We start from the raw sequence: 57671 nt of genomic DNA on the forward strand, positions 1-57671 counted from the left end.
GCGGAGCACGCACCGCGGCCGGGAAGCGAAGCACGCGGCGGAGCTGAAGCTCTGCGGCCGTGGTGGGGGCTCGGGGGGTCTTCCCCGCCACGGCCGTCACGCAGCACAACGGCACGGCGGGTGCGCGGGTTACGCCTCGGCACCAGGAGGCGCGTCGTCCGAACGGCCGAACGGACCGGCTCTCCGGTTGCCCCTGATGGAACACCGCACTTGACTTTTCGTTTGCAGGTGTGTCCGTTCGGAGGTGGCGCAGATGTTCTCGGCTCGAAGCCTGTTCCAGGAGATCTTCGACAACGACGAGTCCTATCGGCTGTTCTGCTCCATCGCGGCCAGCGGCGAGGCGCAGGGCGGCTGGGAGAACGGCCGGATCGCGGCGCTGCTCCCCGCGTCCCAGCGCGCGCTCGCACCCAAGGTCACCCGGCACGGCGCCGACGAGGACAAGCACGGCAGGATCTTCAACGCCCTGCTGCACAAGCGCGGTCTGACCCCCACCGAGGTCCCCGAGGCCACCGACTACACCATGCTGCTGGAGCGGCAGGGCATCGGCCTGGCGCACGACAAGCTGCGCCGCGACGAGCCGCTCACCGAGCACGACATCATCACCTACCTCGCGCACAGCCGGGTCACCGAACAGCGTGCCTCCGAGCAGATGGTGCTGCTCAGGACGTACTTCGGCGACCACCCCGATGTCGGCAAGGCCGTCCGGATGATCTCCAGCGACGAGGACAACCATCTGGCGTACTGCCACGAGGAGTTGCTGCGGCTGGCCCGTGCCGGGCACGGCCGTACCATCCAGGGGCTGCTGCGCGACTCCGCGCTCGCCGAGATCGCCGTCTACCGCGACGTCAGCCTGGCCGTCATGGACCACATGGGCCGCATCCTGAAGTGGCCCGCGGCCAAGTCCGCGGTGCTCGCCGCGGGCATCCGGGCGGTGTACGCGTACGAGCGCCTGGCGGGCTGGCACCGCATGGTCAGCCTGCGGATGCCCGAGCGCCTCGACGCGCTGTCCGGCCCGGCCACCACCGCACCGGAGTACGCCTGACACCTCCGGGCGCGCGCCAGGCAGGCCCGCTCACAGCCAGCCGCGCCGCTTGAACAGCCGGTACAGCGACACCTCGACGACCGCCATGAACAGCAGGATCGCCGGATAGCCGAGGTGCCATTTCAGCTCGGGCATGTCATCGAAGTTCATGCCGTAGACACCCGCGATCAGGGTCGGCACGGCCGCCAGCGCCGCCCACGCCGAGATCTTGCGCATATCGTCGTTCTGCCGCACGCCCATCTGCGCCAGATGAGCCGCGAGAATGTCCGAGAGCAGCCGGTCCAGGCCGTCCACCGACTCGTTGGCGCGGGTGAGATGGTCGTCGACATCGCGGAAGAACGGCCGGGCATGGTCGTGCACGAACGGCACCCCGGGGTTCTGGAGGCGCTCCATCGGCTCCGCCAAGGGGCCCGTGGCGCGCCGGAATTCGAGCACCTCGCGCTTGAACGCGTAGATCTGCGCCGCGGTGTTCCTGGTGTCGCCGCGGACCGGCGCGAACACCTCGGCCTCCAACTCCTCCAGGTCCGTCTGGAGTTCGGCGGCGACCTCGATGTAGTGGTCCACCACCGCGTCGCTGACCGCGTAGAGCACCGCGCCGGGACCGTGCCGCAGGATCTCCGGGTGGTCCTCCAGCCGTCTGCGCACCGCCGCCAGGGGACTGGCCTCGCCGTGCCGCACGGTGACCACGAACGAGTCGCCGACGAAGACCATCAGTTCGGTCGCGGTCACCGTGTCGGCCTCGACGTCGTACGTGATCGGCTTCAGCACCATGAACAGCGAATCGTCGTAGACCTCCAGCTTGGGCCGCTGGTGGGCGTGCAGGGCGTCCTCGACCGCCAGCGGGTGCAGCCCGAACTCGCTGCTGACGTGGTCGAACTCCTCCTGAGTCGGCTCGTACATCCCGAGCCACATGAAGGAGTGCCCCTCGGCCCGCGCCTCGGCGAGAGCCTCGGAGAAATCCGCCGGCCCCTCGGTGCGGCGGCCTTCCCGGTAGATGCCGCAGTCCACGATCACATCTGGCATTCTCACCCGCCGCCGGGCCGCCTGCCAGGAATGGCCGCCTGCCAGGAATGGCGGCCTGCCGGGGACCGGGGCCTGCCGGGGACCGGGGCCCGGAACGTAGGCTGGCCGTCATGGCCACGCTGATCCTGCTGCGGCACTGCCGCTCCACCGCCAACACCTCCGGCGTGCTCGCGGGACGGACGCCCGGCGTCGCCCTCGACGGGCGGGGCGCCGCCCAGGCCGCGGCGCTGCCCGCCCGGCTGGCGCAGGTGCCGCTGGCCGCCGCCGTCACCAGCCCGCTCCAGCGCTGCCAGGAGACCCTGAGCCCGCTTCTGGAGGCCCGCCCCGGACTGCCGCTGTTCACCGAGGACCGGATCAGCGAGTGCGACTACGGCGACTGGTCGGGCCGCAAGCTCGCCGAGCTGAACGACGAGCCGCTGATGGAGGTCGTCCAGCACCACCCGTCCGCGGCCGCCTTCCCCGGCGGCGAGTCGATGCGGGCGATGCAGGCCCGCGCGGTGGACGCGGTGCGCTACTGGAACGCCCGGATCGAGGCCGAGCACGGTGCCGAAGCGGTCTACCTCATGTGCTCGCACGGTGACATCATTAAGTCCCTGGTCGCGGACGCCGTCGGCATCCACCTCGACCTCTTCCAGCGGATCTCCGTCGAGCCCTGCTCGGTGACCGTCATCCGCTACACCCGGCTGCGCCCCTTCCTCGTACGGCTCGGCGACACCGGTGACTTCCGCTCCCTCGCGCCCGAAGAGGACGAGGGCGCCGCCGGTACGGAACGGGACGCGGCCCTGGGCGGTGGTGCGGGAGCACCGTGATCAGCGGGCGCAGTAGGGTGGTGCGACGGCGCTGCCCGCCACGCCCCTGCGATCGCAGTGACCGCAGTGACCCCGCAGTCGAGCAATCGGAGCAGGACGTTGTCCCGTCAGGTGTTCTTCTACGACGCGCCGGACCGCTTCGTGGCCGGTACGGTCGGGCTGCCTGGCCGCCGTAGCTTCTACCTCCAGGCCACCGCGGCCGGCCGTACCACCAGCGTCGCCCTGGAGAAGACCCAGGTCGCGGCCCTCGCCGAGCGGATCGACGAGCTGCTGGACGAGGTGGTGCGGCGCAGCGGCGGCAGCGCTCCGGTGCCCGCCGTCTCGCCCCCCGAACTGTCCGACACCGCCCCGCTGGAGACGCCTCTGGAGGAGGAGTTCCGGGTCGGCACCATGGCGCTGGCCTGGGACGGCGAGGACGAGCGGATGATCGTCGAGGCGCAGGCCCTGGTCGAGCTGGAGGCCGACAGCGACGAGGACCTCGCCGACGCCGAGGAGCGGCTGCTCCAGGACGACGAGAACGGCCCGCCGATGCTGCGGGTGCGCCTCACCGGCACGATGGCCAGGGCGTTCGCCAAGCGCGCGCTGGAAGTCGTCAACGCCGGGCGCCCGCCCTGCCCGCTGTGCAGCCTGCCGCTCGACCCGGAGGGACACGTATGTCCGCGCCAGAACGGATACCGGCGGGACGCCTGAGCGCCACGGAGCCGGCTGCCGAACCCGCCGCTCCGGAGGGCGCCACGGGCCTGTCGGACGTGTTTCTCGCCGAGGGCGAGCTGACCGTACGCGGACAGATCGCGGAGGCGTCCAACGCCGTCCTCTACTGCACGGTCACCCACGAGGGCCGCACCGCCGCCTGCGTCTACAAGCCGGTCGCCGGCGAGCGCCCGCTGTGGGACTTCCCCGACGGCACGCTCGCCCAGCGCGAGGTCGCCGCGTACGAGATCTCCCGGGCGTGCGGCTGGGACCTGATCCCCACGACGGTGCTGCGGGACGGCCCGTACGGCACCGGCATGGTCCAGGAGTGGATAGCGGCACCCGACGGCGAGGGCGCCGACGACGCCGGCGACGAGATCCCGGAGCTGCTGGCCCTGGTGGAGGACGAGGAGCCGGGCCCCGGCTGGAAGGCGGTCGGCTTCGCGCAGACCGGCGCGGGCCGCACCGCGCTGCTGGTGCACGCCGACGACCCGCGGCTGCGGCGGCTCGCCGTCCTCGACGCGGTGATCAACAACGGTGACCGCAAGGGCGGCCATCTGCTGCCCGCCCCTGGCGGCCGGTTCTTCGCGATCGACCACGGCGTGACGTTCAACGCCGAGGACAAGCTGCGCACGCTCCTGTGGGGCTGGGCGGGGGAGCCGCTGACCGACGAGGCGCTGGAGGTGCTGCGCGGCCTCCAGAAGGCGCTGGCGGACGCCGCGCCGCTCGCCGCCCGACTGGCCGAACTGATCACGGACGCCGAGATCGAGGCCCTGCGGGAGCGGGTGGCCGGGCTGCTGCGGACCGGCCGCCACCCCGAGCCCGGCGGGGACTGGCCGCCGATCCCCTGGCCGCCGGTCTGAACCGGGCCCGGCCGTTCCGAACCGGGCGCAAGGCGTGCTCCTTGCATGATTCGCCGACAAAGACAAGACCGCCTTTTCGGCCAACACCTCTGGTCCGGTTCGTATGCGGAACATGCGTCCGGTTACGCTCAAGGCATGCATGCATGGCCCGCTTCTGAGGTCCCCGCCCTGCCTGGTCAGGGCCGCGGCCTGAGGATCCACGACACCGCGACCGGCGGACGGGTAACCCTCGACCCCGGTCCCGTCGCCCGTATCTATGTCTGCGGCATCACGCCGTACGACGCCACCCACATGGGGCACGCGGCGACCTACAACGCGTTCGACCTCGTTCAGCGCGTGTGGCTCGACACGAAGCGCCAGGTTCACTACGTGCAGAACGTCACCGACGTCGACGATCCGCTACTGGAGCGCGCCGACAAGACCGGTGACGACTGGACGGCGCTCGCCGAGCGCGAGACCGCCCTGTTCCGCGAGGACATGACGGCCCTGCGGATGCTGCCGCCCCGCCACTACATAGGCGCGGTCGAGTCGATACCCGGCATCGTCCCGCTCGTCGAGCGGCTGCGGGACGCCGGTGCCGCCTACGAGCTGGACGGCGACATCTACTTCTCCGTCGAGTCCGACGCGCACTTCGGCGAGGTCTCCGGGCTGGACGCCGCGGCGATGCGGCTGCTGTCCGCCGAGCGCGGCGGCGACCCGGAGCGGGAGGGCAAGAAGAACCCGCTCGACCCGATGCTGTGGATGGCCGCCCGTGACGGCGAGCCGAGCTGGGACGGCGGCTCGCTGGGCCGCGGCCGGCCCGGCTGGCACATCGAGTGCGTCGCCATCGCCCTGGACCACCTCGGGATGGGCTTCGACGTCCAGGGCGGCGGCTCCGACCTCGCCTTCCCGCACCACGAGATGGGCGCCTCGCACGCCCAGGCCCTCACCGGCGAGCACCCGTTCGCCAGGGCGTATGTGCACGCCGGGATGGTGGCACTGAACGGCGAGAAGATGTCCAAGTCCAAGGGCAATCTGGTCTTCGTCTCCACGGTGCGGCGCGACGGCACCGACCCGGCCGCCATCCGGCTCGCGCTGCTCGCGCACCACTACCGCGCGGACTGGGAATGGACCGACGACGTGCTGTCCGAGGCGGAGGCGCGGCTGGCACGCTGGCGCGCGGCGGTCTCGCGTCCGGACGGTCCCCCCGCGGACGCGCTGCTGGAGGCCGTCCGCAACGCCCTGGCCGACGACCTGGACTCGCCGACGGCGCTCGCGTCGGTGGACGCGTGGGCCGCGGACCAGGACGCCGACGGTGGCACGGACGAGTCCGCTCCCGGGCTCGTGTCCCGAACCGTTGACGCGCTCTTGGGTGTGGCCCTGTAGCCATTCGCCGCGCTCGGCCCGAACCGCGTTTTTGACCGCCCCGCCGCCTGTTCGCGGCGGGGCGGTCCGCTGCGCTTCACCCCGTCCGTTTTCGGCTTTCCCGCCGCAGACGCCACGGCGGGCCGCTACGACGGCGGGTCAGTTGTCCTCAGGACCGTCGTCCTCCGCCTCGGGGGAGCCGGAACCCGAGTCGGTCGGCTCCCGCGGCTCGCGCGGTTCGTCGGGCTCCTTGGGAGCCTTCGGCCGCCGCCGGGTCAGGCCACTGCTCGTGTCGCGGAGGAACGACGGATCGCGGCCGTCCGCGACGCCGCCCTCCGTGGCCACGCCGGGCCCGCCCTGCGGGTCACGCCGCCGCAGATACCGCTCGAATTCGCGCGCGATCGCCTCGCCGGACGCCTCCGGCAGGTCCGCGGTGTCGCGGGCCTCCTCCAGCGACTGGACGTACTCGGCGACCTCGCTGTCCTCGGCCGCCAGCTGGTCCACGCCCAGCTGCCACGCGCGCGCGTCCTCGCTCAGCTCGCCCAGCGGGATGCGGACGTCGAGCAGGTCCTCCAGGCGGTTGAGCAGGGCGAGGCTGGCCTTGGGGTTGGGCGGCTGGGAGACGTAGTGCGGCACGGCCGCCCACAGGCTCACCGCCGGGACGCCCGCGTGGGTGCACGCCTCCTGGAGGATGCCGACGATGCCGGTGGGGCCTTCGTAGCGGGACTCCTCCAGGTCCAGCCTGCCGGCCAGGTCCGCGTCGGAGGTGACGCCGCTGACCGGCACCGGCCGGGTGTGCGGGGTGTCGCCGAGCAGCGACCCCAGCACCACCAGCATCTCGACGCCCAACTCATGGGCGAAGCCGAGGATTTCGTTGCAGAACGAGCGCCAGCGCATGCTGGGCTCGATGCCGCGGACCAGTACGAGATCGCGCTGCCTGCCCTTGCCGTCCGCGTCGCCGACCCGGACGACGGAGAGCCGGGTCGTCGGCCAGGTGATCTTGCGTACCCCGCCGTCCAGGAAGACGGTCGGGCGGTTCACCTGGAAGTCGTAGTAGTCCTCCGCGTCCAGCGCGGCGAAGACCTCGCCCTTCCATTCCCGGTCCAGGTGAGCGACCGCGGCGGAGGCGGCGTCGCCGGCGTCGTTCCAGCCTTCGAACGCGGCCACCATGACCGGGTCGATCAGCTCGGGAACCCCCTCGAGCTCGATCACCCAGCGCCTCCTTCCAACCGGTCCGGCCTCCCTGGGGCGGCCGCCGGCAGCAGTTCCATTACGTGCGTTCCCCAGACTACGGCGTCCGCGGTGCCCATCAGCAGCCCCTTGGCACGAACGAGTACCGATTCATCCGACCTGTGTCGGCCGCTGTTCTGTCAACTTCCGTACGGGGTCTGGACGCTCCCTTGTGGCCGGGTCTATACATCGGATGACCGGGAAAGGTCCGATGTTCTTCCGCAGCATCCCTGGGAGCGTGCGCATGGCCGGAACCGACACCGTCACCGGGCTCGAGGTCCACGACGTCCGCTTCCCCACCTCGGAGCGGCTCGACGGCTCGGACGCCATGAATCCCGACCCCGACTACTCCGTCGCCTATCTCGTGCTGCACACCAGCGGCGGCCCGCCGGGACACGGACTCTGCTTCACGATCGGCCGCGGCAACGATGTCATGGCCGCCGCGATCCGGGCCCTCGCCCCGTACCTCCTCGGCCGCCCCGTACCCGCCACCGCCGCCGATCTCGCCGCACTCCACCGCGACCTCACCCATGACTCCCAGCTGCGCTGGCTCGGCCCCGAGAAGGGCGTGATGCACATGGCGGCGGGCGCGGCGGTCAACGCCGCCTGGGACCTGGCGGCGGCCCGCGCGGGCCTGCCGGTCTGGGAGTTCCTGGCCGCGATGACCCCCGCCGAGCTGGTCTCGCTCGTCGACTTCCGCTATCTCTCCGACGCGCTGACGCCCGACGAGGCGCTGGCCCTGCTCCGTGCCGCCGAGCCCGGCCGGGCCGAGCGCGCCGCCCGGCTCAGAGCCGAGGGCTATCCCGCGTACACCACCTCGCCCGGCTGGCTCGGCTACGACGACACCACACTGGTGCGGCTCGCCAAGGAGGCGGTCGCCGACGGCTTCGGGCAGATCAAGCTGAAGGTGGGCGCCGACCTCGCCGACGACACCCGGCGGATGCGGCTGGCCCGGGACGCGGTCGGCCCCGGCGTACGCATCGCCGTGGACGCCAACCAGCGCTGGGACGTGGCCGAAGCGGTCCGCTGGATGACCGCGCTGGCGCCGTTCACCCCGCACTGGATCGAGGAGCCGACCAGCCCGGACGACGTCCTGGGGCACGCGGCGGTGCGCTCCGGGCAGCCGGTGAAGGTCGCCACCGGCGAGCACGTCGCCAACCGGGTGGTCTTCAAGCAGCTGTTGCAGGCCGGAGCCGTGGACTTCGTACAGATCGACGCGGCGCGGGTGGCCGGGGTCAACGAGAACCTGGCGATCCTGCTGCTGGCCGCGAAGTACGGCGTGCCGGTCTGTCCGCACGCGGGCGGGGTGGGGCTGTGCGAGCTGGTGCAGCACCTCGCGATGTTCGACTACGTGGCGGTGTCCGGGAGTCGGCACGACCGGGTCATCGAATACGTCGACCATCTGCATGAACACTTCACCGATCCGGTCGTCGTCGAGCACGGCCGCTACCGCGCCCCGGCGGCACCCGGGTTCTCGGCCCGGATGAAGCCCGAGTCCGTATCCGCCCACCGCTTCCCGGACGGGCCGGTGTGGCGCGCCCGCACCCGGCGACGCGGGCAGGAGGTCTCCGCATGAGGGACGGCACCGGGCCCGAGCGCCTCCCGTGGCCGGCCGACTTCGCGGGGATGGGCGCCCTCGTCACCGGCGGCGCGTCCGGCATCGGCGCGGCCACCGCCGCCCTGCTGCTGGCCCGCGGCGCCCGGGTCGCCGTGCTCGACCGTGACCCGTCGGGCGCCCCCGCCGGCACCATCCCGGTGCGGGCCGATGTCGGCTCCGACGCCGAGGTACGGGACGCCGTCGAGGAAGCCGTACGGCAACTGGGCAGCCTGCACACCCTCGTCGGCAACGCCGGGATCGGCGCCGTCGGCACCGTCGAGGACAACGACGACGGGGAGTGGCGCCGGGTCCTGGACGTGAACGTGCTGGGGCTGGTGCGCACCGCCCGTGCCGCGCTGCCGCATCTGCGCCGCGCCGTGACCGGGGCGCCGGGCCGGGTCTCCATCACGCACACCTGCTCCATCGCCGCCACCGCCGGCCTGCCGCAGCGCGCCCTGTACAGCGCCAGCAAGGGCGCCGTCCTCTCGCTGACCCTCGCGATGGCCGCCGATCACGTCCGCGAGGGCATCCGCGTCAACTGCGTCAACCCCGGCACCGCCGACACCCCATGGGTCGGCCGGCTGCTGGACCGGGCGGACGATCCGGCCGCGGAACGGGCCGCGCTCAACGCCCGCCAGCCGATGGGCCGGATGGTCACCGCCGCTGAAGTGGCGGCCGCCATCGCCCACTTGGCGTCCCCGGCGGCCTCCGGCATCACCGGCTCGGCGCTCGCCGTCGACGGCGGCATGCAGGGGCTGCGCCTCCGCCCCGCCACCTGATCCCGAACCCCGCACACCACGGAGGGACCACCCATGAGATCGCGCAAGACCGGCGCGGCGGCCTGCGCCGCACTGCTCGCCGCCGCCGCGCTCGCCGGCTGCAACCGTGGCAGCGACGCCGCGGGCGGCAGGATCGGCATCGACATGCCCCGTACGGACACCGACTTCTGGAACTCCTACCAGCAGTACGTCGAGAAGGGGCTGGACAGGGGAGAGGTGTCCGCACTGCCGTTGTCCAACTCGCAGAACGACATCTCCAAGGTCGTCTCCAATGTGCAGGCGCTGACCGACCAGGGCGCCAAGGCGATCGTCATGGCACCGCAGGACACCGGCGCCATCGCCGCCGAGCTGGACCGCCTGGCGGAGAAGAAGATCCCGGTGGTCAGCGTCGACACCCGCCCCGACGAGGGCAGGGTCTACATGGTCGTACGCGCCGACAACCGGGCCTACGGCGAGAAGTCCTGCGAGTACCTCGGCAGGCGGCTGGGCGGCAGGGGCCGGATCGCCGAACTCCAGGGCGACCTCAGCTCGATCAACGGGCGGGACCGCTCCGAGGCGTTCGCGTCCTGCATGAAGAAGAAGTTCCCGAAGATCACCGTGCATGAGCTGGCCACCGACTGGAAGGGCGAGGTCGCCTCCGCCAAGCTGCAGAGCCTGCTCGCCCAGCACAAGGACATCGACGGTATCTACCTACAGGCCGGCGGCGCCTTCCTGCAGCCGACCCTGGCCCTACTGGAGCAGCGGAAACTCCTCCGGCCGGCCGGTTCGGCAGGCCACATCACGATCATCTCCAACGACGGCATACCGGACGAACTTGCCGCGATCCGCGCCGGCAAGATCGACGCCACGCTCTCCCAGCCCGCCGATCTCTACGCCAAGTACGCGCTGTTCTACGCCAAGGCGAGCCTGGACGGGAAGACCTTCAAGCCCGGACCGACCGACCACGGCTCGACCATCGTGAAGATCGAGAACGGTCTGGAGGACCAGTTGCCCGCGCCCCTCGTGACCAAGGACAACGTCGATGACCGGGCGCTCTGGGCCAACCAGTTCGACAAGGGGCAGTAGCGGTGGTGGGGGAAGCCGCCATGGGAGAAGCCGTCAAGGGCGAAGCCGACATGGGCGCGGAGGGCGCCGGCCGGCCCGTCGTATCCGCCGTATGCGCCGAGGGCATCGTCAAGCGCTACGGGGCGACCGTCGCACTCGACGGCGCCCACCTGACCGTACGGCCCGGGGAGGCACACGCCCTCGTCGGCCGTAACGGCGCCGGCAAATCCACCCTGGTCTCCGTACTGACCGGGATGACCCGGCCGGACGCCGGCACCGTCACCTTCGGCGGCGAGCCCGCGCCCGGCCGGGGCGACACCGCCGCCTGGCAGCGCAAGGCCGCCTGTGTCCACCAGAAGTCGATGACCGTGCCCGAGCTGACCGTCGCCGAGAACCTCTACCTCAACCGCTTCCAGGGCGGGCGCGCCATCCGTTGGCGGGCGCTGCGTGAACGGGCGCGCGAGCTGCTCGCCGAATACGGTGTCGAGGCGGACCCGGCGGCCAGGATCAAGGATCTCGGCGTCGAGCAGCGGCAGTTCGTGGAGATCGCCAGGGCGCTCTCCTTCGGCGCCCGGCTGATCATCCTCGACGAGCCCACCGCCCGGCTGGACGCCGCCGGCATCGACCGGCTCTTCGGCAAGCTGCGCGGGCTGCGTGCCCAGGGCGTGGCCTTCCTGTTCATCTCGCACCATCTGCAGGAGGTCTACGAGCTGTGTAACACCGTTACGGTCTTCCGCGACGCCCGGCATGTGCTGACCGCCCCGGTCTCCGGGCTGGCCGAGGACGACCTCGTCGCCGCGATGACGGGGGAGGAGGCGGGCGCGGCCCGGCGGGCCCGGACGGCTTCGGATACGGCCGCGGGCAGGGCGGGGGAGCCGGTGCTGCGGACCGAAGGGCTCACGCTGGCCGGCGAGTTCGCACCGCTGGATCTGACCGTGCGGGCCGGTGAGGTGGTGGGCCTGGCGGGCGCGACGGGCAGCGGGAACGCCGCGATCGGCGAGGCCCTGGTCGGCCTTCGGACCCCGGACGGCGGGCGGATCGCGGTACGTGGACGGCCGGTCCGTACCGGCAGCGTGCCGCATGCGATCGACGCCGGGATCGGCTGTGTCCCGGAGGACCGGCATCGCGAGGGGCTCATCCTGGGCCGCAGCGTCGCCGAGAACGCCACCCTGACCGTCACCGACCAGCTCGGGCCGCTGGGGACCGTACTGCCCTCCAGGACCCGCGAGTTCGCGGCCCGCATGATCGCGTCGCTGGACATCAAGACGACCGGCCCGGGGCAGCCGGTCTCCGGCCTCTCCGGCGGCAACCAGCAGAAGGTCGTCATCGCCCGCGCGCTGGCCCGCGAGCCGAGTGTGCTGGTCGCCATCCGGCCCACCAACGGAGTGGACGTCAAGTCGAAGGACGCGCTGCTCGGAGTCGTACGGGAGGTCGCGGACCGCGGCAGCGGCGCGCTGATCATCTCCGACGAGCTGGACGATCTACGGGTCTGCGACCGGGTGCTGGCGGTCTTCCACGGCAGGGTGACCGCCGAATTCGGCAGCGGCTGGGGGGATCACGAACTGGTGGCGGCGATGGAGGGTGTGGCGAGTGGGGGTGGCGGGGGTGACGGGAGTGCCGGGGGTGACGAGGGTGGTGCCGGGGGTGCAGGGCAGCCCGAGGGCGCCGCGGACGACGGGGACGCCGGACAGCCCAAGGGCTCCGGGCATGCCGGGCATGCAGGGGATGCAGGGGATGCCGGGGCGAGCAGGCGCCTCACCGACGGAACGGAAGGGACCGCGCCATGACCGAGACCGCATCGCCGCCGGTCACCGACACGGTGGCGAAGCCACCGGCGCCGACCAGCCGCCCCCGTATCGACCTCGCCCGCTGGCGGGACTTCTCCCTGGTACCGGTGATCTTCGTGCTGGGCGTGATCGGCTTCATCGTCTCGCCCGCCTTCCTCACCCAGGACAATCTCATCGGCGTCATCCAGCAGTCCACGGAACTCGGCCTGCTGGTCCTCGGCGAGGCGCTCATCCTGATCAGCGGCCGGATGGACCTGTCGCTGGAGTCGACCATCGGCCTGGCCCCGGTCCTCGCCCTGTGGCTGGTCATGCCCGCACACGGCGCCCGCTTCGCCGGCCTGGAACTCCTCCCCGCCTGGACGGCCGTCCCGCTGTGCCTGGCCGTGGGCGCGGCGGTCGGCGCGGCCAACGGCTTCCTCATCCTCAAACTGCGGGTCAACGGCTTCATCGCCACCCTCGGCATGCTCACCATGCTGCGCGGCCTGCAAGTCGGCATCTCCGAGGGCCAGTCCATCGGCAATGTCCCCGAGTCCTTCGCCTATCTGGGCAAGGCCGACTGGCTGGGCGTTCCGGCCGCCGTGTGGATCTGCCTGGCCCTCTTCGCACTGGGCGGCAGTGCCCTCGGTTATCTGCGGCACGGACGCGCGCTGTACGCGATCGGCGGCAACCCGGAGGCGGCGAAGGCGGCCGGCATCCGGGTGGACCGCCTCACCTGGATCGTGCTGGCCGTCGGCGGCGTCCTCGCCGCCTTCGCCGGGATCCTCTACACCGGCCACTACGGCGCCGTCTCCGCGAGCCAGGGCAACGGCTGGATCTTCCAGGTCTTCGCCGCCGCGGTGATCGGCGGGATCAGCCTCAAGGGCGGCCGCGGCACCCTCTTCGGCGCGCTCACCGGCGTCCTCACCCTCCAACTCGTCATCAATGTCATGACCCTGGGCGGTGTGCCGCCCCTGTGGACCCAGTTCCTCAACGGCATGATCATCATCATCGCGCTGGTCATCTCCCGCTTCACCAGCGGCGAGACGCAGGACTGAGCGGACGGACGGGCCAGATCTGACGGGCCAGATCTGACGGGCCAGATCTGACGGGCCACGGGAAAGATCTGACGGGACAGATCTCACAGGACAGATCTCACAGGACCGGGAGGGCTCCGCCATGCCGAATCCGCCACACGAGGCAAAGGAGTTGGGACGCAGCGGCGTCACCGTCCCCCCGCTGGGGCTGGGCTGCGCACCGCTCGGCAACCTCTACCGCGCCGTCCCGGAGGAGCGGGCCCAGGCCGTCGTGCACACCGCGTTCGCCACCGGCGCCCGCTATTTCGACACCGCTCCGCACTACGGCCTGGGCCTCTCGGAGGAGCGGCTCGGCCGGGCGCTGCGCGGCCGCGACCGCGCCTCGTACACCCTCTCCACGAAGGTCGGCCGGCGGCTGCGCCCGCTCGCGCCGGGGGAGACGGTGGACGGCGAGGGTTTCGTCGACACCCCCGCGCGCGCCCGCGTACGGGACTTCTCCCCCGACGGCATCCGGGCCACGCTCGACGCGTCCCTGGAGCGGCTGGGCGTGGACGCCGTCGACATCGTCTATCTGCACGACGTCGAGGACCATCTGCGCGAGGTGTACGAGACCGCCTTCCCGGCGCTGGCCGCGTTGCGCGACCAGAAGGTGGTACGTGCCATCGGCTTCGGCACGAACCACAGCGATGTGCCGGCCAGGTTCGTCGCGGACCTCGATGTGGACGTGGTGCTCTGCGCGGGCCGCTGGACGCTGCTGGAGCGCAGCGCCTTCGACGATCTGCTGCCGGTGTGCGAGCGTCGCGGCACTTCCGTGGTCGTCGGCGGCGTCTACAACTCCGGACTGCTGGCCGACCCGTCTCCCGGGGCGCCGTACAACTACGCGCCCGCGCCGCGCGGTCTCGTGGACCGCGCCCGCCAACTCGCCTCCGTCTGCGCCGAGTTCGACGTCCCGCTGAAGGCCGCCGCGCTCCGCTTCCCGTTCGGGCACCCCGCCGTCGCCTCGGCCGTCATCGGCGCCGCCACCCCCGAGGAGGCAGCGGAGAACGCCGCACTCTTCACACGGGACATCCCCGACGCGCTCTGGCACACCCTCGTCGCCCGTGGTCTGCTCGACCCTGACCTGCCGCTGCCCCTGGGCGGCGGCAGTCCGATCACGTCCCCGAGCACATCCGCGAGCACGTCCCCGATCACGTCTCCGGTCAAGTCCCCGAGCACGTCCGCGAGCAGGTCTCCGCTCAACTCTCCGAGCGGGTCTCCGCTCAAGTCCCCGATCAACTCCGAGCCACGGGAATACCGCACATGACCGCCGCGTTGTGGGCCCGCAGGGGGCCCTTGCATCCCCTAGGGGATCTGTTCGACTACCCCCTAGGGGATCCTCGACGAGTGAGCCCGGACCCGGGAGCCCGCCCCTGATGCGTATCGACGCCCATCATCACCTCTGGGACCTCGGCGGGCGCGACCAGCCGTGGATGGACGGGCCGTGGGCCGACCCGATCCGGCGCAGTTACGCCCTTCCCGACCTCGCCCCCCACCTGGCCGAGCACGACGTGGCGGGCACCGTCGTGGTCCAGTCGTCCTCCTCGTACGAGGAGACCGCCGAGCTGCTGGCCGTCGCGGCCGAAGACGGGCCGGTGCGCGGCGTCGTCGGCTGGGCGGATCTCACCGATCCCGCACTCGCCGACATCCTGGCCGCGCTGCCGGCCGGCCTCGTCGGCATCCGGCACCAGGTGCAGGACGAGCCGGACCCCGACTGGCTCACCCGCCCCGAAGTGCTGCGCGGCCTGGGCGTCCTGGCCGATGCGGGGCTCGTCTACGACCTGCTGGTCACGCCGCGCGAACTGCCCGCCGCGCACGCCGCCGCCCGTGCCCTCCCTGAGCTGGCCTTCGTACTGGACCACGCGGCCAAACCCGCGGTGGCGAAGGGCGACTGGCAGCCGTGGGCCGACCGGGTCGCCGCGCTCGCCGGGCTCCCCAACGTCAGCTGCAAACTCTCCGGCCTGGTCACCGAGGCCGACTGGGCCGCCTGGCGGCCGCAGCAGATCCTGCCGTACGCCCGGCATGTGCTGGACGCCTTCGGGCCTGAACGGGTCCTGTTCGGCTCCGACTGGCCGGTCTGCACCCTGGCCGCCGACTACGAGGACGTCGTCGCGCTCGCGGACTCGGCCACCGGCCGGCTGAGCGAGGCCGAACGGGCCGCGGTCTTCGGGGGAACGGCGGTACGGGTGTACGGGGTTGGCGCGGAGCGGGTGTAGAGGTGGCGTGCGGAGCGGGTGTACGGGCGGGCGCGGAGCGGGGCCGTTCCTGACTCCGATGTCCCGTCCGGATTCCGCCAGCTTCCGCCATCGCGCCGCCCGAGGATCGAGTCGTACCGCGGTGGAACGCGGTCTCCACGCAGCGACAGCTGCGCAGACTCGATGCGCTGAGCGCGAAGGTGAGGACGATGATGATGACGACGGCGACCACGATGGCGACCACGGCGGCAGCGGCGAGTGGCGGGCGGCCGCTCGACGGCAAGGTGGCGCTGGTGACCGGCGGGAGCCGGGGCATCGGCGAGGCGACGGCGCTGCGGCTTGCCGCCGATGGCGCGGCGGTCGCGCTCACGTACCAGAGCCGGGAGGACCGCGCCGAGCAGGTCGTCAAGCGGATCGAGCAGGCGGGCGGCCGGGCCTGGGCGGTACGGGCGGACAGCGCGGACCCCGAAGCGGTCTGGGCTTCCGTGGCGGGCGTCGCCGAACGGTTCGGGCGGCTGGACATCCTGGTGAACAACGCGGGGGTGGGTGTGCTCGGCCCGTTCGAAGGGATCACCCTTGAGGACGTGGACCGGGTGCTGCGGACCAATGTCCGGGCGCCCTTCCTCGCGGCGCAGGCCGCGGCCGGGCATCTGACCGAGGGCGGCCGGATCATCACCATCGGCAGCTGCATGGCCGAGCGGGTCGCCTTCCCCGGCGGCAGCCTCTACGCCACCAGCAAGGCCGCGCTCGCCGGTCTCACCAAGGCCCTCGCCAGGGAGCTGGGGCCGCGCGGCATCACCGCCAATCTTGTGACTCCGGGGCCCATCGACACCGAGATGAACCCGGCCGACGGGGAGAGCGCGGAGATGCAGGCCGGCCTGACCGCGCTCGGTGCGTACGGGCAGGCGTCGGATGTCGCGGCGACCGTCGCCCATCTGGCGGGCGAGGGCGGCCGGTACATCACCGGCGCCTCGATAGCGGTGGACGGCGGCTTCGCGGTCTGAACCCGAGCGGGGGCCGGGTATGTGGGGGCAGCCGGGGGCGGTCGCCGACCTCCCCGGCTACCGCTGGGAGGTGCCCCCAGCCCGGCTGCCCGGCTGCCCGGTCCAGGTCACAGCGTGGAGCGCAGCCACTGCTCCACGCTCGCGATATGCACCGTCGCCCAGGCCCGCGCCGCCTCCGCGTCCCGGTCGCGCAGCGCGCCGATGATCGCGCGGTGTTCGGTGAGGGTCCGGGCGACCGCGTCCTTCTGGGTCAGACCGCGCCAGATCCGGGCCCGGGTGGTCGGCCCGGACAGGCCGTCCAGCAGGGAGCAGAGCACGGAGTTGCCGGAGGCGGCGACGATCCCGCGATGGAATTCCAGGTCGCAGGCGACCAGGTCCTCGACGGAGGGTTCCGGGCCCAGCGCGTCCAACTGCTCTTCCAGAAGGTCCAGTTCCGCGGGTTCGATCCGGGCGGCCGCCATCGCCGTCGCGGCCGGTTCCAGGATCCGGCGGACGGCGAGGAACTCCAGGACCGTGTCGTCGCGGTGGAAGTCCACCACGAAACTCATGGCCTCCAACAGGAGTTGCGGATCGAGGCTGGTGACGTAGGTGCCGTCGCCCTGGCGCACGTCCAGGATGCGGATCAGGGAGAGCGCGCGCACCGCCTCGCGCAGTGAGTTGCGGGACAGCCCGAGGTCTGCCGCCAGTTCGCTCTCCTTCGGCAGCCGGTCGCCCGGCCGCAGCGCACCGGAGACGATCATGCCCTTTATCTTCTCGATGGCCTCGTCGGTGACCGCCATGGCAGACCTCCCCGCTCGCACCCGCCGGGATCGCGCCCTCGGATCCCGGCTCGGATCTCGCCGCCCGGACGCCCCGCAGACATCCGATGTCTGAGCCCATTATGACCCGCCGTGCCGCCCCCAACCGCTCCTGTACGCGGACCAGTCCTCGTCCGTGGCGGCGAAATCGACATACAGCGCCATTCCGAACCGCTGCCGGCCAGGATCCTCACGGGTCAGCCCCAGCCGGATACCGCGCACCGCGGCCCGCACCGTCTCCGCCGAGGCATGGTGGCCGACGTCGTCGGTATGGAAGAACGGCAGCCCCATCAGCAGATCGGTACGGCCGTCCGTCGCCTCCAGAGCCAGCCGGGTCTGCTGCGCCACATAGCCGCCGTACAGGCTCTCCACCGGGAGCGCGGTGTCGTACGACATCAGCGCGATCTGGTCGACCCGGCGCGCCACCTGGCCGAAGAACCGCTGGGATATCCACTTCGGATGGCCGGTCACCGCGCCGGTCACCGTGTGCAGTCCGGGCAGCGGGTCGATCTGGTGCACGGCGACGGAGAGTATCGCGCCCCGGTCGTGGACCGCGGGCCCGAGCCGGTCCAGCAGCCGCAGATAGTCCGCGTTGCCGGAGTGCACCGGCTCCAGGTCCAGATGGACCCCCGCGAAGCCGGCCGCCAGCACCTGACGGGCGCTCCCCACGATCGCCCGGCGGGCCGCGGCGTCCGACAGCCGCAGCCCGCCGCGCGCGCCAGGCTCGTACACCAGCCGGTCGCCGAGCCAGGCGTGCACCCGAACCGACGGCAGCTCCCGGTGCACCGCGGCGATCAGCCAGCGCGCCCGCGGATAGGCGGTACGGGCCGGCGGCAGCGTGCCGTCATGCTCCAACGGCCCGGCGTGGACGTACAGATCGCGGATTCCGGTGCCCTCGACGCGCCGCCGCAGCGCCGCCACATCGGAGGCGTCCTTCCGCCCGTCCACCCAGGCATGGCCGAGCCAGATCGCGTCCCGCCCGCGCGTCGTGGCATCCGGCGCGGCCGCTCCCGCGTAGCCGGCCCGCAGCGCCGTCGCCGCCAGCGTCACCGGCAGGACCACCAGCACCGCGACCGCCCAGGCCGCCCACTTGCCCACCCGCTGCCATCGCCATCTCCATGGCGCTTGCCACTGCCATCGTCGCCGAACCATCGCAGCCCCCCGTCGGCCCCGTTGAACTCCCCGTTTTTCTTTCTCGGAACATCATGGCAGCCGCCACTGACAGTCACGTCACGGCCGGCCTCGTCACGGGCAGTTATGTCACCGCCGGCCATCTCACCGCAGGCCACGCCACGGCTGGTCGCGTCACGCGGTCACGCCATGCGGCAGCCCCGTACGCGGACATGACGATGGGGCGGCCCCGTGGACCGCCCCATCGTCATTCACTCAGCGTTCAGCCAATGCCACGCGCCCAACGGCGTTCACTCAACAGCACAGTGACGCTTCATCAGGAAGCCGCCGTCAGCCCTCCAGCATGCCCTTGACCCGGGCCCGCACATCCTCCGTGTCCAGGCCGCGGATCGTCAGCGTCGTACGGCGGCGCAGTACATCGTCGACCGTCTCGGCCCACTCGTGGTCCCGGGCGTAGGCGACCTGTGCCCAGATCTCCGGGGCGTCCGGGTGGATCCGCTCGGCCAGCGCCGGGTCGTCGTTCGCCAGCCGGGCGATGTCGAAGGACAGCGAGCCGTAGTGGGTGGCGAGGTGCCGGGCGGTCTCCGGGGCCATCCGCGGGCCGGGCGTGCCGCCGTCGACCATCAGCCGGTGCGCGACCGCGTTGGGGTTGGAGATACCGGGCAGCGGGAGCTTCTTGGGGAGCTGCGAGATCGGCTCCATGTCGTCGGCCAACGGGTGGCCGGGCAGTGCGGCGAGCTTGTTCATGACCGCACGGCCGATGTGCCGGAAGGTCGTCCACTTGCCGCCGGCTATGGACAGCATGCCGCCGCTGCCCTCGGTGACGACCGTCTCGCGCTTGGCCTTGGAGGTGTCGCCGGGGCCGCCGGGCAGCACCCGCAGACCCGCGAAGGAGTACGTGATCAGGTCGCGGGAGAGCTGCTGGTCGCGGACGGAGAAGGCGGCCTCGTCCAGGATCTGGGCGGTGTCCTTCTCGGTGACCGTCAGGTCCGCCGGGTCGCCCTCGTACTCCTCGTCCGTGGTGCCGAGGAGCAGCATGTCCTCCCAGGGGAGGGCGAAGGTGATGCGGTACTTGTCGATCGGGGTGGCCAGCGCGGCCTTCCACGGGGCGGTGCGCTTGAGGACCAGGTGCGCGCCCTTCGACAGCCGGATGGACGGGGCCGCGTTCGGGTCCTCCATCTTGCGCAGGTGGTCGACCCAGGGGCCGGTGGCGTTGAGCACCAGGCGGGCGTTGACGCCGAACTCCTGGCCGTCCGTACGGTCCTTGAGGTCGGCGCCGGTGACCCGGCCCTGGGTGAAGCGCAGTCCGGTGACCTCGGCGTGGTTGAGGACCGTGGCGCCGGCGGCGACCGCCGCGCGGACGGTCATCAGGGCCATCCGGGAGTCGTTCATCTGGTCGTCGCCGTAGACGGCCACGGCCTTGAGGTTGTCCGTCCGGAGCTCCGGCACATCGGCGGCGGCCTTGGCCGGGCTTATGACATGGCCGACGCCGTCACCGAACGCGGACAGTGCGGAGTAGGCGAAGACGCCCGCGCCGAGCTTGGCCGCGCCGTGCGGGCCGCCCTTGTAGACGGGCAGGTAGAACTTCAGGGGGTTGGCGAGGTGCGGTGCCACCTGGCGGGACACCGCACGTCGCTCGAAGTGGTTCTCCGCCACCAGCTTGACCGCGCCGGTCTGCAGGTAGCGCAGGCCGCCGTGGAGCAGCTTGGAGGAAGCGGAGGAGGTGGCGCCGGCGAAGTCGCCGGCGTCCACCAGGGCCACCCGCAGTCCGGCCTGCGCGGCGTGCCAGGCAGTGGAGATGCCCAGGATTCCGCCGCCGATCACCAGGAGGTCGTATGTCGCCTTGGAAAGCTGCTCCCGAGTCTCGGCACGGCTCGCGTGCGAACCATTGGCCGGGTGCGTCCCGAGTGCCGGGACGCTCTGCAGGGTGCTCATGTTTACTCCTCGTCCTCGATCCAGCCCATGGTCCGCTCGACGGCCTTGAGCCAGCTCTTGTACTCGCGGTCACGGGTGGCCGCATCCATCCGGGGGGTCCATTCGGCGGCCCGGCGCCAGTTGGCGCGCAGTTCGTCGGTGCTGGACCAGAAGCCGACGGCCAGTCCGGCCGCGTAGGCAGCGCCGAGGCAGGTCGTCTCGGCGACCATCGGGCGCACCACCGGCGCGTCCAGGAAGTCCGAGATGGTCTGCATCAGCAGGTTGTTGGAGGTCATTCCGCCGTCGACCTTGAGTGCGGTCAGCTCGACGCCGGAGTCCTTGGTCATGGCGTCGGTGATCTCACGGGTCTGCCAGGCGGTGGCCTCGAGCACGGCGCGTGCGATGTGCGCCTTGGTGACGTAGCGGGTCAGGCCCGCGATGACACCGCGCGCGTCGGAGCGCCAGTAGGGGGCGAACAGGCCGGAGAAGGCCGGCACGAAGTACGCGCCGCCGTTGTCGTCGACCGTGCTGGCCAGCGTCTCGATCTCGGCCGCGCTGTTGATGAGTCCCATCTGGTCGCGCATCCACTGGACGAGCGAGCCGGTGACGGCGATGGACCCTTCGAGGGCGTAGACCGGCGTCTCGTCGCCGATGCGGTAGCCGACGGTGGTCAGCAGTCCGTTGTACGAGTTGACCGGCTCGTGGCCGGTGTTCATCAGCATGAAGGTGCCGGTGCCGTACGTGGACTTGGCCTCGCCCTGCTGGAAACAGGTCTGGCCGAAGAGCGCGGCCTGCTGGTCGCCCAGCGCCGAGGCGACCGGGACGCCGGTGAGGACGCCCGAGGCGGCGGTGCCGTAGACCTCGGCGGACGACTTGATCTCCGGCAGCACGGCGGCCGGGATGTCCATCGACGTGAGGATCTTCTCGTCCCATGCCAGGTCGTGCAGGTTCATCAGCATGGTGCGCGAGGCGTTGGTGACGTCGGTGACGTGGTGGCCGCCGTTGACGCCGCCGGTCAGGTTCCAGATGACCCAGGAGTCCATGGTGCCGAAGAGGATTTCGCCGCGCTCGGCGCGCTCGCGCAGGCCCTCGACGTTGTCCAGCAGCCAGCGGATCTTCGGGCCGGCGAAGTACGAGGCCAGCGGCAGGCCGGTCTCGCGGCGGAAGCGGTCCTGGCCGACGTTGCGGCCGAGCTCCTTGCAGAGCGCGTCGGTGCGGGTGTCCTGCCAGACGATGGCGTTGTGGACGGGCTCACCGGTGTTCTTGTCCCAAAGGACGGTGGTCTCGCGCTGGTTGGTGATGCCGATGGCCTTGACGTCGGCCGCGGTGATCCCGGCCTTCTCGACGGCGCCGTCGACGACCTGCTGGACGTTGGTCCAGATCTCGGTCGCGTTGTGCTCGACCCAGCCCGGCTTCGGGAAGATCTGCTCGTGCTCCTTCTGGTCGACCGACACGATGCGGCCGTCCTTGTCGAAGACGATGCAGCGGCTGGACGTGGTGCCCTGGTCGATGGCCGCGATGAACGGGCCGTGGCCGTGGGTGCCGTGGGAGGTGGTGGGGGTCTCGCTCATGGTGTGCTCCAAGAAGTCTCTACGGGCGGAGTCGGGGCGGTCAGGCGGCTCAAGCGAACGCCACCTGGTAGATGCCACCGGCGATGGCTCCGCCGATCAGCGGGCCGACGACCGGGATCCATGCATAACCCCAGTCTGAACCGCCCTTGTTCGGCAGCGGCAGCAGTGCGTGAACAATGCGCGGGCCGAGGTCGCGGACCGGGTTGATGGCGTATCCGGTCGGGCCGCCCAGCGACAGACCGATGCCGACGACCATCAGTGCGACCAGCAGCGTGCCGATCACGCCGACGCCCTTGCCGTTGTCACTGAGGCCGAGGGTGAGGATCGCCAGCACGAGCACGATGGTGGCGATGATCTCGGTGGCCAGGTTCTGTACGACGTTCCGGATCTCCGGGCCGGTGGAGAAGATGCCCAGGACCGGGCCCGCCTTGGGAGCGGCCTTCGGGTCGACCAGGCCCTCCTCGCTGGTGTGGTTCGCCAGCACTTCGGGGTCGGTCAGATGGGCCCGGAACTGTCCGTAGTAGGTGATCCAGACCAGCACCGCGCCGATCATGGCGCCGAGCATCTCGCCGCCGAAGTAGACGGGCACCTGGTTCCACTCGATCCCGCCCTTGATGGCGAGGCCGATGGTGACCGCGGGGTTGAGATGGGCGCCGGACTTCACGGCGATGTAGGCGCCCGTGAGGACGGCGAAGCCCCACCCGAAGGCGATGGCCACCCATCCGGCGTTGAAAGCCTTGGAGCGCTTGAACGTGACGGCGGCGCAGACGCCACCACCCATCAAGAGCAGTACGGCGGTACCGATTGTTTCGCTGAGGAAGATGTCGGAGCTGGACACCGGCGACTCCTTTGTCCTTCGTCCAGGGGAAGGCGAACCCCGGGTCCCTCCGGCGGTCCGCGCCCTCCGAGAGGGCGGTGGTCGGCCGGCGACAGCGACCACCATAGCGAATATTGTCGTTAGGTGTTCGACAATGCCGACCGACGAACGGCAGTTTTGTTCACCTCCCGGACCCCGTCAAGGGTTCCGTGGCGAAAAACTTAGGTGAACAGAACGCCCGAATCGGGTCAGAACCGGCCCGCGCCAAGATCCCTTGAGACCGCACGGGCGCAATCGCGCACCGCAGCGATGATTTCCGGCCGCAGTTCGCCGTCCTTGCAGACCCGCTCGACGGCCCCGGTGACCCCCACCGCACCGACCGGCATCCGCCGCCGGTCGTGGATCGGCGCGGCCACCGAGGCGACGCCGTCCCAGGTCTCCTCGACGTCCGCGGCCCAGCCGCGGGCCCGGGTCAGGTCCAGCAGCCCCTCGAAGTCCTCCAGGCCGGTCACCGTGCGCGGCGTGAACGTCTCCCGGTCCGCCTCCACGACCTCGCTGTGCGCCACCGGGTCGTACGCCGACAGCACCTTGCCCAGCGCCGTGCTGTGCAGCGGCTGCATCGCACCGACCTCCAGCACCTGACGGCTGTCGTCCGGCCGGAAGACGTGGTGCACGATCAGCACGCCCTGCTGGTGCAGCACCCCCAGATAGACGCTCTCGCCACTCGAACGGGCCAGATCGTCGGTCCAGACGAGGGCGCGGGCGCGCAGCTCGTGCACGTCGAGATAGCTGTTGCCCAGACGCAGCAGCTCCGCGCCCAGCTGGTAGCGCCCGGACGCCGCGTCCTGCTCGACGAACCCCTCCTGCTGGAGCGTGCGCAGTATTCCGTGCGCGGTGCCCTTCGCCAGTCCCAGGGAAGAGGAGATGTCGGAGAGCCCCAGCCGCCGTTCCCCTCCGGCGAGCAGCCGCAGCATTGCGGCGGCTCGCTCCAGCGACTGGATCGTGCGTGCCATCAGGCAACCTCCGAAGAGTGAACGGTTCGACAATGCTGAACGATATCGGCCCATGCCGACTCTTGGGGAGTGAATGTGACTACCCCAACGATCATGGATAGTGCAGTAGGTCCCGGCCATGGTCCGGCTGTCCACGCCGTGAAACAGGCAGCCCCCGAAGCGGACCGGCAGCTACGCTGGCCGGGTGCGCCCTCTACCGGAGGACGCAAAGCCGACAGCCGTCGCAACCAGGGAGCACCTCCATGGCCTCGAACATGCCATCGTCCACCAGCCCGTCCCGCGTCGAATCCCGCGGCGAATCCCTCCGGGAGGCACTCGCCTCACGGGTGGTGGTAGCCGACGGCGCGATGGGCACGATGCTGCAGGCGCAGGATCCGTCGATGGAGGACTTCCAGCAGCTGGAGGGCTGCAACGAGATCCTCAACGTCACCCGGCCCGACATCGTGCGCTCGGTGCACGAGGAGTACTTCGCGGTCGGCGTCGACTGCGTCGAGACCAACACCTTCGGCGCGAACTACGCCGCCATGGCGGAGTACGACATCCCCGAGCGGGTCTACGAGCTCTCCGAGGCCGGCGCGCGCATCGCCCGCGAGGTCGCCGACGAGTTCACCGCCTCGACCGGCCAGCAGCGCTACGTCCTCGGCTCCATGGGTCCCGGCACCAAGCTGCCCACCCTGGGCCACGCCCCCTACGTCACCCTGCGCGACGCCTTCCAGCAGAACGCCGAGGGCATGATCGCCGGCGGCGCCGACGCGCTGCTCGTGGAGACCACCCAGGACCTCCTCCAGACCAAGGCCGCCATCCTCGGTGCCCGCCGCGCCCTCCAGGCCACCGGCACCGACCTCCCGGTGATCTGCTCGGTGACCGTCGAGACCACCGGCACCATGCTGCTGGGCTCGGAGATCGGCGCCGCGCTGACCGCGCTGGAGCCGCTGGGCATCGACATGATCGGCCTGAACTGCGCCACCGGCCCCGCCGAGATGAGCGAGCACCTGCGCTACCTCTCCCGGCACTCCCGCATCCCGATCTCCTGCATGCCCAACGCGGGCCTGCCGGTGCTGGGAAAGAACGGCGCGCACTACCCCCTGACCCCCGGCGAGCTCGCCGACGCCCAGGAGACCTTCGTCGCCGAATACGGCCTCTCGCTGGTCGGCGGCTGCTGCGGCACCACCCCGGAGCATCTGCGGCAGGTCGTCGAGCGGGTCCGCGGCGCCGCCCCGACGACACGTGACGTACGCCCCGAGCCGGGCGCCGCCTCCCTCTACCAGACCGTGCCGTTCCGCCAGGACACCTCCTACCTGGCGATCGGCGAGCGGACCAACGCCAACGGGTCGAAGAAGTTCCGCGAGGCGATGCTGGCCGGCCGCTGGGACGACTGTGTGGAGATGGCCCGCGACCAGATCCGCGAGGGCGCGCACATGCTGGACCTGTGCGTCGACTACGTCGGCCGGGACGGCGTCGCCGACATGGAGGAGCTGGCCGGCCGCTTCGCCACCGCCTCCACCCTGCCCATCGTGCTGGACTCCACCGAACTGAACGTGATCCAGGCCGGCCTGGAGAAGCTGGGCGGCCGCGCGGTCATCAACTCCGTCAACTACGAGGACGGCGACGGCCCCGAGTCCCGGTTCGCCAAGGTCACCGCGCTGGCCGCCGAGCACGGCGCGGCGCTGATCGCGCTGACCATCGACGAGGAGGGCCAGGCCCGCACCGTCGAGCACAAGGTCGCCATCGCCGAGCGGCTGATCGACGACCTCACCGGCAACTGGGGCATCTGGGAGTCGGACATCCTCATCGACTGTCTGACCTTCACCATCTGCACCGGTCAGGAGGAGTCCCGCAAGGACGGCATCGCCACCATCGAGGCGATCCGGGAGCTGAAGAAGCGTCACCCCGAGGTGCAGACCACCCTGGGTCTGTCGAACATCTCCTTCGGCCTCAACCCGGCCGCCCGTATCGTCCTCAACTCCGTCTTCCTCGACGAGTGCGTCAAGGCCGGCCTGGACTCGGCCATCGTGCACGCCTCGAAGATCCTGCCGATCGCCCGGCTGGAGGAAGAGCAGGTCAAGACCGCCCTCGACCTGATCTACGACCGCCGCAGCGAGGGCTACGACCCGCTCCAGAAGCTGATGGAGCTCTTCGAGGGCGCCACCGCCAAGTCCCTCAAGGCGGGCAAGGCCGAGGAGCTCGCAGCCCTCCCGCTGGACGAACGGCTCCAGCGCCGCATCATCGACGGCGAGAAGAACGGCCTGGAGGCCGACCTGGACGAGGCCCTCCAGGCCCGGCCCGCCCTCGACATCGTCAACGACACCCTCCTGGAGGGCATGAAGGTCGTCGGCGAACTCTTCGGCTCCGGCCAGATGCAGCTGCCGTTCGTGCTCCAGTCCGCCGAGGTCATGAAGACCGCGGTGGCCTACCTGGAGCCGCACATGGAGAAGTCCGACGACGAGGGCAAGGGCACCATCGTCCTCGCCACCGTCCGCGGCGACGTCCACGACATCGGCAAGAACCTCGTCGACATCATCCTGTCCAACAACGGCTACAACGTCGTCAACCTCGGCATCAAGCAGCCCGTCTCGGCGATCCTGGAAGCCGCGGAGGAGCACAAGGCCGATGTCATCGGGATGTCCGGTCTGCTGGTCAAGTCCACGGTGATCATGAAGGAGAACCTGGAGGAGCTCAACCAGCGCAAGATGGCCGCGGACTTCCCCGTCATCCTCGGCGGTGCCGCCCTCACCCGCGCCTACGTCGAGCAGGACCTGCACGAGATCTACGAGGGCGAAGTCCGCTACGCCCGCGACGCGTTCGAGGGCCTGCGCCTGATGGACGCGCTGATCGCCGTCAAGCGCGGGGTGCCCGGCGCCACGCTCCCCGAGCTCAAGCAGCGCCGCGTCCCCAAGCGGGACACGGCCGCCTTGGAGATCGAGGAGCCCCAGGGCGCGGTGCGCTCCGACGTCGCCGTCGACAACCCGGTGCCCACGCCGCCGTTCTGGGGCACCCGCGTCGTCAAGGGCATCCAGCTGGCGGACTACGCCTCCTGGCTCGACGAGGGTGCGCTCTTCAAGGGCCAGTGGGGCCTCAAGCAGGCCCGCGCCGGTGACGGACCGACGTACGAGGAACTGGTCGAGACCGAGGGCCGCCCCCGGCTCCGCGGCTGGCTCGACAAGCTGCAGACCGAGAACCTGCTGGAAGCCGCCGTCGTGCACGGCTACTTCCCGTGCGTCTCCAAGGGCGAGGACCTGATCCTCCTCAACGAGGACGGCTCCGAGCGCACCCGCTTCACCTTCCCGCGCCAGCGCCGCGGCCGGCGGCTGTGCCTGGCGGACTACTTCCGCCCGGAGGAGTCCGGCGAGACCGATGTCGTCGGCCTTCAGGTCGTCACCGTCGGCTCGAAGATCGGCGGCGCCACCGCGGAGCTCTTCGAGGCCAACGCCTACCGCGACTACCTCGAACTGCACGGGCTGTCCGTCCAGCTGGCCGAGGCGCTCGCCGAGTACTGGCACGCACGGGTCCGTGCGGAGCTGGGCTTCGCCGGCGAGGACCCGGCCGACGTCGAGGACATGTTCGCGCTCAAGTACCGCGGCGCGCGTTTCTCGCTCGGCTACGGGGCCTGCCCCGACCTGGAGGACCGGGCCAAGATCGCCGACCTCCTCCAGCCGGAGCGGATCGGCGTCGAGCTCTCCGAGGAGTTCCAGCTCCACCCGGAGCAGTCCACCGACGCGATCGTCATCCACCACCCGGAGGCCAAGTACTTCAACGCGCGGTAGCGGGGTGAAGCTCCGGCCGGGGGTCCGGGGGTTGCCCCCGGAGATCACGGCACGCGCGGTAGCGAGTGATAACGCGCCGTAGTGAAAATGGGGCTTTGGGGCGACGGTGAGCCCGCTCACCACGCGTCCCGGCACACACAGAAGTACACTGGTCGGTCCGGTAGCGGCCGGTCGTCACCCCACTCCGGGGCGGCGGCCGGCCCTTTCGTCCCTTCGGGGACGCCCCAACGGAGGTGGATGGATGACCAGCAGCATCCCCGCAGTCGGCACCCGTACGGCCGAAGCCGCGACCCTCCAGGCCGTCTTCCTCGATCTGGACGGCACCCTCGTCGACACCGAGGGCTTCTGGTGGGAGGCCGAGGCCGAGGTCTTCGCGGAGCTGGGCCACATCCTGGACGACAGCCACCGCGAGGTGGTCGTCGGCGGCCCGATGACCCGCAGTGCCGGCTACCTTCTGCAGGCCACCGGCGCGAACATCGGCCTGGCCGAGCTGAGCGCGCTGCTCAACGCGCGGTTCCTGGCCCGGATCGGGCGCGGTGTCCCGCTGATGCCGGGCGCCCGCAGGCTGCTGGCCGAACTCGCCGCCCACGAGGTGCCGACCGCCCTGGTCTCCGCCTCGCACCGCAGCATCATCGACGAGATGCTGCACTCGCTGGGCCCGGAGCACTTCCGGCTGACCCTGGCGGGCGACGAGCTCAAGCGCACCAAACCGCACCCGGACCCCTATCTGACGGCCGCCCGCCGGCTGGGCGTGGACCCGGCGCGCTGCGCCGTCGTCGAGGACACCATCACCGGAGTCACGTCGGGTGAGGCGGCCGGCTGCCGGGTCGTCGCGGTGCCGTCGGTGAAACCGATCCCGCCAGCCGCGGGCCGCACCCTCCGCCGCTCGCTCGAAGAGGTCGACGTGCCATTTCTCCGGTCGCTGATCACGGAAAGCTCTTAACGTGCTCACCGAGCGTGTCGCGCGAAAAAGCCGGCGGAACTCAGGGCAGCGGCGCGCTTATTTTCCGTAACGAATGCACTGGCTGAATTCCCGCATCGCCACGCCGAATAAATGGCGTGAGGTTTCTCACGTGCCGGGGCGTCGACAGCAGCCGTAACAGGTGTTCCAGGGGGTCTTTCTGCCGGTATCTACGGGGGTAAGTGTCCGGATTGGTGGAACAACGCGCCGATCGTTCCACCGTCCGGATATCGGTCACGGTGCCATTGCCCTCTGCCGCCCATATCGATTCAACTCCGTTGTGTCCCGGACCGACTGGCCGTCCCTACTAATGTCGTCGCGAGCAACACCTCTGCGCAGAGAAGGAACCTGCCGACGATGAATCGCAAGACCTTGGTGCTGCCGGCACTGGCCGGTCTGCTCGCGCCCGTGCTCGCCGCCTGCGGCACCACGGACGGCGCGGGCGAGGGCGGCGACCCCATCGTCGTCGGAATCGCCTCCCGCATCGAGGCCACCAAGGAAGCGCCCGCGCCCCTCGACCCGGCGCAGGCGTATGACGTCGACGCGTGGAACATGCTGCGCGGCACCCTCCAGACGCTGATGCGGCTGCCCAGGACCGGCACCGCGCCGGTCCCCGAGGCCGCCGAGTCCTGCGGCTTCCGCGACACCCAGAACGAGCAGTACCGCTGCACTCTGCGCACCGGCCTGAAGTTCTCCAACGGCGACGCGCTGACCGCGCAGGACGTCAAGTACTCCATCGACCGCATGCGGGCCGTGAACTACCGCAACGGCCCGGTCTCGCTGCTCAGCGCCGTCGACAGGGTCGAGACGCCCAGCGACACCGAGGTGGTCTTCCACCTCAAGAAGCCGGACGCCACCTTCCCGCAGAAGCTCGCCACGCCCGCCGCCGCGATCCTCTCCCGCGAGGTGTACCCCAAGAACAGCCTCCACAAGGGCTTCGAGCTGGTCGGCTCCGGCCCGTACACCCTCAAGACCGAGACCAGCGGCGACCACATCACCAAGGCCGTCTTCACCAAGAACCCCGACTACAAGGGCGGGATCACGGTGAAGAACAGCAGGGTCGAAATGCGGTTCTTCGACGACTCCGATGCCATGGAGAAGGCGCTGCGCAAGGGTGACATCGACCTGATGTACCGCGGTCTGTCGCCCGACCAGATCAAGCGCCTGCAGAACGCCCGGGAGCAGCACATCGCCCTCCAGGAGATGCCCGGCCAGGAGATCCGCTACCTCGCCTTCAACACCAAGGACCCGTCCGTCTCCGACAAGGCCGTACGGAAGGCGATCGCGCAGGTCGTCAACCGCTCCCAGCTGGTGCGCGACGTCTACGGCTACACCGGCGACCCGCTCTACTCGCTGGTCCCCACCGGCCTGACCGGCCACATCAACTCGTTCTTCACCAAGTACGGCAACCCCAACGTCGCCGCCGCCCGCAAGACCCTCCAGCAGGCGAACATCACCACCCCGGTGAAGCTGACCCTCGCGTACACCACGAACCACTACGGCGCCAGCACCGCCAAGGAGTTCCGTACGCTGCAGAGCCAGCTCAACAACACCAAGCTGTTCGACATCAGCCTCAAGGGCATCGACAACTGGCAGCAGTACCGGACGGAGACCACCGGCGGAAAGTACGCCGCGTTCGGTATGGGCTGGTTCGCCGACATCCCGGACGCGGACAACTACATCGCGCCGTTCATCGGCAAGGGGAACTTCCTCAACTCCCCGTACCGCAACACCAAGATCGAGTCGCAGCTGATCCCGACCACCCGCCAGCAGACCGACCGCAATTCCGCCGCGGCCGGCTTCAAGCAGGCGCAGGACATCATCGCCGACGACATCCCGCTGGTTCCGATCTGGCAGGGCAGGACGTACGTCGCCGCCCGTGACGACGTCACCGGCCTGGAGTGGGTCCTCAACTCCTCCTCGTCGCTGCAGATCTGGGAACTCAGCCGCGGCGTCGCCGACTGACAACGGGGCGCAGGACCCGCATCGTTTCCAACGGGGGACACGGTGCGGCACATAAAGGAAACCCATATCGCCGCGGCGCCATGTCGCGGCCCGACCATGCAGTAGCACTGCCCAGATCGTGAGGACCGCGTAGTGAGGAAGCGTGACCAGTGGCTGGCCGCCCCGATCGGAGCGGGGCTGACCACAGCCCTGCTCGCGATCGCCGGGTGCGGCTCGCAGGACCCGGGGGCCGCCGGAAGCGGCGAACCCGTGGTCATGGGAATGACGGACAAGGTCGTGGCCACCGACCCCGCCGCCGGCTACGAACCAGGTTCGTGGCTGCTGTTCAACAACGTCTTCCAGTCGCTGCTGAGCTTCCCCAAGGGCGGCACCAAGCCCGTCCCGGAAGCCGCGGAGAGCTGCATCTTCACCGACCGGAAGAGCACCGTCTACCGCTGCACGCTCAAGGACGGCCTGACCTTCAGCAACGGTGACGCCCTGACCTCGAAGGACGTCAAGTTCTCCTTCGACCGCACCCGGCGCATCAAGGACAAGAACGGCCCCGCCGTGATGTTCTCCGCCCTCGACAAGGTCGAGACGCCGGACGCCAAGACCGTCGTCTTCCACCTGAAGACACCCGACGCGACCTTCCCCATGAAGATCGCTTCCGGCGCCGGCTCCATCGTCGACCACGCCGTCTACCCCGCCGACCGGCTGCGCACCGACGGCAAGGCCGTGGGCTCCGGCGTCTACACCCTGGAGGAGTACGGCCCGAAGAAGGCCCGGTTCGCCGTCAACTCCGCGTACAAGGGCCCCGCCAAGATCAAGAACTCCGGTATGACCGTGAAGTTCTTCGACAGCCGCGACAAGCTCAAGAAGGCCGTCCAGACCGGTGCCGTCGACGTCGCCTACCGCGGCCTGGCCATGCAGGACATCGCCGCGCTCAACAACGCGTCGCTGCATGAACAGCGCGGCACCCAGGTGGTCGAGGGCGACAGCGCCGAGGTCATGCACCTGGTCTTCAACATGAAGGACCAGGTCGCCGGCAAGGCGGGCGTCCGCAAGGCGATCGCCTACCTCCTGGACCGCTCCACCCTCGTCCGGGACGTCTACAAGCACACCGCGGTGCCGCTGTACTCGATCGTCCCGGCCGGCATCACGGGCCACAACACCGCCTTCTTCAACGCCTACGGCGACCGCCCGCAGCCCGAGAAGGCCGCCGCCGCACTGCGGGACGCGGGCCAGAAGGGCAAGGTCCCGCTCACCCTGTGGGCCACCCCCGACCGCTACGGCCCCGGCACCGTCCCCGCCGTCCGCGAAATCGCCCAACAGCTGAACCACAGCGGCCTGTTCGACGCCAAGGTGAGCACCGCGCCCACCGAGGAGTACGAGAAGGGCATGGCCGACGGCCGCTACGGCGTCTACGTGAAGGGCTGGATCCCGGACTACCCGGACCCGGACAACTTCACCCAGCCGTTCTTCGGCAAGGACAGCGTCCTGTCCAACAACTACGACTCGCCCCGCATCACCGGGCGCCTGCTGCCCAAGACGGCCGACCAGCCCGATCGCGGCGCCACCAAGGGCGCCTTCCGCGAGGTGCAGGACATCGTCGCCCAGGACCTGCCGGTCATCCCGATCTGGCAGGGCAAGCAGTACGCCGTCGCACGCGAAGGGGTCTCCGGCCTGGAGTGGACCCTGGACTCCTCGACCGTCTTCCGGTTCTGGGAGATCAGCAAGTCGGCCGACGCCTGATCGGACGCCGCACGGACGACAGCGGGGCCGGCCCGGGGAATCCCCGGGCCGGCCCCGCCGCCGTTGAGCCGTGCCGTCGCATGAGCCCCGCCGTCGTGCGCACCGTTCGGGCGCGCGTAAAGCTTGCCGGCTGTACGGCCTCTGCCGGCTGTACGAACCCTGTGACGCCTACTGCGCGCCCGGCCGCACCAGCCCGCTCTCGTACGCGTACACCGCGGCCTGCACCCGGTCGCGCAGCCCCAGCTTCGTCAGCACATGCCCCACATGCGTCTTGACCGTCGTCTCGCTCACGAACAGATCCGCGGCGATCTCCGCGTTCGACAGCCCGCGCGCCACCAGCTTCAGCACCTCGACCTCACGCTCGGTCAGCGTGTGCAGCGTGTCCGGCACCGGCTCCTCGCCCGACGGCAGATGCCCGGCGTACTTGTCCAGCAGCCGCCGAGTGATGCTCGGCGCGAGCATCGCCTCGCCCGCCGCCACCACCCGGATCGCCTGCACCAGCTCATTGGCCGGCGCGTCCTTCAGCAGAAAGCCGCTGGCCCCCGCCCGCAGCGCCTCGACCACGTACTCGTCCAGATCGAAGGTCGTGAGCACCAGCACCTTCGCCGGGCCGTCCTTCGCGGGCCCGGTGATCTGCCGGGTCGCCTCGACACCGTCCATCCGGGGCATCCGGATGTCCATCAGCACCACATCGGGCTGCAGCGCCCGTACCTGATCCAGTGCCTGCAGGCCGTCACCGGCCTCACCGACGACCGCCAGATCCTGCTCGGCCTCCAGAATCATCCGGAATCCGGTACGCAGCAGGGGCTGGTCGTCGACCAGCAGGACGCGGATGGCCACGAGCTCTCCTTCGATAGATCACCCCATTCTGCCCTGCCGCCCCCCGCCACCGTCCGCCGGGCGGACCGCCGGCGACCGCGCTTCCCGGGAGGCAACCCCGGACCCCCGGCGGGAACACCTCCCGCCGCTCGCACCGCCAACGGCTATGCCTCCTGGGGGACAACCCCCGGCTCCCCGGCCGGGACATCTCCCGCCGCTCGCACCGTCAACGGGTAGACCGGGGGAGTGCCGCCGAATTCCGGACAGTGCGCCTGGTGGTCGCACCAGCCGCAGAGCTTGGTCGGCCGCGGCCGCCAGTCGCCGGTCTCCGTGGCCAGCTGGATCGCCTCCCACAGCGCCAGCAACTTCCGCTCCACGCCCCGCAGATCCGCCTCACTCGGGTCGTACGTCACCAGATCGCCGCTGCCCAGATACACCAGCTGCAACCGCCTCGGCAGCACGCCCCGCAGCCGCCACACCACCAGCGCGTAGAACTTCATCTGGAACAGCGCGCCCTCCGCATACTGCGGACGCGGCGCCTTCCCGGTCTTGTAGTCGACGATCCGGATCTCGCCCGTCGGCGCGATATCGACCCGGTCGATGAAGCCCCGCAGCCGCAGCCCCGAATCCAGCACCGTCTCGACATACAGCTCGCGGTCGGCCGGCTCCAGACGCGTCGGATCCTCCAACGCGAACCACCGCTCCACCAGCGCCTCGGCGTCCGCCAGCCACTTCCCCAGCCGCTCGCCGTCCGCGTCGTCCTCGAACAGCCCGGCCAGCTCGGGCCGCTTGGCCAGCAGCTTCTCCCACTCGCCGGGCACCATGGCCCGCGCGCTGGGAGCCGTACGCTGCACCGCCGGAGGGTCGAAGAGCCGCTCCAGCACGGCATGCACCACCGTGCCCCGCGTCGCCGCGGCGCTCGGCTTCTCCGGCAGCTTGTCGATCACCCGGAAGCGGTACAGCAGCGGACACTGCATGAAGTCGCTCGCCCGCGACGGGGACAGCGCCACCGGACGCCCGGCGCCGCCATCGGCCACGCCCGGCACCTGATCCCCCCGCGGGCCGTCCGCCGCGCCGTCACCCCCCTGCGGCCCCCGCTGCGCCCCCGGCCCGTGCTGCCCACCCTGCGCGGCCCCCTCGGCCTGCTCCGTGCTCGTTCCCATGCCACCAGACCCTACGGCCCGCCACTGACAGTCCCGCCAACACCCGTCCCAAGCCCTCAAGGAGCAGGGGATCCCCGCCCAAGCGCCCAAGCAGCGGAGGGACCCCCGTCCGGCGAGGCCCCCGCGGCGGATCCCGGCCGCGCGCTCCGCATACCATCGACGTCAGACCCCTTTGCCCTGCATGATCGACAGATCATGCCCAACAGGTGCGAAGGCCGTATTCGACGAGGGGACGCCGTGGACGAGAGCGGGAAGCCGCAGGACCCCCAGGAGTCCGTGCGGCCCCAGCCGCCCGAGCCGCCCGAGGACACCAAAGAGCGCGAGGTACGCGAGCCCGGCAAGGGGAGGAGCGGTGGCGGCATCCTCATGGGCCGCCCCTTCGGCGTACCGGTCTACGTCGCCCCCAGCTGGTTCCTCGTCGCCGCCCTCATCACCTGGGTCTTCGGCGGCCAGCTGGAACGCGTCCTGCCCGAGCTCGGCGGCGCCCGCTACCTCGTCTCACTGTTCTTCGCCGTCGCTTTCTACGCCTCGGTGCTCGTCCACGAGCTCGCGCACACCGTCGCCGCGCTCCGCTTCAAGCTCCCGGTACGCCGCATCCAGCTGCAGTTCTTCGGCGGCGTCTCGGAAATCGAGAAGGAGACCGAGACCCCCGGCCGGGAATTCACCCTCGCCGTCGTCGGCCCGCTGCTCTCCCTCGTCCTCGCCGGCGTCTTCTACGTCGGCATGCACCTGGTCGAGCCGGGCACCGTCCCCGGCGTCCTGCTCGCCGGCCTGATGATCTCCAACCTCATCGTCGCGATCTTCAACCTGCTCCCAGGGCTGCCCCTGGACGGCGGCCGCATGCTCCGCGCCGTCGTCTGGAAGATCACCGGCAGGCCCATGACCGGCACCGTCGCCGCCGCCTGGGTCGGCCGCGCGCTCGCCGTCGCCGTCCTCATCGGCCTGCCGCTGCTCACCCACACCGGCGCCCTCGGCAACACCCGCCCCGAGATCGGCGGCGCCGACAGCCTCACCGACGCCCTGCTCGCCGCGATCCTCGCCGCCATCATCTGGACCGGCGCCGGCAACAGCCTCCGCATGGCCCGGCTGCGCGAACGCCTCCCCGACCTCCAGGCCCGCAACCTCACCCGGCGCGCCGTCCCCGTCGAGACCGACACGCCGCTGTCCGAAGCGCTCCGACGCGCCAACGACGCCGGCGCCCGCGCCCTCGTCGTCGTCGACCGCCAGGGCGAACCCACCGCCGTCGTCCGCGAAGCCGCCATCGTCGGCATTCCCGACCACCGCCGCCCCTGGGTCCCCGTCGGCACCCTCGCCCAGGAACTCAAGGACGGCATGCGGGTCTCCGCCGAACTCGCCGGCGAAGACCTGCTGGAATACCTCCGCGCCACCCCGGCCACCGAATACCTCGTCGTCGAGGAGACGGGCGAGATCTACGGTGTGCTGTCCACGGCCGACGTCGAGCGCGCCTTCGTCTCCGCGATGGCCAGGCCGTCGTGATCCGGACGCATTGATCCGGCCGTACTGATCCGACGGCGCTGATCCGGCGGCTTGGCGCCCGGCGCCCTTGGGTAGCCCCCAGCCGGGGGGACCCGGGCGTTCGATTCGCCCCGTAGGCCGCCCCCCGGTCCGAGGCCCGCCCACCCGGCAACCCACCCGGCAACCCGCCCCACAGCCCCCCACACCCGCCCGGACACCGCCCCACCCGCCGCCCCGCCCACCCATTGGTCCGGCCCGCCCCGATCGGCCGGTAGGCTGGTCACATGTCCGAACCGACCGGTGCCGCCCGCCGTCGCGGGCCCTTCAAGGTCGGGGACCAGGTCCAGCTCACCGACCCCAAGGGACGCCACTACACCTTCACGCTCGAAGAGGGAAAAAGCTTCCACACCCACAAGGGAGCCTTCCCCCACGACGAGCTGATCGGTGCTCCCGAGGGCAGTGTTGTCCGTACCACCGGGAACGTCGCCTACCTCGCGCTGCGCCCGCTGCTCCCCGACTACGTCCTGTCCATGCCCCGCGGCGCCGCCGTGGTCTACCCCAAGGACGCGGGGCAGATCCTGGCGATGGCCGACATCTTCCCCGGCGCCCGCGTCGTCGAGGCGGGGGTGGGATCCGGCTCGCTCAGCAGCTTCCTGCTGCGCGCCATCGGCGACCACGGCATGCTGCACTCCTACGAGCGCCGCGCCGACTTCGCCGAGATCGCCACGCAGAACGTCGAGCGCTACTTCGGCGGCCCGCACCCCGCGTGGACCCTCACCGTCGGCGACCTCCAGGACAACCTCTCCGACACCGAGGTCGACCGCGTCATCCTCGACATGCTCGCCCCCTGGGAGTGCCTGGAGGCCGTCTCCAAGGCCCTGGTCCCCGGCGGCATCCTGTGCGCGTACGTCGCCACGACCACGCAGCTGGCCCGCACCGTCGAGTCGATCCGCGAACACGGCACCTTCAACGAGCCGTCGGCCTGGGAAACCATGGTCCGCACCTGGCACGTCGAGGGCCTCGCCGTCCGCCCCGACCACCGCATGATCGGCCACACCGGCTTCCTGCTGACCGCCCGCCGGCTCGCCGACGGCGTCGAGCCCCCGCTGCGCCGCCGCCGGCCGGCCAAGGGCGCGTACGGGGAGGACTACACCGGCCCCGGTGGCCGGGAGACCGCAGCGGCGGGCACGCGGGAAACCACAGCCCCCGCCAAGGCGGACCCGGCAGCGGCGTCCGCGGACGGTGACGGCTCCGCCGAGCGCGGCTGACCGTCCCGATCCGGCCATCGAACCACCAGGCGCCGCCGACGAGTTCCGCTCCCGGAACCGCCGGCGGCGCCGCTTTGTTGAAAGACGGTTTCCGCTCGCGAAACTCCGGTGGCAACGGTTCCGCCCCGCCCCCACCTGTGGAACGATGCTGGGCACTCCCACCGCCACAGCTCTTCACAGGAGTTACCCCGCGTGCAGCCCTTGGTCGGCCAGGACCTTTCGCATTCCCAGCCCCGCCCCATGCACTGGCTCGCCACCGCCACCGCCATCTCGGGCGTCGTCGCGGCCGCGTCCCTCATCCAGCCCCCCGACGCCACGGCCACGACCTCGCACGGCGCCAAGCCCTCCTACCGGGCCAACACCGCCCAGGCCCCCGTGGCGGCCCCCAAGCCGGAAGAAGCCGACTTTCCCGTCAACTGCGGACCCAACCGCCTGGACGTGGTGAAAAAGGCCACCGGCGACCTCGACCTCGACGGTACGGCCGAGACCGTCGCGGTGGTCCGCTGTCACAGCGACTTCGGCACCCCGCCCAGTGGCGTCTACGTCCTCGCCCAGCCGACCGCCCCCGATGAGCCGGAAGCCCCGCCGCGCATCGTCGCGACCCTTGTCGCCCCGTCCCAGAAGCTCAGCGTCGAGCGCTTCGCCCTCAGGGGCGACACGATCTCCGCGACGCTCCTGGGCTACTCCTCGCTGGACGTGCCGCGCTGCTGCCCCGACGAGCGCAGGAACGTCAAGTGGCAATGGCGGGAGGGGAAGTTCATCGAGACCGAGCTGCCCTCCGCCGCGAACACCAAGAGCGCCTGACTCGTCACACGAAGTAGGCGTGGTGCGGTCGGCATCGACCCCACCACGCCTGCGGTCCTTCCGCGCCGCGTCCGCCCGGCTACTCAGCGTCCGGACCGTAGACTTCCACCAGGTCCGACATACGACGGACGTGGATACAGTCTCCGGGGCACTCCTTCGCGGAGTCCCGCACATCATCGAGCAGCTTCAACGGGACGGGCGTTGTGGCACCCTTGTCCTGCAGCAGCTCGTCATCGGCGCTCTTCACATAAGCCAGACCGTCGATGTCCAGCTCGAAAACCTCCGGCGCGTACTGCGCGCAGATCCCGTCGCCGGTGCACAGGTCCTGGTCGATCCAGACTTCAAGCTCTGGACGGGCTTCATCCTGCGCGGTCATCTCGCCTGCCGTTCCCTGCCTACGTGATACGTAAATGTCTAAGTGGCGCCAGCCCTGACGGGTGTTGACCGTCCCGACGATACAACCGCTCGCTTTCCGATGTTGTTGGGTGGGTATTCCCTTGGCGTGAGGACGTGCGCAAGGGTGAAGATCGGACACACCCCGACAGTCTTTTCGATCTAGGGGTTTCAACCTGCACCGGCCCAGGTAGGGTCAGGAAGCGTCCAGCTCCTTGGAGGAGGTGAGGACCGTGGCAGCCCACGACGACGACATCAACCGCGGCATCCGGCCGGGGCGGGGGTCTGAAGATCCCGCCGGCCAGGTTGCCTATCTCGAGCAGGAGATCGCCGTCCTGCGACGCAAGCTCGCCGACTCTCCGCGTCACACGAGGATTCTCGAAGAGCGGATCGTCGAGCTGCAGACCAACCTGGCCGGCGTTTCGGCTCAGAACGAGCGACTCGCCAATACTCTCCGCGAGGCCCGCGACCAGATCGTGGCGCTCAAGGAGGAAGTCGACCGGCTCGCACAGCCCCCGGCCGGCTTCGGTGTCTTCCTGCAGGCGAACGAGGACGGCACCGCCGACATCTTCACCGGAGGCAGAAAACTCCGGGTGAATGTCAGCCCCAGCGTGGAGACCGAGGACCTCAGGCGCGGCCAAGAGGTCATGCTCAATGAAGCGCTCAATGTGGTCGAGGCCATGGAGTACGAGCGCGCCGGCGACATCGTCACCCTCAAGGAGATCCTTGAGGACGGCGAGCGTGCGCTGGTGATCGGGCACACCGACGAGGAACGGGTGGTGCGGCTCGCCGAGCCGCTGCTGGACATCACCATCCGCCCCGGCGACGCCCTGCTGCTCGAACCCCGATCCGGCTACGTCTACGAAGTCATCCCGAAGAGCGAGGTCGAGGAACTCGTCCTCGAAGAGGTCCCGGACATCGACTACACCAAGATCGGCGGTCTGGGCGGCCAGATCGAACTGATCCGGGACGCGGTCGAGCTTCCGTACCTCTACCCCGACCTCTTCAAGGAGCACGAACTCCGCCCGCCCAAGGGCGTCTTGCTCTACGGCCCGCCCGGCTGCGGCAAGACACTCATCGCCAAAGCGGTCGCCAACTCCCTTGCCAAAAAAGTCGCCGAAGTGACCGGGCAGCCCGCGGGGAAGAGCTTCTTCCTCAACATCAAAGGCCCCGAGCTGCTCAACAAATATGTTGGGGAGACGGAACGGCACATCCGGCTCGTTTTCCAGCGGGCCAGGGAAAAGGCCAGCGAGGGCACACCCGTCATCGTCTTCTTCGACGAGATGGACTCCCTCTTCCGCACCCGGGGATCCGGCGTCAGCTCGGACGTGGAAAACACCATCGTCCCGCAGCTGCTCTCCGAGATCGACGGCGTGGAGGGCCTGGAAAACGTCATCGTGATCGGTGCGTCCAACCGCGAGGACATGATCGACCCCGCGATTCTGCGCCCCGGCCGCCTCGACGTGAAAATCAAGATCGAACGTCCGGACGCGGAAGCCGCCAAGGACATCTTCTCGAAGTACCTCACGGAAAACCTCCCACTGCACGCAGACGACCTCTCCGAACACGGTCAGTCGCGCAAGGCAGCGGTCAGCGGGATGATCCAGTCGGTCGTCGAGCAGATGTACGCGGAATCCGAGGAGAATCGCTTCCTGGAGGTCACCTACGCCAACGGTGACAAGGAAGTCCTGTACTTCAAGGATTTCAACTCCGGTGCGATGATCGAAAATATCGTAGGACGCGCGAAGAAGATGGCCATCAAGGCCTTCCTCGAACACAACCAGAAGGGTCTGCGGGTCTCCCACCTCCTCCAGGCATGCGTGGACGAGTTCAAGGAGAACGAGGACCTGCCGAACACCACCAACCCGGACGACTGGGCCCGTATCTCCGGCAAGAAGGGCGAGCGGATCGTATACATCCGCACGCTGGTCACCGGAAAGCAGGGCGCGGACACCGGTCGCTCCATCGACACGGTGGCGAATACCGGCCAATACCTGTAACGCCGCTCTCCGGCTGCGGATGTCCTGCACGGGGCGTCCGCAGCCGGACGCATTTCCGGGGACCGCAGTGACGCCCCCCAGAGAGCGCGACCGACCAGGGAAAACCGGACTGGAGCAATGACTGTAATGATCTCCCCAGCGCCGCAAAGGCGTTCTAGGCTCTTCGGTACCGCCGCGTCACGCTGTGCGGGAGCGGGGATCGCACACGGACCGGAAGCGCAGCGGTACTTGAGCGCCGACCCCACCCGGGGGCGCCGCCGGGCAAGGAGGGCCGCATGACCGTACGGCGAGTAATGGGAATCGAGACGGAGTACGGGATCTCCGTCCCCGGCCACCCGAACGCCAATGCCATGCTCACCTCATCCCAGGTCGTCAACGCCTACGCGGCCGCGATGCACCGGGCACGGCGTGCCCGCTGGGATTTCGAGGAGGAGAACCCGCTGCGGGACGCCCGCGGCTTCGACCTCGCCCGTGAGGCCGCCGACTCCAGTCAGCTCACCGACGAGGACATCGGCCTGGCCAACGTGATCCTCACCAACGGGGCCCGGCTCTACGTCGACCACGCACACCCCGAATACAGCGCCCCCGAGGTCACCAACCCCCGCGACGCCGTCCTCTGGGACAAGGCCGGCGAGCGGATCATGGCCGAGGCCGCCGAGCGCGCGGCGCAGGTCCCGGGCGCCCAGCCGATCCACCTCTACAAGAACAACACCGACAACAAGGGCGCCTCCTACGGCACGCACGAGAACTACCTGATGAAGCGGGAGACCCCCTTCTCGGACATCGTGCGGCACCTCACGCCGTTCTTCGTCTCCCGCCAGGTGGTCACCGGCGCCGGCCGGGTCGGCATCGGCCAGGACGGCCACGAGCACGGCTTCCAGATCAGCCAGCGCGCCGACTACTTCGAGGTGGAGGTCGGCCTGGAGACGACCCTCAAACGCCCGATCATCAACACCCGCGACGAACCGCACGCGGACGCGGAGAAATACCGCCGGCTCCACGTGATCATCGGCGACGCGAACCTCTCCGAGATCTCCACGTACCTGAAGCTGGGCACCACCGCCCTGGTGCTCTCCATGATCGAGGACGGGTTCATCGCCGTCGACCTGGCCGTCGACCAGCCCGTCCGCACCCTCCACCACGTCTCCCACGACCCCACGCTGCAACACCTGATCACGCTCCGCAGCGGCCGCACCCTCACCGCCGTACAACTCCAGATGGAGTACTTCGAGCTGGCCCGCAAATACGTCGAGGACCGCTACGGAGCGGACGCGGACGAGCAGACCAAGGACGTCCTGACCAGGTGGGAGGACGTGCTCGGGCGGCTGGAGAACGACCCCATGAGCCTGTCCGGCGAACTCGACTGGGTCGCCAAGCGCGAGCTCATGGAGGGCTACCGCCGTCGCGACGGCCTGGGATGGGACGCCGCCCGGCTGCACCTCATCGACCTGCAGTACGCCGACGTGCGCCCCGACAAGGGCCTGTACAACCGTCTGGCGGCCCGCGGCAAGATGAAGCGGCTCCTGGACGAGCCGGACGTCCAGCGGGCCGAGATGAAGCCGCCAGAGGACACCAGGGCGTACTTCCGCGGCCGCTGCCTGGAGCAGTACGCGGACGACGTCGCGGCCGCCTCATGGGATTCGGTCATCTTCGACCTGCCCGGCCGTGACTCCCTGCAGCGGGTTCCCACGCTGGAGCCGCTGCGCGGAACCCGTAAACACGTCAAGGAGCTCCTGGACCGCTGTCGGACGGCAGAGGACCTGGTGAGGACGCTTTCCGGCCGCTGATGAACGGCCGGTTCAGGCCGGATCCGCGGCGATCCACAGCTGATCCACGGCTGAAATGGCCGCGGTGCGGGAATCATCGTGGTGACTCCTGGACGTTGCACCAAGTGCGGGGCCGATGTCGGACCCTGCTTGTAGGGTCGGATCTTGAAGGTCACATCGAGCGGGGCGAACCGAGCGGGGTGAGGCATATGGCGACCAAGGACAGCGGCGGCGGGCAGCAGAAGGCCACGCGTTCCACCGAAGAGGTCGAGGAGCAGACGCAGGACGCGCAGGCTTCGGAGGACCTCAAGGAACGCCAGGAGAAATTGTCGGACGACGTGGACTCCGTCCTGGATGAAATCGATGACGTGCTCGAAGAGAACGCCGAGGACTTCGTACGAAGCTTCGTTCAAAAGGGCGGGCAGTAGGCGCGCCTTGCCTTTGAATCGAAGGCTCAAGGGTGGGTGAGGAGTCGGAGTCGACGAAGAGCTGTGTGCGGTGGTCGACGCGACGCCGCACGCAGCCTTCGCTCGCAGGCGGTCGGACCTTGACGGTTCGCCGCGGTACCGCCGAGCGTGTGCGGCTCACTGCCGCCGCACACGCCGGCCCGGCCGGGGTACGGCGACCCGCCGCAAACCTTGCGCGACAGCCGAAGGGCGGCCCCGGCCACGTCAAGCGCCGGCACGGCATCGGCGAAGCGGAACGTGACGCAACGATCAAGGAGCGGCGCGGGTCGTGCTCGATCCGCCCGGAGTCTGACGCTCTGCATGTGGATCACGATCACAAGACGGGTAAGGTCCGAGGCGTACGGTGCTTCAGCTGCAACGCAGCCTTGGGTCAATTCAAGGACCGGCCGGACGTCTTGAGGCGGACGGCCGAGTATGTGGAAGGAAACGCGTGGAAGCCAACACTCCAAGCACCGGGCGTCTGCCAGCAGCCTTCCTGACGCCTGGATCCTCGTCGTTCATGGATTTCCTCGGCGAGCATTCTCCCGATCTGCTGCCGGGCAACCGCCCGTTGCCGCCCATCCAGGGCGCCATCGAGGCTCCGCACGGCACGACGATCGTCGCCGCGACGTTCCCAGGCGGTGTGGTGCTCGCCGGTGACCGGCGGGCGACGATGGGGAATGTCATCGCGCAGCGGGATATCGAGAAGGTTTTCCCGGCCGATGAGTATTCGGCGGTCGGCATCGCCGGCACCGCCGGTCTCGCGGTCGAGATGGTCAAGCTCTTCCAGCTGGAGCTGGAGCACTTCGAGAAGGTCGAGGGTGCCCAACTCTCCTTGGAGGGCAAGGCGAACCGGCTGTCGACGATGATTCGCGGCAATCTCGGGATGGCCATGCAGGGCCTGGCCGTGGTGCCTCTGTTCGCCGGGTGGGACGTCGACCGGGAGAAGGGCCGTATCTTCTCGTACGACGTGACCGGTGGGCGTTCCGAGGAGCATGGCTTCGCGTCGACGGGGTCCGGTTCCGTCTTTGCCCGTGGTGCGCTCAAGAAGCTCTACCGGGACGACTTCACGGAGAATCAGGCCGCCACGGCCGTCGTTCAGGCGCTGTACGACGCCGCGGACGACGACTCGGCGACCGGCGGGCCGGATCTGGCCCGGCGGATTTATCCGATCGTCACGGTGATCACCGACGAGGGCTTCAAGAAGCTCACCGAGGCCGAGATCTCGGAGATCGCCCGTGCCGTTCATGAGCGCCGCTTCGAGCAGCCCGACGGCCCGCGTGCCGCGCTGCTCTGAGGGACGGATGTTCCGGAAAGCTCCCCCCGCCACCGCTGGGGGAGCCCCCACGCCAGTGAGAGAGATTTTGACAGGAAGGGACGGATAGCCGGTGTCGACGCCGTTCTATGTCTCACCCCAGCAGGCCATGGCCGATCGCGCCGAGTACGCCCGCAAGGGCATCGCGCGCGGCCGCAGTGTCGTGGTGCTGCAGTACACCGACGGCGTGGTCTTCGTCGCCGAGAATCCTTCCCGCGCCCTGCACAAGGTCAGCGAGATCTATGACCGGATCGCCTTTGCGGCGGTCGGCAAATACAACGAATTCGAGAATCTGCGGATCGGTGGTGTGCGTTATGCCGATTTGCGGGGTTATACCTACGACCGCGAGGACGTGACCGCGCGCGGTCTCGCGAATGTCTATGCGCAGACGCTCGGCACGATTTTCTCCAGCGCCGCGGAGAAGCCGTACGAGGTCGAGTTGATCGTCGCCGAGGTCGGCAATGCGCCGGAGGACGACCAGATCTACCGGTTGCCGCATGACGGCTCGATCGTGGATGAGCACGGTTCGGTGGCGGTGGGTGGCAACGCCGACCAGATCAGCAGTTATCTGGACCAGCATCACCGTGAGGGGATGACGCTGGGCGAGGCGCTGAAGCTGGCCGTGGAGTCGCTGTCGCGGGACACCAACGGTGGTGAGCGGACGCTGACCGCCGAGCATCTCGAGGTGGCGACGCTGGACCGTACGCGGCCGCAGCAGCGGAAGTTCAAGCGGATTCTGGGGCGTCAGCTGTCGCGGCTGCTCGACGAGCACAGCGGTGCGGAGGCCGAGAAGCCGGCGGAGGGCGCGGCCGGGGACGCCGGCAGTGCCGAGGAGTCGGCGGGTGCCGGTGAGTCCGCCGGGAAGGGCAAGGGCGCCAACGGCAAGGGTGCCAATGGCAAGGGCGGTTCCGGGGCTTCGGACAAGGAGGCTTCGGGTTCCGCGGGTTCCTCGGAGGGTTCTGAGGAGTCGTCAGAGGAGTAGTGCGGCGATGCCGCTTCCGGCCGGGAGGCCGGTCCGCGCGCCCCGGTGGGTCATCGCCCGCCGGGGCGCGCGGCGTTGGGGCGGCTGGGCGGCGGACCGGCTTATGAGGCGGGGGCGGTGTCGGCCGGTGGCGGGGCCGTGGAGCCGCGGGTGACGAGTTCTACCGGCAGGGTGGGGCTCTCGGGGCGGCCGCCGTCGAGCACGGCCATCAGGGCGCGCATGCCGGCTTCGCCGAATTCCTCGGCGGGCAGTCGTACGGTCGTCAGCTCCGGTTCGACGGCGACCGCGAGGGCCAGGTCGTCGAATCCGGTGACGGAGACGTCTTCGGGGACGCGCAGGCCCAGCCGGCGGACGGCTTTGCAGGCGCCGGCGGCGATGATGTCGTCGTCGCAGAGGAGCGCGGTGGGGCGGGGGCCGGGGCCGGTCAGTGCGGCGTGCGCGGCGTGCAGCCCGGCGTCGACGCCGAGTGCGGCCGGGTGGTGGCGCAGCTGGGTGCCGGGGGTCTGGCGCAGGGTCTCGGCGAGGGTACTGGCGCGCAGGGCGAAGGTCCAGGAGTCGACGCCGGCCGTGAGGTGGGTGATGCGGCGGTGGCCGAGGGTGAGCAGATGGGTGGTCAACTGCCGTACGCCGTCGGCGATGTCGAGGTTGACGGTGGCGCCGGCCCGGTCGTCGTCGGGGTCGCTGTCGAGCATCACGAGGGGGAGGCCGGCGTGGCGCAGGGCGCTGAGGGCGTCGGCGGCCATGGAGGAGGCGATGACGCCGTCGAGGGTGGCGGAGGCGGAGTCGAAGGGGTCGCGGGCCGGGCCGATGCCTTCGGGTGAGGGGTAGAGGACCACGCCGAAGCCGTGGTCGGCGGCGAGGCGGGCGGCTCCGGTGTAGACGCGGGCGAAGAACTCGGTGGTGAGGGCGGGGACGACGAGGAGCGCGGTGCGGGTGTGGCCCATGCGGAGGCTGCGGGCGGCGAGGTTGGGGCGGTAGCCGAGGTCGCGGGCGGCGGCGCGTACCGCCTCGGCCTTGGTCGCGGAGACCCGGCCGCGCCATTTGTCGCCGAGGACGAGGGAGACGGCGGCCTGGGAGACTCCGGCGGCGCGGGCGACGTCCCGGCTGGTGGCGCGGGTGGCGGCGGTGGTGCGGGGTGGTTCGCGGTGGGGTGTCCGGGCCGGTGCCGTGTGGGGGGTCGTGCCGGCCGGTGGTTCGCTGCGGGCCGGTGGCGTGGCCTGGTTGCTGGTCACCGGTGTGTCACTCCTCATGCTGGGCCGCTGCGGGGTGGACCCGCGGGTTGCGGCCATGGTACGTATAACGCCGCAGGTTATACGTATCACGTCCGGGTGTGCCGGACGGAGAGGGGCGGGGATGGCCGCGGGATATGCGGAGCTGCTCAGGACCCGGCACGCGGCGCGGCTCCTGGTGGGCACCCTGGTCGGCAGACTGCCGAACGCCACCGCCGCGCTGGCCGTGGTGCTCTTCGTCCGCGCCGAGGGCGGCAGCTATGCGCTCGCCGGCGCGCTCTCCGCGGTCTACGGCGTCTTCACCGCCGTCGGCCAGCCGCTGCTGGGCCGGGCGGTGGATGTGTACGGCCAGCCGCGGGTGATGCTGCCCGCCTCGGTGCTCTCCGGCCTCGGGATGGCGCTGCTGGCCGTCGTCGGCCTGGATGTGCCGTGGCTCGCCTACGTCGCCATGGTGATCGCCGGTTTCTTCACGCCGCCCCTGGAGGGCGGCCTGCGGGCCCTGTGGCCGGGGGTGCTCAAGCGCGAGGACCGGGTGCACGCCGCGTACGCGCTGGACGCGGTCGCGCAGGAAGTCATGTTCGCGGTGGGGCCGTTGCTGGTCACGCTGTCCGTGGCGGCCTGGTCGGAGCGGGTCGCGCTGCTGGTGATCAATCTGGTCGGGGTGCTCGGTGCGCTGTCCGTCGTGGTCTCGAAGCCGTCCCGGCAGTGGCGCAGCGGGCCGCGTGAGGCGCACTGGCTGGGTGCGCTGCGGTCCTCGGGGATGCTGGTGCTGATCGGGGCGTTCTTCTTCGTCGGGCTGGCGCTGGGGTCGATAGCGGTCGCGGCGGTGGCGTACGCCGATGAGCACGGGGACGCCATGGTCTCCAGCTATCTGCTGTCCGCGCTGGGTGCCGGCGCGCTGGTGGGTGGGCTGGTCTACGGCGTCCGCGAGTGGCCGGGGCGGCCGGAGAACCGGTTGCGGCTGCTCGTCTCGCTTCTGGCGCTGGGGTATCTGCCGCTGATGCTGGCGCCCGGTGTCGTCGCGATGACGGCGCTGGCGGGGCTCTCCGGAGTGTTCTTGGCACCGGCGCTGGCCTGTGCGTTCGTGGTGGTGGACCGGCATGCGCCCAAGGGCACGGTGACGGAGGCGTTTTCGTGGCTGGTGACGACGTTCGGTGTCGGTGCGGCGGTGGGCCAGTCGGTGGTGGGGCCGGTCGTGGAGGGCGGCGGTTCGCCGGCGGGCTTCGCGGTGGCCGGTGCCGGTGGGGTCGCGGCGTTGCTCGTGCTTTTGTCGACGAAGCGATTTCTTGGGGATCCCGTGCGGCGTACCGAAGGTGCCCGCCCGGCGGAAAATGATCGAAACGGGGCTGTCGAACCCGGTTTCAGAGCAGGCCATCAGGCGTAATGTTCAGTCATGGACCGCCGCATTTTCGGGCTGGAGAACGAGTACGGCGTCACGTGCACGTTCAGGGGACAGCGCCGACTGTCGCCTGACGAAGTGGCGCGGTACCTCTTCCGCCGTGTTGTGTCATGGGGCCGCAGCAGCAATGTCTTCCTGCGGAACGGCGCCCGCCTGTACTTGGACGTGGGATCGCATCCGGAATACGCAACCCCCGAGTGCGACAACGTGACCGAACTGGTCACCCACGACAAGGCCGGCGAGCGCATTCTCGAGGGCCTGCTCGTCGACGCCGAACGCCGCCTGCATGAGGAGGGAATCGCGGGCGACGTCTATCTCTTCAAGAACAACACCGATTCGGCGGGAAACTCCTACGGTTGTCACGAGAACTATCTCGTGGCCCGTCATGGTGAGTTCTCCCGGCTCGCGGACATCCTCATTCCGTTCCTTGTCACGCGTCAGCTGCTGTGCGGTGCGGGCAAGGTGCTGCAGACGCCGCGGGGCGCCGTCTACTGCGTAAGCCAGCGTGCCGAGCACATCTGGGAGGGCGTTTCCTCGGCGACCACCCGTTCCCGGCCGATCATCAATACCCGCGATGAACCGCATGCGGATGCCGAGCGTTATCGCCGGCTGCATGTCATCGTCGGTGACTCCAATATGTCCGAGACGACCATGCTGCTGAAGGTCGGGGCCACCGATCTCGTGCTGCGCATGATCGAGGCGGGCACGGTAATGCGTGATCTGACGCTGGAGAATCCGATCCGGGCGATCCGTGAGGTCAGTCATGACGTCACGGGCCAGCGCAAGGTGCGACTGGCCAGCGGCCGGGAGGCCTCGGCTCTCGAGGTGCAGCAGGAGTACTACGAAAAGGCCGTCGATTTCTGCGATCGCCGGGGAATCCGTACGGGCACGGTCGAGCGGGTCCTGGAGTTGTGGGGCCGCACCCTTGGGGCGATCCGGGACCAGGAGCTGGACCGTATCTCCACGGAGATCGACTGGGTGATGAAGCATCAGCTCATCGAGCGTTACCGCACAAAGAACAACATCACCATGTCCCACCCTCGGGTGGCGCAGATAGACCTCGCGTATCACGACATTCACCGCCGCCGGGGTCTTTACTACCTCCTGGAGCGGAAGGGGCAAGCGGCGCGGATCTGCAACGACTTGAAGATCTTCGAGGGCAAGTCGGTGCCGCCGCAGACCACCCGCGCCAGGCTGCGCGGCGACTTCATCCGGCGGGCGCAGGAGCAGCGCCGTGACTTCACGGTCGACTGGGTGCATCTGAAGCTCAATGACCAGGCGCAGCGGACGGTGCTGTGCAAGGACCCGTTCCGTTCGGTCGACGACAGGGTGGAGAAGCTGATCGCCGGGATGTGACCGGGCGGGGAATGTGGTGGTGTGCCGGGAGCGCGAATGCTCCCGGCACATTGCTGTGTTGCTTCGGGAAACGGTTGGGGGCACAGGTCGTAGAGTGGCGGGCATTGCCCATCCACCCCCACGAGCCCGAGTTGGACAGATGCTGAAATCTCCCGGGGGACGCCCCCCGTACCGCTCGTTCACGAAGACCACCCGTCGCGCCGCCGCCGCGCTGGCGGTGCCCCTTCTGCTGTTCACCGCCGCTTGCGGGTCGGACGACGACAAGGGCTCGTCCGCGGTGGCGGTCGCCACGGTGAAGGGCGATGTCGGTGACAAGCCCAAGATCACCGTCGCGAAGGGCGCCAAGGCGTCCGACAAGGTGGTCACCAAGACCGTTGTCGCGGGCAAGGGGGTCGCCGTGAAGAAGGGCGACAACGTGCGCGCGGACTACGCGGGGCAGCTGATGAAGGGGCAGAGCTTCGGCAGCAGCTGGGACGTCCAGCCCGGCACGGACAAGAACGCCCCCAAGCGCCAGCTCGTGTTCGAGCTCAATGAACAGCTGCCGCAGATGCAGCAGAACCTGCCGGTCCCGGTGAAGGCGCTGGAGGCGCTGGAGGGGCAGAAGGTCGGCAGCCGGGTCCAGGTGGAGGGGACCGCCAAGGCGCTGATCGGTGAGGTGAACCCGCAGTCGGGTATCAAGCCCAGCGATGGCATGGTGTTCGTCTTCGATATCGCCGGGGCCACCCATATCGACAAGAAGGCCCAGGTCAAGGGCGAGCAGGCGGCGCCTGAGGACGGTATGCCGGTGGTGAAGGCCGAGGGGCAGAAGGCCGCGGAGATCACCATTCCCAAGGGGGAGAAGGCGCCCACCGAGCTCAAGGAGCAGGTGCTGATCAAGGGCAAGGGCCGCGAGGTGAAGGCCCGGGACGCGCTTGTCGCGCAGTACACCGGTGTGAAGTGGCGGGACGGCAAGAAGTTCGACTCGTCCTGGGACCACGGTGGTGCGACCGCGTTCCAGATCGGCACCGGCAGCGTCGTCAAGGGCTGGGACAAGGGCCTGGTCGGCAAGCACATCGGTGACCGGGTGCTGCTCGCGATCCCCGCGGACCTGGCGTACGGTGACGCGCCGCCGCCGGGCAGCGGTCTCGAAAAGGGGGACTCGCTGGTCTTCGTGGTCGACATCGTCGGCACGTTCTGATCACATCTGCGAGACTGACGCGGCAATCGTAAAGATTCGTAAGTAGGAGCACATTCGTGAACATCGACAAGCCCGAGATCGACTTCCCCGAGGGCCCGGCTCCCACCGAGCTGGAGATCGTGGACCTGTGGGAGGGTGACGGGCCGGTCGCCAAGGCCGGGGACTTCGTCAAGGTCCACTATGTCGGCGTCTCCTTCAGCTCCGGCGAGGAGTTCGACGCGAGCTGGAACCGCGGCAACCCGCTGGAGTTCCAGCTGGGCGCCGGCCAGGTCATCACCGGCTGGGACAAGGGCATCCAGGGCATGAAGGTCGGCGGCCGCCGCCGGCTGACCATCCCCGCGCACCTCGCGTACGGCGACCGCGGCGCCGGCAGCGGCAAGATCGCCCCGGGCGAGACGCTGATCTTCGTTTGCGACCTGGTCTCCGTCTGAGACCACCGCTGATCCACTGAGGGCCCATGCCCCCGTCCGGACGCCGTCCGGAGCCGGGGGCATGGGCCCTCGGCTTTTGCCCGGGGCACCCTGAGCGGTACGGTCAACGGTCGGGAAGTACAACGGGAGAACGCGAAAGGGCGTCGATGGCGATTGCCAAGGCCGAGCGGCTGATGAACCTGGCGCTGTGCCTGCTGGGGACGCGACGCCCGCTGACCAAGCGTGAGCTCAGGTCGTCCATCGAGGCGTATATCGAGGCGAACAGCGACGACTCCTTCAACCGCATGTTCGAGCGGGACAAGGACGATCTGCGCGAGCTGGGCCTGGTCATCGAGACCGTCGAGGGCATCGACGGCGAGCCCGGCTATGTGGCCCGCCGGGACAGCAACCGCCTCCCCCCGATCACCCTGGACGCCGAGGAGGCCGCCGCCCTCGGGCTGGCCGCCAAGATCTGGCAGCAGGCCCGGCTGGCCGGCGCCGCCAGCGGCGCGCTGCAGAAGCTGCGGGCGGCCGGCATGCCGCTGGCCGCGGACGGCGAGGACATCGACGCCGGGCAGCCGCACAGCGCCCTCGAACCCCGCATCCCGGCCCACGAGGCGGCGTTCGAGCCGCTGATGCTGGCCTGCCGGGACCGCCGCCCGGTCATTTTCGACTACCGCAAGTCCAACGCCGCCCGACCCGAGCAGCGGCAGGTCGAGCCGTGGATCCTGGAGTGCTGGCGCGGCCACTGGTACGTCGCCGGCTGGGACCGGGAACGCCAGGCCGAGCGGGTCTTCCGGCTGTCCCGTATCACCGGCAAGGTCCGTTCCCGGCAAGGGAAGTTCACCGCGCCGGTGCCGGACCACGTCACCGTCCGCGAGACCGTCGAGAGCTGGGCCGGCGAGACCGCCACCGGCACCGCCAGGATCAGGCTCCGCGCCGACCACGGCTACCCGCTGCGCGCCCGCGCGCTCTCCGTACGGGAGTTGGGCGACGGCTGGGACGAGCTGGAGATCCCCAACGGGCACGGACTCGACGCCTGGCTGGTGGAGTTCGGTCCTGACGTGGTGGTGCTGGAACCCGCGGAACTGCGGGCCGATGTCGTGGACCGGCTGCGCGCCGTGGCCAAGGGCTGAGAGGGACGGGACGCACTCCATGGCTACGAACGCGATCGACCAGACCCGGCGGATGCTGTCGCTGGTCACCTATCTGCGCGAGCGCCCCGGCGCGCGCGTCGGCGATGTCGCCCGCGCCTTCGGGATCAGCGAGGACGAGCTGATCGCCGACCTCGACGTACTGCCGATGTGCGGTACGAGCTTCCGCGGCGGCGACCTCCTGGACATCGACACCGACGGCGACCGCATCTGGTGGCACAACCCCGACGATGTCGCCGAACCGCTGCGGCTGGCGGCCGACGAGGCCACCGCGCTGCTCGTCGCGGCCCGCGCCGTGGCCACCCTCCCCGGACTGCGCGAGGGCGACCGGCAGGCGCTGCTGCGCGCCACCGCCAAGCTGGAGGCGGCGGCCGGTGAGGCGGCCGGCGCCAGCTCCCGGCTCTCGGTGACCTTCGAGTCCGAGGGCGGGGTCTTCGCCGACGTGGACCGTGCCATCGCCGAGCGCCGCCGGCTGTGGCTGCGCTACTACTCACCGGCCCGCGACGAGCTGACCGAGCGCGAGGTGGACCCGATCCGGCTGTTCGCCGTCGGCCACACCTATGTGGAGGCGTGGTGCCGGCTCTCGGAGGCGCGGCGCACCTTCCGGCTCGACCGGGTCGCCGAGATCAAGCTGCTGGACGCGCCCGCCGACCCGCCGCCGATCGAGCTGCGGGACCTGTCCGAAGGCCTGGTGCAGCCGGCGGCCGAGGACCCCGAGGTCGTGATCGAGGTCGGGCCCGGCGGCCGCTGGGTCGCCGAGTACTACCCGCACGACAGCGCCGAGGAACTGTCCGACGGCGGGCTGCGCATCACCCTGCGCACGCCTGACCCGGCCTCGCTGCGGCGCCTCGCGCTGCGGCTGGGCAGGGACGGCCGGATCGTCTCGCCGCAGGCCCTCGCCGACAGTGCGCGGCAGGCGGCGAACCAGGCGCTCGCGGCGTACGGCGAGTGAGCGCGCTGCGCCGGGCCCGGCGGGCGGCGCCCCGGTCACCGTGACGGCCGGCGAGCAGTCGGTCACCGCACGCACCGATCACCGTAAGCTCCGATCACCGTAAGGAGGAGGCAGCGAAGGATGACGACCACGATGGCCACGATGACCGCTCCGGTGCACTTCAAGGCGGCCTGCCCGGACTGCCGGGGCCGCTTCGAACTTGCCTCGGACGCCTTCCGGCTGGCCATCGGTGCCAGCAGCCGCACCACGTTCTACTCCTTCACCTGCCCCGACTGCGGCAGGTCGGTACGCAAGCCGGCCGGCGAGCGGATCGTCGAGCTGCTGACCGACGGCGGCGTCCGGACGCTGCGGCTGCACACCGGCTGACCGGGCGGCGTGACGCCCGACGGCTCCCTCCGGGGCGGCCCGATAGGCTCGCCCCATGCTCTGGCCCATGATCGCTATCGCCCTCGGCTTCCTCGGCATCGCCGTGCTCGGTGTCCTCGCCGTCCGCGTCTTCGTCGAAGTGCGGCGGCTGGCGCGCCAGGTGGCCACCGCGTCGGACCGGATCCAGCGGGCCGCGCAGGATCTGGAGCGGGCCGCGACGCCGCTCGCCGCCCACGGCCACGCTGGTCACGCCCATGAAGGCGGCAGGGACTGACGGCGGCACCCTGCTGCGGCGGAGATCCGGGAGGTACGCTGCATCAGCGGTGCGGTCCCTGAGGCGGGTGGGCCGCGCATCAGGGCAGGCAATCCGGAGTACGCACGGGGATTGCCCAGCGTTTACCACCAAACGTTACGATCGAGGGCAGCACCAGGAACGCCAGTCCGATCCGCATTCGGCAGGCACCACAGCAGACGCCGCCCCGGCGAGAAGGTAGTCGCAGATGCTCAGCAACCTTAAGCCGTTCGAGATCTTTCTGATCATCGCAGTCATTGTGCTGCTGTTCGGTGCGAAGAAACTCCCGGACATGGCGCGTGCGCTCGGCAAGTCCGCTCGCATCCTCAAGAGCGAGGCCAAGGCCATGAAGAAGGAGGGCGAGACGGAGGACGGCGCCACGACCGGCACCACGTCCGAGGCGCCCTCCGAGGCAGCCCAGCAGGCCCCTCGTACGATTCAGGCGGCTCCCGGTGATGTGAGCAGCTCGCGCCCCGTGGCCGAGCCGAACACCACCAACAAGAGCTGACCCGAACGATCCAGTCGCCGACCGTCGGGTACGGCTGATGTACGAGACGAGGAAGTGGGTTGCTCAAGTCCGCCCGCAAGCAGGAGAAGGACCCCGAGGGGCGGATGCCGCTCGCGGCGCATCTGCGTGAGCTGCGCAACAGGCTGCTGAAGTCGGTGCTGGCGATGGCCGTGGTCACCGCCGTTGCGATGTGGCAGTACGAGTGGATCGCCCACTTCATCACGGGCCCGGTGATCGACACGGTGGGCTGCCCCAAGGGCACCTCGGTTGCCGCGCCGCGGGACCATCCGTGCGTCGTGGTCACCGCGAACGGTCTGCTGGCACCGTTCACCATCATGCTCAAGCTGTCCCTCACGACAGGGGTCGTCCTCGCCAGCCCGGTGTGGCTCTACCAGCTGTGGGCGTTCCTCGCGCCGGGGCTGCACAGGCATGAGAAGAAGTACGCGCTGAGCTTCGTCGCCGCCGGTGTGCCGCTGTTCCTCGGCGGTGCCTACCTGGCCTACGCAGTGCTGCCCACCACCGCGGGTGCGCTGGTCGGGCTGACCCCCAGCGACTGGGCCAACCAGTTTCCGGCCGACGAGTTCTTCGACATCGTCACGCGCATGGTGCTGGTCTTCGGCTTCGCCTTCGAGCTGCCGCTCGTGCTGGTGCTGCTCAACTTCGGCGGGGTGCTCACCGGCCACCGGATCATGAGCTGGTGGCGGTTCATGGTGCTGGGCATCACGATCTTCGCGGCGCTCGCGACGCCCACCGGTGACCCGCTGACGATGGGCCTGCTGGCCGCGCCGATCGTGGTGCTGTACTTCGGCGCCGTCGGCATCTGCCTGGTCAACGACCGCCGCCGCAGGCGCGGCAACCCGGACGCGGGCCTCGATGACGACGAGGCCTCCGAGCTCGATCTGACGCCCGAGGGCATCGGCGGGATCGAGCCGGTCTCCTCCGGCCGGATGCTCCCGGAGCAGGCGACCGGCGAGCCGGGCGACGAGGTGACCCGGCGCGGCGGCTATGACGATGTGACGTGACCTTTTGTCACGCGCGTGTGACGTGTGGTGACCAATGGTTTTCGAACGGCCCCGTGCTCTGTGAGCCGGGGCCGTTCGCCTGCCCGGGGAGCCGGGGAGCCGGGGAGCGGAGTGGCTCGCTGTGGCTCGTCGGGTAAAGGGCCGCCATAAAGATCCGGTCGTTGTCAGAGGTGGCCGGTAGGCTCGTAAGCACGATGACCGAGGACATGTCCCCTGCTGAGCGCTATGCCGCCGCCAAGCTCAGAGCGGCCGAGCAGGCCACCGCACTCGCCCCTTTCCGAGAGATGTACGACTTCGGGCTGGATCCGTTCCAGGTCGAGGCGTGCCGGGCCCTGGAGGCCGGCAAAGGCGTGCTGGTCGCGGCCCCCACCGGGTCCGGCAAGACGATCGTGGGCGAATTCGCCGTCCACCTGGCCCTGGAGCAGGGCCGTAAATGCTTCTACACCACCCCGATCAAGGCCCTGTCCAACCAGAAGTTCACGGACCTCGTCAAGCGCTACGGCGCCGACAAGGTCGGGCTGCTGACCGGTGACAACAGCATCAACTCCGAGGCGCCGGTGGTCGTGATGACCACCGAGGTGCTGCGGAACATGCTCTATTCCGGCTCGCAGTCCCTGGTCGGCCTCGGCTATGTGGTCATGGACGAGGTGCACTACCTCTCCGACCGCTTCCGTGGCGCCGTCTGGGAAGAGGTGATCATCCACCTCCCGGATTCGGTGACGCTGGTATCGCTGTCGGCCACGGTCTCCAACGCCGAGGAGTTCGGCGACTGGCTGGACACGGTCCGTGGCGACACCGAGGTGATCGTCGCCGAGGAACGGCCGGTGCCGCTGTGGCAGCACGTCCTCGCGGGCCGCCGGATCTACGACCTGTTCGAGGAGCGGGACGGCCGGAGCGGCGCCCGCCGGGAGGTCAACCCCGACCTGGAGCGGCTGGCGCGGATGGAGAACAGCCGCCCGACGTTCGGCCGGGACAAGCGCCGCGGCCGAACGATGCGGGAGGCGGACCGCGAGCGCGAGCGCCGTCAGCGCAGCCGGATCTGGACGCCCAGCCGGCCCGAGGTGATCGACCGCCTCGACAACGAGGGCCTGCTGCCCGCGATCACGTTCATCTTCAGCCGGGCCGGCTGCGAGGCGGCCGTCCAGCAGTGCCTGGCGTCGGGCCTGCGGCTCAACGACCAGGTGGGGCGCGAGAAGGTGCGCCGCATAGTGGAGGCGAGGACGGCCGGAATACCGGACGACGACCTCCATGTGCTGGGCTACTTCGAGTGGTTGGAGGGGCTGGAGCGGGGCATCGCGGCCCACCACGCCGGCATGCTGCCGACCTTCAAGGAGGTCGTCGAGGAGCTGTTCGTCCAGGGCCTGGTCAAGGCGGTCTTCGCGACCGAGACGCTCGCGCTGGGCATCAACATGCCCGCGCGCTCGGTGGTGTTGGAGAAGCTCGTCAAGTGGAACGGCGAGCAGCACGCCGACATCACCCCCGGCGAGTACACCCAGCTCACCGGCCGCGCCGGGCGTCGCGGCATCGACATCGAGGGCCATGCCGTGGTCCTGTGGCAGCGCGGTATGGACCCGGGCGCGCTGGCCGGCCTCGCCGGCACCCGTACGTATCCGCTGCGTTCCTCCTTCAAGCCGTCGTACAACATGGCGGTCAATCTCGTCTCGCAGTTCGGCAGGCACCGTTCGCGGGAGCTGCTGGAGATGTCCTTCGCGCAGTTCCAGGCCGACAAGTCGGTGGTCGGGATCTCGCGGCAGGTCCAGCGGAACGAGGAGGGCCTGACGGGCTACCGCGGTTCCATGACCTGTCACCTCGGCGACTTCGAGGAATACTCCCGGCTGCGGCGGGAGTTGAAGGACCGCGAGACGGAGCTGGCCAAGCAGGGCGCGGCGCAGCGGCGGGTGGCGGCGGTGGCGGCGCTGGAGAAGCTCAAGCCGGGCGACGTCATCCATGTGCCGACGGGCAAGTACGCGGGGCTGGCCCTGGTGCTCGACCCGGGTACGTCCCCGGGGCGGACCAACCGCCACCGCGGCTTCGAGGCGCAGGAGGGCCCGCGGCCGCTGGTGCTGACCGCGGAGCGGCAGGTCAAGCGGCTGGCGTCGATCGACTTCCCGGTGCCGGTCACCGCGCTGGACCGGATGCGGATCCCGAAGTCCTTCAACGCCCGCAGCCCGCAGTCGCGGCGCGATCTGGCGTCCGCGCTGCGCACCAAGGCCGGCCATCTGGTGCCGTCGCGGCACCGTAAGCCGCGCGCCGAGGCGGCCGACGACCGGGAGATCGCCCGGCTGCGGACGGCCCTTCGCGCGCACCCCTGCCATGGCTGCGACGAGCGCGAGGACCACGCCCGCTGGGCCGAGCGCTATCACCGTCTGCTGCGCGACACCCGGCAGTTGGAGCGCCGGATCGAGGGCCGGACCAACACCATCGCGCGCACCTTCGACCGGATCTGCGCGCTGCTGACCGAGCTGGACTACCTCGAAGGCGACACCGTCACCGACGAGGGCCGACGGCTGGCCCGGCTCTACGGCGAGCTGGATCTGCTGGCGAGCGAATGTCTGCGGGACGGCGTCTGGGAGGGGCTCGGCCCTGCTGAGCTGGCGGCCTGCGCCTCGGCGCTGGTGTACGAGGCGCGGCAGGCGGACGACGCGGTGGCGCCCAAGCTGCCGGCCGGCCGGGCCCGGGACGCGCTGGCGGAGATGGTGCGGATCTGGGGGCGGCTGGATGCCCTGGAGGAGGACCACAAGATCAACCAGGCGGAGGGGGTCGGCCAGCGCGAGCCGGACCTCGGCTTCGCCTGGGCCGCGTACCGCTGGGCGTCCGGCTTCGGCCTCGACGAGGTGCTGGTGGAGGCGGAGATGCCGGCCGGCGACTTCGTCCGCTGGTGCAAGCAGCTGATCGACGTCCTCGGTCAGATCGCGGCGGCGGCCCCGCCCGAGGGCTCGGTGGCGCGGACGGCGCGCAAGGCCGTGGATGCGGTGCTGCGCGGTGTGGTGGCGTATTCGTCGGTGGGCTGAGCCGACGGCGTAGGCCGGACCGAGCTGAGGAGACGGCGCCCGCGTACCCGGTCGACGGGGCGGGCGCCGTCTGCTCTGTCGCGGGCGGGGCGGTGGGTGAAGGATGCGGCCATGAGTGCGACGAGTGAGGAACAGAGCACCCCCGTACGGCGCTTCGGCAAGGTCATCAAGCTGCGTCCCGAGCACCGGGAGGAGTATCTGCGGCTGCACCGAGCGGCCTGGCCCGCGGTGCTGGCGACGATC

The 57671-nt window shown here is 70.2% G+C and carries 50 protein-coding genes (1 of these 50 only partly in view); 38 read left to right on the forward strand and 12 right to left on the reverse strand.

Translation table 11 applies throughout. From position 1 onward, the window contains the following. The first annotated feature begins 253 nt into the window (after positions 1-253). On the forward strand, positions 254-1042 hold the full coding sequence (locus FCH28_RS32575; RefSeq protein WP_136743806.1) for a ferritin-like domain-containing protein: 789 nt from the start codon (positions 254-256) through the stop codon (positions 1040-1042). A 30-nt stretch (positions 1043-1072) separates the two neighbouring features. Here the strand turns inward: FCH28_RS32575 and corA are convergent, their stop codons facing one another. After that, the gene (gene corA, locus FCH28_RS32580; protein ID WP_136743807.1) at positions 1073-2065 is read right to left on the reverse strand and encodes a magnesium/cobalt transporter CorA; all 993 of its coding nucleotides are present in this window, start codon (positions 2063-2065) and stop codon (positions 1073-1075) included. A 110-nt stretch (positions 2066-2175) separates the two neighbouring features. Here corA and FCH28_RS32585 point away from each other — a divergent pair, with 110 nt between their 5' ends. From FCH28_RS32585 to mshC, 4 genes are all read left to right on the forward strand, one after another. Continuing rightward, positions 2176-2874, forward strand: coding sequence for a histidine phosphatase family protein (locus FCH28_RS32585; protein ID WP_136743808.1), 699 nt, complete (start codon positions 2176-2178; stop codon positions 2872-2874). 99 nt (positions 2875-2973) lie between these two features. After that, positions 2974-3564, forward strand: coding sequence for a DUF3090 domain-containing protein (locus tag FCH28_RS32590; protein WP_136743809.1), 591 nt, complete (start codon positions 2974-2976; stop codon positions 3562-3564). Next, positions 3528-4427: an SCO1664 family protein gene (locus tag FCH28_RS32595; protein WP_136743810.1), complete on the forward strand. Its 900-nt coding sequence runs from the start codon at positions 3528-3530 to the stop codon at positions 4425-4427. The genes FCH28_RS32590 and FCH28_RS32595 overlap by 37 nt, the downstream gene beginning before the upstream one ends. 135 nt (positions 4428-4562) lie before the next feature. Next, the gene (gene mshC / locus FCH28_RS32600; protein WP_136743811.1) at positions 4563-5792 is read left to right on the forward strand and encodes a cysteine--1-D-myo-inosityl 2-amino-2-deoxy-alpha-D-glucopyranoside ligase; all 1230 of its coding nucleotides are present in this window, start codon (positions 4563-4565) and stop codon (positions 5790-5792) included. 138 nt (positions 5793-5930) lie between these two features. On the opposite strand, the gene FCH28_RS32605 is transcribed toward mshC, so the two are convergent. Beyond that, positions 5931-6983: a PAC2 family protein gene (locus tag FCH28_RS32605; protein WP_136743812.1), complete on the reverse strand. Its 1053-nt coding sequence runs from the start codon at positions 6981-6983 to the stop codon at positions 5931-5933. Positions 6984-7245: 262 nt separating this feature from the next. Between FCH28_RS32605 and FCH28_RS32610 the strand changes: the two genes are divergently transcribed. The 8 genes from FCH28_RS32610 to FCH28_RS32645 all read left to right on the forward strand — a co-directional run bounded on the left by FCH28_RS32610 (position 7246) and on the right by FCH28_RS32645 (position 16456). Continuing rightward, positions 7246-8577, forward strand: a complete 1332-nt coding sequence (locus FCH28_RS32610) for an enolase C-terminal domain-like protein (RefSeq protein WP_136743813.1) — start codon at positions 7246-7248, stop codon at positions 8575-8577. Further along, the gene (locus FCH28_RS32615) at positions 8574-9377 is read left to right on the forward strand and encodes an SDR family NAD(P)-dependent oxidoreductase (protein WP_136743814.1); all 804 of its coding nucleotides are present in this window, start codon (positions 8574-8576) and stop codon (positions 9375-9377) included. Before FCH28_RS32610 ends, FCH28_RS32615 begins: the two co-directional genes overlap by 4 nt. Before the next feature lie 33 nt (positions 9378-9410). Next, the gene (locus FCH28_RS32620; RefSeq protein WP_136743815.1) at positions 9411-10442 is read left to right on the forward strand and encodes a sugar ABC transporter substrate-binding protein; all 1032 of its coding nucleotides are present in this window, start codon (positions 9411-9413) and stop codon (positions 10440-10442) included. A gap of 50 nt (positions 10443-10492) precedes the next feature. Then, positions 10493-12208, forward strand: coding sequence for a sugar ABC transporter ATP-binding protein (locus FCH28_RS32625; RefSeq protein ID WP_136743883.1), 1716 nt, complete (start codon positions 10493-10495; stop codon positions 12206-12208). After that, positions 12205-13242 (forward strand): ABC transporter permease, encoded by a 1038-nt coding sequence (locus FCH28_RS32630; protein WP_136743816.1) that lies wholly within the window; start codon positions 12205-12207, stop codon positions 13240-13242. Before FCH28_RS32625 ends, FCH28_RS32630 begins: the two co-directional genes overlap by 4 nt. Before the next feature lie 121 nt (positions 13243-13363). Next, positions 13364-14524, forward strand: a complete 1161-nt coding sequence (locus tag FCH28_RS32635; protein WP_136743817.1) for an aldo/keto reductase — start codon at positions 13364-13366, stop codon at positions 14522-14524. Between the two features lie 109 nt (positions 14525-14633). After that, positions 14634-15473 (forward strand): amidohydrolase family protein, encoded by an 840-nt coding sequence (locus FCH28_RS32640; protein ID WP_187363982.1) that lies wholly within the window; start codon positions 14634-14636, stop codon positions 15471-15473. A gap of 191 nt (positions 15474-15664) precedes the next feature. Continuing rightward, positions 15665-16456, forward strand: a complete 792-nt coding sequence (locus FCH28_RS32645) for a 3-oxoacyl-ACP reductase family protein (RefSeq protein ID WP_136743885.1) — start codon at positions 15665-15667, stop codon at positions 16454-16456. A 107-nt stretch (positions 16457-16563) separates the two neighbouring features. Here FCH28_RS32645 and FCH28_RS32650 read toward each other — a convergent pair whose 3' ends face one another. The 6 genes from FCH28_RS32650 to FCH28_RS32675 form a co-directional block, all read right to left on the reverse strand. Next, positions 16564-17235, reverse strand: a complete 672-nt coding sequence (locus tag FCH28_RS32650) for a FadR/GntR family transcriptional regulator (protein ID WP_136743818.1) — start codon at positions 17233-17235, stop codon at positions 16564-16566. A 99-nt stretch (positions 17236-17334) separates the two neighbouring features. Then, positions 17335-18405 carry a glycoside hydrolase family 18 protein gene (locus FCH28_RS32655; RefSeq protein ID WP_169314310.1) on the reverse strand — a complete coding sequence of 357 codons (1071 nt, stop codon included), beginning with the start codon at positions 18403-18405 and terminating at the stop codon, positions 17335-17337. A 309-nt stretch (positions 18406-18714) separates the two neighbouring features. After that, the gene (locus FCH28_RS32660; RefSeq protein ID WP_136743820.1) at positions 18715-20319 is read right to left on the reverse strand and encodes a glycerol-3-phosphate dehydrogenase/oxidase; all 1605 of its coding nucleotides are present in this window, start codon (positions 20317-20319) and stop codon (positions 18715-18717) included. A 2-nt stretch (positions 20320-20321) separates the two neighbouring features. Next, positions 20322-21869: a glycerol kinase GlpK gene (gene glpK, locus FCH28_RS32665; RefSeq protein ID WP_136743821.1), complete on the reverse strand. Its 1548-nt coding sequence runs from the start codon at positions 21867-21869 to the stop codon at positions 20322-20324. Between the two features lie 49 nt (positions 21870-21918). Next, positions 21919-22707 (reverse strand): MIP/aquaporin family protein, encoded by a 789-nt coding sequence (locus FCH28_RS32670; protein ID WP_136743822.1) that lies wholly within the window; start codon positions 22705-22707, stop codon positions 21919-21921. A 227-nt stretch (positions 22708-22934) separates the two neighbouring features. Then, positions 22935-23699: an IclR family transcriptional regulator gene (locus tag FCH28_RS32675; protein WP_136743823.1), complete on the reverse strand. Its 765-nt coding sequence runs from the start codon at positions 23697-23699 to the stop codon at positions 22935-22937. A gap of 242 nt (positions 23700-23941) precedes the next feature. On the opposite strand from FCH28_RS32675, the gene metH reads away from it, so the two are divergent. The 4 genes from metH to FCH28_RS32695 all read left to right on the forward strand — a co-directional run bounded on the left by metH (position 23942) and on the right by FCH28_RS32695 (position 32120). Then, complete coding sequence (metH, locus tag FCH28_RS32680; RefSeq protein ID WP_136743824.1) at positions 23942-27463, forward strand: methionine synthase; 3522 nt, start codon at positions 23942-23944, stop codon at positions 27461-27463. 241 nt (positions 27464-27704) lie between these two features. Further along, positions 27705-28406 (forward strand): HAD family hydrolase, encoded by a 702-nt coding sequence (locus FCH28_RS32685; RefSeq protein WP_136743825.1) that lies wholly within the window; start codon positions 27705-27707, stop codon positions 28404-28406. A gap of 375 nt (positions 28407-28781) precedes the next feature. Next, complete coding sequence (locus FCH28_RS32690; RefSeq protein ID WP_136743826.1) at positions 28782-30389, forward strand: ABC transporter substrate-binding protein; 1608 nt, start codon at positions 28782-28784, stop codon at positions 30387-30389. Between the two features lie 132 nt (positions 30390-30521). Continuing rightward, positions 30522-32120: an ABC transporter substrate-binding protein gene (locus tag FCH28_RS32695; RefSeq protein WP_136743827.1), complete on the forward strand. Its 1599-nt coding sequence runs from the start codon at positions 30522-30524 to the stop codon at positions 32118-32120. 168 nt (positions 32121-32288) lie between these two features. Here FCH28_RS32695 and FCH28_RS32700 read toward each other — a convergent pair whose 3' ends face one another. Together FCH28_RS32700 and FCH28_RS32705 are read right to left on the reverse strand one after the other, a co-directional pair. Beyond that, positions 32289-32960 (reverse strand): response regulator, encoded by a 672-nt coding sequence (locus FCH28_RS32700; RefSeq protein ID WP_136743828.1) that lies wholly within the window; start codon positions 32958-32960, stop codon positions 32289-32291. Between the two features lie 143 nt (positions 32961-33103). Continuing rightward, positions 33104-34102 carry a RecB family exonuclease gene (locus FCH28_RS32705; RefSeq protein WP_136743829.1) on the reverse strand — a complete coding sequence of 333 codons (999 nt, stop codon included), beginning with the start codon at positions 34100-34102 and terminating at the stop codon, positions 33104-33106. A gap of 237 nt (positions 34103-34339) precedes the next feature. Between FCH28_RS32705 and FCH28_RS32710 the strand changes: the two genes are divergently transcribed. The 3 genes from FCH28_RS32710 (at position 34340) to FCH28_RS32720 (ending at position 37650) form a co-directional block, all read left to right on the forward strand. Beyond that, positions 34340-35599, forward strand: a complete 1260-nt coding sequence (locus FCH28_RS32710; RefSeq protein ID WP_136743830.1) for a site-2 protease family protein — start codon at positions 34340-34342, stop codon at positions 35597-35599. A 263-nt stretch (positions 35600-35862) separates the two neighbouring features. Then, a complete protein-coding gene (locus FCH28_RS32715) occupies positions 35863-36846 on the forward strand; it encodes a tRNA (adenine-N1)-methyltransferase (protein ID WP_136743831.1) in 984 nt (327 codons plus the stop codon). A gap of 192 nt (positions 36847-37038) precedes the next feature. Next, a complete protein-coding gene (locus FCH28_RS32720) occupies positions 37039-37650 on the forward strand; it encodes a hypothetical protein (RefSeq protein WP_187363983.1) in 612 nt (203 codons plus the stop codon). Positions 37651-37729: 79 nt separating this feature from the next. Here FCH28_RS32720 and FCH28_RS32725 read toward each other — a convergent pair whose 3' ends face one another. Continuing rightward, complete coding sequence (locus FCH28_RS32725) at positions 37730-38026, reverse strand: ferredoxin (RefSeq protein ID WP_136743832.1); 297 nt, start codon at positions 38024-38026, stop codon at positions 37730-37732. A gap of 250 nt (positions 38027-38276) precedes the next feature. Between FCH28_RS32725 and arc the strand changes: the two genes are divergently transcribed. From arc to prcA, 6 genes are all read left to right on the forward strand, one after another. After that, positions 38277-40043: a proteasome ATPase gene (gene arc / locus FCH28_RS32730; RefSeq protein ID WP_136743833.1), complete on the forward strand. Its 1767-nt coding sequence runs from the start codon at positions 38277-38279 to the stop codon at positions 40041-40043. A gap of 275 nt (positions 40044-40318) precedes the next feature. Beyond that, a complete protein-coding gene (gene dop, locus FCH28_RS32735; protein ID WP_187363984.1) occupies positions 40319-41830 on the forward strand; it encodes a depupylase/deamidase Dop in 1512 nt (503 codons plus the stop codon). 188 nt (positions 41831-42018) lie between these two features. Beyond that, positions 42019-42237, forward strand: a complete 219-nt coding sequence (locus FCH28_RS32740) for a ubiquitin-like protein Pup (protein ID WP_136743834.1) — start codon at positions 42019-42021, stop codon at positions 42235-42237. A 149-nt stretch (positions 42238-42386) separates the two neighbouring features. Further along, a complete protein-coding gene (locus FCH28_RS32745; protein WP_246103429.1) occupies positions 42387-42755 on the forward strand; it encodes an endonuclease VII domain-containing protein in 369 nt (122 codons plus the stop codon). Next, entirely contained in the window at positions 42707-43552 is an 846-nt protein-coding gene (gene prcB, locus FCH28_RS32750) for a proteasome subunit beta (protein ID WP_136743835.1), read from the forward strand. Before FCH28_RS32745 ends, prcB begins: the two co-directional genes overlap by 49 nt. 91 nt (positions 43553-43643) lie before the next feature. Then, complete coding sequence (gene prcA / locus FCH28_RS32755; RefSeq protein ID WP_136743836.1) at positions 43644-44552, forward strand: proteasome subunit alpha; 909 nt, start codon at positions 43644-43646, stop codon at positions 44550-44552. A 101-nt stretch (positions 44553-44653) separates the two neighbouring features. Here the strand turns inward: prcA and FCH28_RS32760 are convergent, their stop codons facing one another. Then, on the reverse strand, positions 44654-45784 hold the full coding sequence (locus FCH28_RS32760) for a LacI family DNA-binding transcriptional regulator (protein WP_246103430.1): 1131 nt from the start codon (positions 45782-45784) through the stop codon (positions 44654-44656). A 121-nt stretch (positions 45785-45905) separates the two neighbouring features. On the opposite strand from FCH28_RS32760, the gene FCH28_RS32765 reads away from it, so the two are divergent. The 12 genes from FCH28_RS32765 to FCH28_RS32820 form a co-directional block, all read left to right on the forward strand. Continuing rightward, positions 45906-47165, forward strand: a complete 1260-nt coding sequence (locus FCH28_RS32765) for an MFS transporter (protein WP_136743838.1) — start codon at positions 45906-45908, stop codon at positions 47163-47165. Between the two features lie 9 nt (positions 47166-47174). Then, on the forward strand, positions 47175-48536 hold the full coding sequence (pafA, locus tag FCH28_RS32770; protein ID WP_136743839.1) for a Pup--protein ligase: 1362 nt from the start codon (positions 47175-47177) through the stop codon (positions 48534-48536). A 139-nt stretch (positions 48537-48675) separates the two neighbouring features. Next, complete coding sequence (locus FCH28_RS32775; protein ID WP_136743840.1) at positions 48676-49713, forward strand: FKBP-type peptidyl-prolyl cis-trans isomerase; 1038 nt, start codon at positions 48676-48678, stop codon at positions 49711-49713. A gap of 56 nt (positions 49714-49769) precedes the next feature. Beyond that, entirely contained in the window at positions 49770-50144 is a 375-nt protein-coding gene (locus tag FCH28_RS32780; RefSeq protein WP_136743841.1) for an FKBP-type peptidyl-prolyl cis-trans isomerase, read from the forward strand. Positions 50145-50290: 146 nt separating this feature from the next. Then, positions 50291-51259, forward strand: coding sequence for a helix-turn-helix transcriptional regulator (locus FCH28_RS32785; protein ID WP_136743842.1), 969 nt, complete (start codon positions 50291-50293; stop codon positions 51257-51259). 19 nt (positions 51260-51278) lie between these two features. After that, positions 51279-52229 (forward strand): helix-turn-helix transcriptional regulator, encoded by a 951-nt coding sequence (locus FCH28_RS32790; protein ID WP_136743843.1) that lies wholly within the window; start codon positions 51279-51281, stop codon positions 52227-52229. Positions 52230-52349: 120 nt separating this feature from the next. Then, the gene (locus FCH28_RS32795) at positions 52350-52595 is read left to right on the forward strand and encodes a hypothetical protein (RefSeq protein WP_136743844.1); all 246 of its coding nucleotides are present in this window, start codon (positions 52350-52352) and stop codon (positions 52593-52595) included. Positions 52596-52650: 55 nt separating this feature from the next. Beyond that, complete coding sequence (locus tag FCH28_RS32800; RefSeq protein WP_136743845.1) at positions 52651-52869, forward strand: hypothetical protein; 219 nt, start codon at positions 52651-52653, stop codon at positions 52867-52869. Between the two features lie 226 nt (positions 52870-53095). Then, positions 53096-53395, forward strand: a complete 300-nt coding sequence (gene tatA, locus FCH28_RS32805) for a Sec-independent protein translocase subunit TatA (RefSeq protein ID WP_136743846.1) — start codon at positions 53096-53098, stop codon at positions 53393-53395. 59 nt (positions 53396-53454) lie between these two features. After that, complete coding sequence (gene tatC / locus FCH28_RS32810) at positions 53455-54417, forward strand: twin-arginine translocase subunit TatC (protein WP_246103431.1); 963 nt, start codon at positions 53455-53457, stop codon at positions 54415-54417. A 194-nt stretch (positions 54418-54611) separates the two neighbouring features. Then, positions 54612-57428, forward strand: coding sequence for a DEAD/DEAH box helicase (locus FCH28_RS32815; protein ID WP_136743847.1), 2817 nt, complete (start codon positions 54612-54614; stop codon positions 57426-57428). A 111-nt stretch (positions 57429-57539) separates the two neighbouring features. After that, positions 57540-57671, forward strand: the 5' end (the start) of a protein-coding gene (locus FCH28_RS32820) for an L-rhamnose mutarotase (protein ID WP_136743848.1). The gene runs 225 nt beyond the window's last position; only the first 132 of its 357 coding nucleotides appear in the window; it begins with the start codon at positions 57540-57542; the stop codon falls past the right edge of the window.

This window comes from Streptomyces piniterrae (genome assembly GCF_005048155.1).
Lineage (GTDB): Bacteria > Actinomycetota > Actinomycetes > Streptomycetales > Streptomycetaceae > Streptomyces > Streptomyces piniterrae.

What these genes read in the sequence shown, in the direction of transcription:
- FCH28_RS32575 (WP_136743806.1), top strand. Translation starts at nt 254, where the DNA reads ATGTTCTCGGCTCGAAGCCTGTTCCAGGAGATCTTCGACAACGACGAG.
- corA (WP_136743807.1), bottom strand. Translation starts at nt 2,065, where the DNA reads ATGCCAGATGTGATCGTGGACTGCGGCATCTACCGGGAAGGCCGCCGC.
- FCH28_RS32585 (WP_136743808.1), top strand. Translation starts at nt 2,176, where the DNA reads ATGGCCACGCTGATCCTGCTGCGGCACTGCCGCTCCACCGCCAACACC.
- FCH28_RS32595 (WP_136743810.1), top strand. Translation starts at nt 3,528, where the DNA reads ATGTCCGCGCCAGAACGGATACCGGCGGGACGCCTGAGCGCCACGGAG.
- mshC (WP_136743811.1), top strand. Translation starts at nt 4,563, where the DNA reads ATGCATGCATGGCCCGCTTCTGAGGTCCCCGCCCTGCCTGGTCAGGGC.
- FCH28_RS32610 (WP_136743813.1), top strand. Translation starts at nt 7,246, where the DNA reads ATGGCCGGAACCGACACCGTCACCGGGCTCGAGGTCCACGACGTCCGC.
- FCH28_RS32615 (WP_136743814.1), top strand. Translation starts at nt 8,574, where the DNA reads ATGAGGGACGGCACCGGGCCCGAGCGCCTCCCGTGGCCGGCCGACTTC.
- FCH28_RS32620 (WP_136743815.1), top strand. Translation starts at nt 9,411, where the DNA reads ATGAGATCGCGCAAGACCGGCGCGGCGGCCTGCGCCGCACTGCTCGCC.
- FCH28_RS32625 (WP_136743883.1), top strand. Translation starts at nt 10,493, where the DNA reads ATGGGCGCGGAGGGCGCCGGCCGGCCCGTCGTATCCGCCGTATGCGCC.
- FCH28_RS32630 (WP_136743816.1), top strand. Translation starts at nt 12,205, where the DNA reads ATGACCGAGACCGCATCGCCGCCGGTCACCGACACGGTGGCGAAGCCA.
- FCH28_RS32635 (WP_136743817.1), top strand. Translation starts at nt 13,364, where the DNA reads ATGCCGAATCCGCCACACGAGGCAAAGGAGTTGGGACGCAGCGGCGTC.
- FCH28_RS32640 (WP_187363982.1), top strand. Translation starts at nt 14,634, where the DNA reads ATGCGTATCGACGCCCATCATCACCTCTGGGACCTCGGCGGGCGCGAC.
- FCH28_RS32645 (WP_136743885.1), top strand. Translation starts at nt 15,665, where the DNA reads ATGATGACGACGGCGACCACGATGGCGACCACGGCGGCAGCGGCGAGT.
- FCH28_RS32650 (WP_136743818.1), bottom strand. Translation starts at nt 17,235, where the DNA reads ATGGCGGTCACCGACGAGGCCATCGAGAAGATAAAGGGCATGATCGTC.
- FCH28_RS32655 (WP_169314310.1), bottom strand. Translation starts at nt 18,405, where the DNA reads ATGGTTCGGCGACGATGGCAGTGGCAAGCGCCATGGAGATGGCGATGG.
- FCH28_RS32660 (WP_136743820.1), bottom strand. Translation starts at nt 20,319, where the DNA reads ATGAGCACCCTGCAGAGCGTCCCGGCACTCGGGACGCACCCGGCCAAT.
- glpK (WP_136743821.1), bottom strand. Translation starts at nt 21,869, where the DNA reads ATGAGCGAGACCCCCACCACCTCCCACGGCACCCACGGCCACGGCCCG.
- FCH28_RS32675 (WP_136743823.1), bottom strand. Translation starts at nt 23,699, where the DNA reads ATGGCACGCACGATCCAGTCGCTGGAGCGAGCCGCCGCAATGCTGCGG.
- metH (WP_136743824.1), top strand. Translation starts at nt 23,942, where the DNA reads ATGGCCTCGAACATGCCATCGTCCACCAGCCCGTCCCGCGTCGAATCC.
- FCH28_RS32685 (WP_136743825.1), top strand. Translation starts at nt 27,705, where the DNA reads ATGACCAGCAGCATCCCCGCAGTCGGCACCCGTACGGCCGAAGCCGCG.
- FCH28_RS32690 (WP_136743826.1), top strand. Translation starts at nt 28,782, where the DNA reads ATGAATCGCAAGACCTTGGTGCTGCCGGCACTGGCCGGTCTGCTCGCG.
- FCH28_RS32705 (WP_136743829.1), bottom strand. Translation starts at nt 34,102, where the DNA reads ATGGGAACGAGCACGGAGCAGGCCGAGGGGGCCGCGCAGGGTGGGCAG.
- FCH28_RS32715 (WP_136743831.1), top strand. Translation starts at nt 35,863, where the DNA reads ATGTCCGAACCGACCGGTGCCGCCCGCCGTCGCGGGCCCTTCAAGGTC.
- FCH28_RS32725 (WP_136743832.1), bottom strand. Translation starts at nt 38,026, where the DNA reads ATGACCGCGCAGGATGAAGCCCGTCCAGAGCTTGAAGTCTGGATCGAC.
- dop (WP_187363984.1), top strand. Translation starts at nt 40,319, where the DNA reads ATGACCGTACGGCGAGTAATGGGAATCGAGACGGAGTACGGGATCTCC.
- FCH28_RS32740 (WP_136743834.1), top strand. Translation starts at nt 42,019, where the DNA reads ATGGCGACCAAGGACAGCGGCGGCGGGCAGCAGAAGGCCACGCGTTCC.
- FCH28_RS32765 (WP_136743838.1), top strand. Translation starts at nt 45,906, where the DNA reads ATGGCCGCGGGATATGCGGAGCTGCTCAGGACCCGGCACGCGGCGCGG.
- pafA (WP_136743839.1), top strand. Translation starts at nt 47,175, where the DNA reads ATGGACCGCCGCATTTTCGGGCTGGAGAACGAGTACGGCGTCACGTGC.
- FCH28_RS32775 (WP_136743840.1), top strand. Translation starts at nt 48,676, where the DNA reads ATGCTGAAATCTCCCGGGGGACGCCCCCCGTACCGCTCGTTCACGAAG.
- FCH28_RS32785 (WP_136743842.1), top strand. Translation starts at nt 50,291, where the DNA reads ATGGCGATTGCCAAGGCCGAGCGGCTGATGAACCTGGCGCTGTGCCTG.
- FCH28_RS32790 (WP_136743843.1), top strand. Translation starts at nt 51,279, where the DNA reads ATGGCTACGAACGCGATCGACCAGACCCGGCGGATGCTGTCGCTGGTC.
- FCH28_RS32795 (WP_136743844.1), top strand. Translation starts at nt 52,350, where the DNA reads ATGACGACCACGATGGCCACGATGACCGCTCCGGTGCACTTCAAGGCG.
- FCH28_RS32800 (WP_136743845.1), top strand. Translation starts at nt 52,651, where the DNA reads ATGCTCTGGCCCATGATCGCTATCGCCCTCGGCTTCCTCGGCATCGCC.
- tatA (WP_136743846.1), top strand. Translation starts at nt 53,096, where the DNA reads ATGCTCAGCAACCTTAAGCCGTTCGAGATCTTTCTGATCATCGCAGTC.
- FCH28_RS32815 (WP_136743847.1), top strand. Translation starts at nt 54,612, where the DNA reads ATGACCGAGGACATGTCCCCTGCTGAGCGCTATGCCGCCGCCAAGCTC.